Origin of the sequence: Aerococcus sp. HMSC23C02 (genome assembly GCF_001806805.1) — a bacterium.
In the GTDB taxonomy this organism is placed as follows: domain Bacteria; phylum Bacillota; class Bacilli; order Lactobacillales; family Aerococcaceae; genus Aerococcus; species Aerococcus sanguinicola.
Genome location: NZ_KV786044.1, coordinates 268,726 through 311,491 on the forward strand (window position 1 = coordinate 268,726; position 42,766 = coordinate 311,491).

Consider the following 42,766-nt stretch of genomic DNA (forward strand, 5'->3'; position numbering starts at 1 on the left):
GGTGAAGAGGAGCTATTTCTGCTAGCCTGAACCCAACTAGGGTGTGAGCAAGCAGCTAGCTTTACCCACTCTTATGATTAAATAGACAATACCAAAAAAGCGTCTCCAACCGATGAGGGTTGGGGACGCTTTTTGTGTCGCATAAAATTTAATACTTAGCCTGCATTTTCTTTTCATAATAGTTGAGCAGCTTACTGAGGGCAAAGGTGAGGATAAAGTAGATCACCATGGAGATAAAGAGGGGGATGATGCCTTGGTAAGTTTGACTGGTGACGGCCCGGGTTTGGAAGGTCAGTTCAGCTACCCCAATGGTTGAGACAATGGAAGATTCCTTGATCAGGGTGATGAATTCATTGCCCAGTGATGGCCAGATTGCTCGCAAGGATTGGGGGAAGATGACTTTTTTCATGGTGGTACCATAGCTTAGGCCGAGGGAACGAGCGGCTTCCATTTGCCCCTTGGGAACCGATTGGAGTCCACCCCGGATGATTTCGCAAATATAGGCACCAGAGTTGAGAGAGACAGCAATCAGACCGGCTGCTAGGGGCCCAATACCTAAGAGGCCACCGATCCCTAAGAAGATAAAGAGGACTTGAATCATGAGCGGAGTCCCCCGGAGAAATTCGACATAGGCGGTTGCTAGCGAATTCAAGACCGCAAAGTTGGAAATCCGCATTAGGGCAAGTATGGCACCCAAAATCAGACCACAGACAATCGCAACAGCTGAGATTAAGAGGGTGAGCTTGATACCATCCCAGTAGAAGGGCCAGTAAGATAACCAGTTAATGGATTCCCCTTCAATAAGGAGAGGAGCCAGTTCATCTGTCCATTTTTCTACTAAGTTTTGGTCTTTGACTTCAGCGACGCTTTGGTTGATGGCTTTTTGTAGACTGGGTTGTCTTTCAGGAATGACGACCGCCTTGCCATCCTTATCTCCACTTGGTAAGCCGGCGTCCACGTAAGAGATATCGGCTTGGGCATTGGCATGGCTGTAGGCAACTAATTCATCGACTAGGATGCCGTCAATCTGCTTAGTGGTCAGGGCACCGAGCAGGTCAGGTACCCGTTGCATGGTCAGCATCTTGGCTTGGGGCATGAATTCTTTGGCTAGGTCCTCTTGGTAGGTCGCTTGTTGGACACCAATCGTCATCTGATCGGTGAAGCTATCCTTATCCTTAATCTTTCCCTCGTCTTCTTTCCGGAACATGATGGCTTGCCGGTCATTCTCATAAGGGTCAGAGAAATCTACCGACTTGTCCCGTTCTTCCGTATAGGTCATCCCTGAAATGATCATATCAATATTGCCGGCCTCGAGCGAGGACATGAGGCTGGTAAATTCCATGTTGACCACTTCGAGTTTAACGCCAAGGTCCTCGGCAATCTTCTCGCCTAGGGAGATATCGACCCCAACCGTTTTGTTTTGGCCATTTTCCCGGGTTAAGAACTCAAAAGGCGGGTAGTGGGGGTTGACGCCCATTCGAATCACGCCACGTTCCTTGATTTCTTTGAGCAGTTGGTCATCTCCAACAGTGCTGGTTTGCGTTTGGCTGGCTTGAACCGGACTCACTTTTGGGGCAAAGACTGGAGCCATTAAAATTAAGAGCATCAGACAGACTTTAAGGCTCCATTTGAGCCAATGACTTCTTTCCTTCATTATTCCTTCCTCCTAACACATTAAAAAATCCGCCTCTCAAAAAAAGAGGCGGAGCTAATCCACGGTACCACTCTATTGACCAAGCCAGGGCCTGGTCAGCTTAAACAGATAACGCTCTGAGGCGGGCCCTTTATCTTATGAGCCAATAATTTCAGGCGCGTTCAGCCTTCTTAAGGACAGGACTTCCACCAACTCCTGCTCGCTTGAACCTCTAAAAGACTTACTCTCCCTAAAATGATAAAATAATTATAAATTTTATATTTTTTAATATTATAGGGGCAGATTTCTAATTTGTCAATCCCAACTGGCAAGAAATTGGGGATAAATCTCCCTCTAGGCATTTAGATTGAAAGGAAAGCGTTTTTATTTTATACTAAATTTAGCTTGTTACTTAAATTTGAAGATGGAGGTAGCCAATGGAAATTAAAGATTTAAACTTAGAAAAAGATTACAGTTTACTCATTAATGGCGAATGGACGAAGGGGGCAGGCTCGGATCGGATCGATGTGATTAGCCCTGCTAACGGGGAACATCTTGCGACCATCACGGATGCAGTCAATGAAGACGTTGACCGTGCTGTAGAGGCTGCCCAAGAAGCCTTTAAGACTTGGGGGCAAACAGATGTTAAAGAACGGGCATCTATCTTGAATCAAATTGCGGATTTAATTGATGAAAATGCTGAGCGTTTAGCCCTGATTGAAACCCTGGATAATGGGAAACCAATCCGTGAAACCTCTGGCGCTGATATCCCGCTCGCAGCTGACCACTTCCGTTACTTTGCTTCAGTTATCCGGAGCGAAGAAGACCAAGTGAAATTCCTGACCCATGACACCATGTCAATGATTATCCGCGAACCAATTGGGGTTGTTGGTCAAATTATTCCTTGGAACTTCCCCTTCTTGATGGCTGCTTGGAAACTAGCCCCTGCCTTAGCCGCAGGTTGTGTGGTTGTCATCAAACCGGCTTCTGATACCTCGCTTAGCTTACTAGAATTGGCCAAGTTAATTAACCCGATCTTGCCTAAGGGTGTCTTAAATGTTATTACTGGGCGCGGCTCTAAGGCTGGCGACTATCTCAAACACCACAAGGGCTTGGATAAATTAGCCTTCACAGGGTCAACCGCTGTTGGTCGTGATATTGGGATTGCAGCCGCGGAAAATCTTATCCCAGCTACCCTTGAACTCGGCGGGAAGTCTGCGAATATCTTCTTTGAGGACATGGATATGGAACAAGCCTTGGAAGGGGCTCAATTGGGTATTCTCTTCAACCAGGGTGAAGTTTGCTCAGCAGGGTCACGGATCCTTGTCCAAGAAAGCATTTACGACGAATTTATTGAACGCTTGATTGAAGAGTTCAAACAAGTTAAGATTGGTCTGCCATGGGACAAGGAAACTCAACTCGGCGCCCAAGCTAATCCTTCCCAACACAAGAAAGTCGATGAGTGTGTTCAAATCGGTCTAGATGAAGGGGCAGAACTCTTAACCGGTGGCCAGGCTGTGACTTCTGGTGACTTAGACAAGGGTTACTACTACGAGCCAACCCTCTTATTGGCCAAGAATGACATGCGGGTTGCTCAAGAAGAAATCTTCGGGCCAGTTGCCACAGTGATTAAATTTAAGGATGTGGACGAAGCCATCCAAATTGCTAACGAATCAGACTATGGCTTAGGGGGCGGCGTTTTCACCACTAATTTGAATACGGCCTTTAAGGTAGCTCGCGGTGTCCGGACCGGTCGGGTTTGGATTAACACCTACAACTCCTTTGAAGCAGGGGCGCCATTTGGTGGCTACAAGGATTCCGGTATTGGCCGTGAAACCCATAAGATGATCCTCAATGCCTATACCCAAGCTAAGAATATCTATGTTAACCTGGGTCAAGGACGGACTGGCATGTTCTAGAAATTAATTCAAAACGAATAAAGCAAAAAGCAGCTAAACTTTATTTGGAGTTTGGCTGCTTTTTATAGGCTAAGGGTGAAAGCGCTTCTATTTTGGGTTATAATGGGACTGAAATAAGTTAGAGGAGGTTTATCATGGTGAAACATGTGATTTTTGATACAGATCCGGGCATTGATGATGCCATTGCCTTGTCTATTTTACTCAATGCTGAGGAGGTCGAGGTGGACCTGATCACAACGGTGGGTGGTAATGTTGCTTGGGAGAAGACAGCTCGCAATGCCCTGAAATTGCTTCATTTCTTTGACCGGCAGATTCCCGTTGCAGCTGGTAATAAGGGGCCTTTGTTGACGGCCTTTAGTGATGCTTCTGAAGTCCACGGGGAATCGGGGATGGACGGTTACGATTTCCCTGAGGTAAGCTTGGATGAGCTAGTAGAGGGGCATGCGGTCCTGGCCATGCGCGACTGCTTATTGGCAGCTGAAGAACCTATGACCATTGTGGCAGTGGGTCCCCAGACCAATATGGCCCTGCTTTTGACGATGTTCCCTGAAGTCCGTGAAAAGATTGCCGAATTGATTATCATGGGCGGGTCTTTCACCCGAGGGAACAAGCATGTTATGGATGAATTCAATATTGGGACCGACCCTGAGGCGGCTCAGATTGTCTTCAATGCGCCGATCAAAAAGACTATGGTTGGTTTAGACATTGGCTATATCGCAACTATTGGGGTGGCAGAAGCCGAAGAATTAGCCCAGGTCAATGAAACCGGTCGGATGGTCTATGGCATGCTAAAAGCCTACCGGTCGCAGGAACGGGATGGCGAGTTGGCCATGTACGACCCAACCGCAGTGGCTTACCTACTCCAACCGGATATGTTTAAGACCGTAGACTGTAATGTGGAAGTGGAACTAGGAAGTTCGCTAACCTACGGACAGACTGTGGTGGACTTGGACCATAAGACGGACCGCCCCGTGAACTGCACGGTCCCTACCTGGATTGACCGCGACCGCTTCAAAGCTTGGTTCAAGGACAGCATTCGCGCTTGTCGTTAGCGAAGGCACAGACAATCAAAAAAGCATCTGCCTTTTTCTGTAGAAATGGCAGATGCTTTTCTTTTAGGTATTTTGGCGGGCTTGGATAAGTTCTTGACGGTTGTAGATCTGAGCTTTGGGTTGGAAACCGTAGACCTTGGTGAATTTTTCGCCAAAATGATCGGGGTCCGTGAGATAGATGACAGCTTCTGGCTCTTCAACCATTTGGATAAAGCTGGCTTCGTGGTCGGGATAGTCATAGGGCCGGCTAATTCCAGTTTGATTGCAGTAGAGATAGTAAGAGGTCATCAATTGTAAGTAGGTGGTGTCCTGCCGGTCATCAACTAGGAGGTAGTCGCCCTCGTGGTAGTGGCTTCCTTGGCCGACTACAGCAACCGTATCCGATACAAGCTGGTCGTCAAAGTCATAGATTTCTTTGAGTTTGTGGCCATGACTTAGGAGGGCTAGGAGGACTAGGATTAAACCCAGGCTTTTTGTGACAGGCTTGGCTAAAAGCTGGGGGTCTTGGTCCCATGTCGTTAGGACGCTGAAGCAGAGGAGGCCATAGAGGAAGCATAGGATGGTCCCCATATAGCGGTGGATACTGGCCAGGCGTATGGCTTCGGCTAGGGGCATAGAGAAGAGGTACATGGCATAGAGGCTGATGATATAAAAGATAAGGATTGCCAGCATAATCCCTACTGTCCGTTGCCTAGGCGTCCGCTTCAACCAGCCGAGCAAGATCCCCAGGGCGCAGAGGGCCAGGAAGAGATAGAGGGCTTGGTTGCTGGCGACTTCACTCTTTAAGAAGAAACGGAGGAAGCGGTTTGTAATGGCTTGGATATCAGCTAAGCTCTTCTCTCCAAGAATCTCTTCATAGGCGGCTAAATTGACGCTGTGCTTACTGACTTGGCTGAAGGTCTGGCCCACATAATGGTTCCATAAGCCGAGATGGAGGAAGGGGCAGAGGCAGGCAAGGAGTCCAAGTTTAAAGCGGGCCCGGTGCCTTGTCCAAACGAGGTAAGCATAGTAGAGGATAATGAGAATCACAAAGAAGATGCCGCTGTTTTTAATCAGGATAAGAAAACTGGTCATCGCAGCCGTAATCAGGCTCAATTGGCCAAAATGTTGGCGGTGGCGGTAAAGACTGGTCACAGCAGCCAAGGCCACTAGGGGAAGGAGGAAGTCCACCAAGAGGGAGGTATATAGGATATGGCCAGCGCCTCGGTCTAAGATATTCAAAAGGGCAATAAAAACTAGAGCTATACCGCTCGCAAGTCCCTGTTTTTTCTGAAAACCACTTGCCAGGCCGACCAGGGGCCAAACGCAGGCAAAATTGATCAGGTTTTGGCCGATGAGCATGAGGTCGTCACGGAGCGGGAGACCTTGCATCCAATAGCCCAGGTAGAGGGCGCTGCCAGGCGGATAGGAGGTGAAGCTGATGAACTGGTCCCCATCTTGAACTAGGCGCCCCTCTAAAGTAATAAATTTAACGATCCGTGCCCAGTGAGAGAAATTATCATAATGGGTAAAATGCGTTCCGACTAGGGCAAGGCTATAAATAAGAAAAAGCCCCCAAAAGATAAGCTGTGGGGCCCGGAGCCTCGGCCAAGTGATGGTTGGTTGGCGGAGATACTGGATCAGGTGAACCAGTAAAGCGAGGCAGCCGAGGATGCTGACCAGGTAGAAGCCGAGACTGAGCGCCTGGCAGAGAGCAAAGAGGAAGAACAGGCAGGTCTCCAAACTAACGGTTAAAATCAGCGTGCTTTCAAGGGCGAAGCCTGCCCAGCGTTTTAAACTGAGGCAGATCCCCACAGTCGCTAGGATAAAGAAACTAAAGACCATTCACGTCCTCCTTTGCAGGGAAAATAAAGTGCTTTTGGATGTGGTAATTAAGGATAAAGAGGAAAGAGTCCACAAAGACCTTAATTAACGTTGCTGGTAGGGCGGGGAGCCAGTCATTAAAGGTTGTTACTAGTAGACTAGACGACAGCATTTGGACGATGACGAGGAGGCCGTACTTAAGCAGACTCTGCCTTGAATTGGCTCGAAAAACTACTAACCGGTTCATCAAATAATTAGCTAGAGCGGAGATGCACCGGGCAATAACGGTCGCTGTTGTAATAGCGGTGAAATCCTGGTGTCCGATGACAGTCAAACAGAGCGCGAAGCAAGCCAGGTCAATCACAAAGGAGACCAGGGAAGCCGCAATATACTTCAAGAAAACAGAATAGATGGCAAAGGAATCCCTGAGCACCTTGAAGTGGGAGGAAGCATTGTCATCTAAATAAATGGTTGAAATGCCCACCTCGATAATAGTAATTTGGTGTTTCTTGGCGAAGAGAATCATATTCATTTCATATTCGAAGCGGTCGCCCTCCACATCGAGCAGCGGCTCAAAATACTGGCTAGGGATGACCCGAAGGCCAGTTTGGGTATCCTCTAGATTCATCCCTGTTAAAAAGCGGAGCAGTTTACGGGTCATAATATTACCAAATTTGCTTCTTAAGGGCACATCTTCACCAAAGTGACGGGCACCAAAAATAAAGGCTTCCGGGTGCTTTTGGGCCTCTTCTAGGCAAGCCATCATATCCTCAAAGGTGTGTTGACCGTCTGAATCAATCGTCACTGCGGAAGAGATTTGACTCTGCTCATCCAACAAGTAACGAAAGGCTGTCTTAAGGGCCCGACCTTTTCCGTAATTTTGCTCATGCTTTAAAACTTTAAGGCGGGGATAGTCCTTGAGCTGGTCAAAGTAGATGTCATAGGTGGCATCGCTTCCATCATTGACAATGACAATAAAGAGCTGGCTATCGTGGCCTTGGCGAATATTTGTGACCAAGTCTAATAAACGTTGGTCCGGATCAAGTGAGGGAATGATAATGGCTTGCTCGTGAGCATTTACCATGAATAAATCTCCTTCCATAAATACATTAAGCTTATTCTATTATACAATGAATGACTAGGATGAGTTAGTCATTTGATGTTTTTAATTTTTATTTTTCCCATGCAGGGTTTTCAAGAAGATCAGGAAGCTGACCAAGCTGCTGGTGGCACCTAAAATAAGGCCTCTCGGGATAAAAATCAGCTGCACGTCCTTGGAGCCTGCCGGCAGGTCGACACCTAAGAAGTAATGGGCTTCCTGGTGGACTGGTGTATAGCGGCCGTCGACAAAGGCATGCCAACCTTTATCAAAGGGAATACTGAGGAAGAGGCGGGAGCCTTCGTCTGAGTTTTTCCTTCGACCTCGGATGGCAGTGGGCGAAAAGGATTCAATTTCTAGTGCTCGACCTTGGGCAAGTTGGGCCATGGCTGCTGTGTTTTGCCGGCTAGAAAGATAAAAGTCAGGTTTAGGATCTGTAATTTGATCATCGTTGAAGCTGACTGTGATGACCACGTTGGTTGTTTCCTGGTCATAAGTGTGGAGCGTATGATTTTTCTTATCTAGGTTGATGTGGCTAAAGCTTCGGTCATGGTAGACTTCAAGGCCTTGGCCAGATTTACCCTTGAATTTGTAGTTCACCATTTGATCAGGGGTCTTGGTGATTTGGTAGTGGATCTTGCCGGGTTTATGAGAATTAATCCGGGAGTAGCTGACTTGGCCGTTTGCTTCAACAGCGTGTGCATTCTCCAAACGCACAGTCAATTGGCTGCCTGCTAAGGGTTGATAGTAGTCCTTAATTCCAGTGGTATAGGAAAAAAGCTCATTCTGAAAGGCGAAGGGTTGGCTCTGATTATGGAAAGTTCTTTGCTGATCGATTTCGTAAGCGAGAGGGAAGGCCTGAGGATTTTTATAGATAAGAATCTGGTCTAACTCTTTTCCCTGGCCTAGACTGGGCAAGGGGTAGTCGCTCAGTAAATAGCGCAAGCCTATCCACTGGTTAGCCGCCAAAGTTGAACCGTAAGCAAAACGAGCCCAGTTGCCGTTATCGTGGAAGCCAAGCTTACCCATGAGCTCGATAACCTCAGCTGTTTCATTGGAACTATAGTGGGAAAGGCCAGGATAATTGAGCAGGAGGGGATCATTGTTAGCATAGTGTTGGTTCTTTTCTAGGCGGTAAAGGCCGGTGTCCTGGGACTGAATGTATTGAATGGGCTCTTGATAGCGAGAAACAAAACGACTAAAACCCTGGACATCTTGGTAGGCCATCTTATTGAGTGTGTAATAACCATTACTGAAAGACTCATAAGCAACGAGCAGGACCAGCCCAAAACTGAAGAATAACTGACCTGGTTGGTAGCGCAGCCAAGCTTGACCTGAGAGAAGGACTAGTCCTATTCCTAGGCAGGTTAAGCTTGTTAAGATATCGCTCGGCTCTAGATAAGCGTAGCCCTGGCGGCTAATAAGAAGCCCAAGTCCAAGAAGGATGGTTGAGCTAGCGCCATAGCGTCGCCAAGAAAAGTTGCTGGCTTTAATTTCTTCAGCTGCCATTAAGATCAGGAGGCCAGTGAAGAGGAAGCTGTAGCGGAAGGGAAACCAAGTCGGCTCATTGAAGCCGTGCCAGATTAAGTTTAGATTGAAATATTTCATGGATAGGTAGAGGATGACGAGCAGGAGACTTCCTCTGGCTTTTTTAGAGCGGGCAATGGCCGGATTAAATAGTCCAGCTAAACCGACTAAGAGAATGAGGCTAGCTAGGAAAACATTGGCCAAGCCAGTCTTAGTATCGCCAGCTTGGAAAGCCCCGATAAAGAACTTGCTAGCAAAGTCTAAAAAAGAAAACTGACTATGAAAATCGAGCAGTTGACTAGGGTCTAGTCCTGCCTTACCTCCTTGGAGGGAGAAAAAACTCGGAATAAGTGTTAGACAGGATAAGCCGCCAGCTAGGAGAGAGGCTGATAAGAAAGCTTTAAAACGGACCTTGACTTCCTGCCAGCTTCCGAAGAAAGCAAGGTCGCTCAAAACGCGACAAATAAAATATAGGAGAGAAAAAAGGCAGAGCATGGCCCCCATATAATAGTTGTTTAGGATGGCCAGGGCTAAAATCAGAGCATAAAAGTGCCACTTGCCTTGCCTGAACAAACGGTCTAGACCATCAATTAATAGAGGGAAAAGGATGCAAGCCTCAAGCCACATAATATTTTGTTGGTAGACAATGAGGTAGCCCGATAGACTGTAAGCTAACCCTAAAGCAATAGCAGCCCAGGTTTGGAGCTTGCGCTTTGCCATCAGCCAAGTCATCGAGGCGCTAGCTGTCGCCATTTTTAAGCTCGTAATAAGAGTGATTGCCAGGGGAAAGCTCTTGAGCGGAAAGAGGAGGAAGAGGAGGTTGAACGGACTGAGCAGATAGTAATTAGTCAGACCAATCATATTGCCGGACATGGTCTTAGAGAAAGAATAGAGGAGGCTATCCTGGCCTAGTAAAGCATTCTTCAGATAGGCAAAATAAGCAATATACTGGCCATTCATATCCGTCACCAAGAGTGATTTATCACCAAAAGGCGTGATACCTAGACGGTAGTAAATCGCAAGTTGAACCAGCAAAGCCAAAGTAAAACTTAGGATGAGAGCTCTATGCTTTTTGAAAAAGGAAAGTATCATAAAAATCCTGCCTCCAACTTAATCTATAAGTTTAAGTATAACAAAATTTCCCTTAAGACTTTGGTAAATGTCATAAGAAATCAGAAACGATATGCTAAAATAATTCTATTGTAAAAGTTTGAGAAAAGAGGAGCTAACGTGCAAAAAATTATCCAACAAATCATTCGCTTTGGCTTGATCGGAGTCCTTGCCACAGTGATTGACTTCGCTCTATTAACGGCCCTCACCGAATGGGGCTATGTTCACTACCTATTATCAGCGGGAATTGCTTTTGTTGTCGCTACGATTTTTAATTATCTTGCTAGCATGCGCTATGTTTTCGTGAGTCGTTTCTCTAAAGAAGAGCGGCTTCAGGAATTACTCCTGTTTGTTAGCCTGTCAGTGGTAGGTTTGATTCTCAACCAGTTCTTTATGTGGGCCTTCGTCGAGAAACTTGGCATCTATTATCTCCTAGCCAAAGTCCTAGCTACCTTCCTTGTGATGGCGTGGAACTTTATCTCAAGAAAATTATGGATTGAATAAGGCATGAGGTTATCACTGGTTAAAGTGACCGAGATGGCTTATAGTAGCTATAGGGGATTTTTTTAAAGTGAATGAAAATGGCCGAGGGATCAAAAAAGAAGCCTGATTTGATGGGATTTCTTTAGTCTTCTTCCCGCACACGCGGGGGTGATCCCGCACGGAGAACGTCAAATAAAGAGGGGCTTATCTTCTTCCCGCACACGCGGGGGTGATCCTCACAGTGGAATGCCGTGTAAGGAACGCCACAGCTTCTTCCCGCACACGCGGGGGTGATCCTCCGGTCATCAAGGACATCGAACCCGTAGACAACTTCTTCCCGCACACGCGGGGGTGATCCTGTGGCAAGTGGATATTACAGGGGTGACAAAGGCTTCTTCCCGCACACGCGGGGGTGATCCTGGCTACGGCAATTTCAAAGATGGCCCGTAACGCTTCTTCCCGCACACGCGGGGGTGATCCCCGTTTGGCCCCACTGGTCGACATGATGTTCGCCTTCTTCCCGCACACGCGGGGGTGATCCCTGTTTGTATCATCTTCGGTCACCCATTTAATCCTTCTTCCCGCACACGCGGGGGTGATCCCCGATTACGAAAATGAACGAAGGAGTTAAGGAGCTTCTTCCCGCACACGCGGGGGTGATCCCATACCCTTGAACCTTATTTGGTTCTAAATCCTCTTCTTCCCGCACACGCGGGGGTGATCCCCAACTTATTTTTTGAACGTTCTACCACATCTACTTCTTCCCGCACACGCGGGGGTGATCTTGCTGAGTAGATAGTTAAAGGTAATCTGAACAGAACTTCTTCCCGCACACGCGGGGGTGATCCCTGTTATGCGCGGTATACAAAGAAGGATACTACCTTTTTCCCGCACACGCGGGGGTGATCCTATGCTAGCCGCCTACCCAGCCTTATTTTATTTCTTCTTCCCGCACACGCAGAGGTTCCTTTACTCAGTTAGAAAATCAAGGACATAATTATTACTAACTCTTTTCCGCCTAGACGGATACTTTTACTTCAGCCCAGATGAAAGCAATATTCCTTTTTTGATAATATTTCCCGATATCCCGAGGGCTATCACTCAGGGGAAGGATATAGTCGACGCGCTTTATATGGCCAGTGATTGTCTGGGGATCCATTTGGCAGATGCTTTAGAGCGTGGGCAAGCTTTGCCTGAGCCAAGTTCGATGTCTTCCTTGTCTTTAGATGATTTCCTTCCAGATGATGATGATTTCCATTTTGAGCGCAACCAATCCTTTATTTCTATGGTTTTAGTCGATCTCGATGATTATACCAGCAATTAAATCAGCTTTTCTAATCAGAAGCGAAGAGCTTTTATTTTAAAGCGTCCAAACTTTTGATACAATAAGATTAAAATAAGTAAGTGAAGGATGATATTATGGCCGGAAAAGTACGTGCAGCTTTGACCCATGCTCAAAATACCCAACTCCAAGAGTTAGATGTGCCGTTCGCTAAGAATGATGTGAATGAAGTGATGACGACCCTGCAAAATTTTGTTGACCAGTATGAAGCTTATTTTGAAGAAGGTTCTTTGAATATTTTTGCTTTGGAGGCTTATCCTAATCGGCGGACCAAGACGGCCCAAACGGCTTTCGCCCTGGTCAATATGACAGGCAAGACCATTACCGAGCTCAAGGCCAAATTGCAACTTAAGGTTTCTGACTTCAATGTGAACTTTGAGCCGATTGAATGGGAAGTCGACAGCGATTTTTTAGGCAATTGGGCGAATGATATTGCCATTATGATTGTCGATGAAGTCCCTATGGAAGGCATGGCAACCAAGCCATCTTATACTTTGAATGATTTAGAGCTTGAAGTCAGTGATGTAACCGTAATGGAGTACTAGACTTGCATTTTTGATAAAAAAACGTTAAGATGAACGCCTAGAACACTAGGGGAACCAAAAGGTTGAGATACGTCAGTAGACCCTTAAAACTTGATCTAGTTAAGACTAGCGTAAGGAAGTGTATAAGCAAGGCAGCTTTTTAGATTGCCAGCTGTTTATCTTACCGAATACAAGTTTTAAGCCCGTTTGTGTGATGCAAACGGGTTTTGTTTCTTTCTTAGTAAAGAAAGGAAAATGTTAAATGGCACAACGTCAGCAATTATTAGGGATGATCGAGGCTGCTTTAATGGCTGTCTTGGCTTTTGTTTTTGCCCTGATCCCTTTAGATGTCGGGAATATCTTTGAGATTGAGCTCGGGATGATTCCTATTATGATCTTTTCTTTCCGTAGGGGGCCTAAGCTAGGGATTCTAGCGGGTTTCCTCTGGGGGATTCTCAAGCTCGTTTCAGGGGATATTGTGGTGCTTTCCTTCCTCCAAGTTTTTGTGGAATATGTTTTTGCCTTTGCGGTGACAGGCCTGGCTGGCTTCGGCGCCCGAACCATCCAACAGAAGCTTGCCCAAAAGGAGAGCCTTTATGGGACCATCGCCTGGAGTGTTGCTCTAGCGGTCTTTGTTAAGTACTTTATCCACTTCATTGCAGGGGTGGTATATTGGTCGAGCTATGCGCCAGATGGGATGAATATTTATTGGTATTCCTTCCTGGTCAATGGCTCGAGCGCTTTGGCGACACTTATTGTTGATGGGCTTATTGTTGCCCTGATCTGCCGGGCTGCTCCCCACCTGTTACGGGTTAAGGAATAAGGACAGGGCGGCTTCCTCGTTTCCCCTAGCCCTCAACTGGGAAGCGGGGGAAGGCTCTCCCTCTCTAGAGCCTTAACTGTCCATCAAAAAAATACGCTCGATTCGGCTTAACTTGGCCGAAACGAGCGTATTTTTTAATCTTTGGAAGTCCTGTTCTTGATTTTGAATTTGGGTGTCTTGGGAAGGGGCAGGCGTTTCTTGCTTTGTTCATGTTGGGCAGCTTTGGCGGCTTTTTTCTTGAGCTGGCGGCGGGCACGTTCTTGGCGCTGGCGGCGGATCTGTTGCTCGGCCAAGCTGATGAACATGAAGCCAAAGACGATGGCCCCCGACACTTTGAAGACGGTCATGAGGTGCTGGACGCTAGCTACATAGTCACCTTCAACGGCATAGCGGACGAAGAGATAGGCCGCATTTCCTGGTACTAGGGGCAGGATAGCTGGGGTGTTTAAGATAATGACCGGAATCCTCAGACGGCGAGAGAGCTGCATGTAGAGGATCCCGATCACAATGGCAGCCATGAAGTTAGCCACAATTATTTCGTTGAAGAGGTACATGAAGAATTTATAGGTCATCCAACCACTGGTACCTGTCAAACCACAATAGATTAAGGCGCGCTTGGGAACGTTTAGGATGGTTGAGAAGGCCACGGTTCCGAAGAAACTTAAGCAAGCTTGTTCAAGGATACTAAGCAACATACTTCCTCCTTCCTAGCCCAACCACTGCAGGGTAAGGGCAATCCCGATACCGAGGACAATGGCAATCAGAATGGCATTCACAGCCTCCACCATGCCCGAGACTAATTGCCGGGCGAAGAGGTCGCGGAGGGCACCTGTGATGGCTAGGCCGGGGAGGAGGGGCATGATACAGCCCGTGATCATGGAGTCCAGGTGGCTGACCCAGCCCAAGCGATTGAAGGAGAGGGCGAGAACACCGATAACAGTTGAAGCAAAGAAATCACTGAGGAAGATTACCTCAAACTTTTCCTTGCATAATTCGGAGACGGAGAAGCCGATGGTCGCAATGATGAAAGCAAGCAGGATATCCCGGTAATTATTATTGTCTAGAAGCAACATGAAGGCGGCACTCGCAAAGCCAGCTGCTATGACCTGGATGGGGAAGCTAAAGTTCTTGGGTTCCTTGTCGACCCGCTGGAGTTCGCTTTTGAGTCCGGCCAGGTCTAACTTCCCAGCTTCATAGGCCCGGGAGAGTTCATTGGTTTCATCGATCTTGGCTAAATTAGTGGACAGTTTGCGGACCTGGGTCATTTGGGTTTTGGATCGTTGGTTCAGGCTCATAAAGATAGCAGTGTTGGTGACATAGGCTTCGGTGTCGAAGCGATGAGTATTTTGGGCAATCCGCTGCATGGTGTCCTCAACCCGGTAAGACTCGGACCCTGATTCCATCATGATCCGCCCGGCCAAAAGACAGGTTGACAGTAAAAGGTGATTTTGTTCTTCTTCGGTCATTGACATCTAATGCCTCCTTTTAATCACTGGGTTAACCGGCTAAATTAAGTAGGGAAATAATCAGTGGGATAATCAATACGGAAAAGAGTGTGGAAACAAAGACATAGCGAGTGGCCAAGGTAACATCCCCGTCAAAGATTGTGGCATAAGCCGTCGCTGAGGAGGGACCAGGCATAGCTGCTGTGACCACCAGGACGCTGATGATAATCGGATGGCTGAGGAAAGAGCCAAATAAATAATAAATGATGATGGGCAAGAGGACCATCTTAATCAGCATTAAGAGATAGATCCGCCAATCGTTGAAGCAGTCTCTGAACTTAATCTCTGTCATGGACATGCCGATCACGATCATGGCCAAGGGAGTGGTCATATTCCCTACTAAACTGAGAAAAGTTTCCGCGGCTTGGGGGATCTTCCAATCAAGAATAAAGAAGGCGAGGGCGATGAGCGAAGCCAGAAAGCCGGGAGACAAGAAGATCTTGCGCAAGCTCAACTGCCCCTCTTCCTTCTGGCTGTAGCGACTCATGACCCAGACCCCGAAGGAATAGACCAGGATATTGGAGGGCACATTCATCAGCGAGGCATAGAACATGGCCCCGGCCCCGTAGAGGGCTTGAATCACCGGGATGCCCATAAAGCCATTGTTCTGGAAGGTCATCAAGAATTGTAGGGTGCCTTCAGATTCCTTGGCAACAGGGATGAATTTAGGGACAATAAAAGAAAAGGCCATGTAAAAGAAATAAATAATGAAAGCGATGGCCAAAAAAGTCAGGGCCTCGTCCTTGGTCCCCAATTCTCCCGCACTATTGATAGTGGATAGGATCAGGGCAGGCGAGGAGATATAGGTAATCATGGTTGAAAAATCATACTGGGCAGATTTGGTAAAGAGTTTGACTTTCTGGCCCCAATAGCCTAGAAAAAGGGTGGCCAGTAAGATGAGCATGGGTATAATAGCTGACAATAGAATCCCTCCATCATGTGTACTTGTCCTCATTATAACATGAATTGGGGGAAGGGCAGCTTGACCGGCTGGCTAGCCCTTGCTTACTCAAATAAAGGCATGAATAGAGCGCATCTGCTGACTAGTTCAGTCAAGATGCGCTTGATTCTTATCAAATGGCGTTTTGAAATAAAAGTCTAGCTTCTGTAGAGGCTCAACTATTCCAGTGTTTTAGAGCTTTTGATTTTTCTTCCGCTCGCTGCTAGAAATCTTTAGTGTCCGGATCAGGAGCCTCTGTTAGGTCCTTGATTTGGTCGATTTGTTGAATTTCTTCTGGGCTGAGTTCGATATCAAAGACCTGGTAGTTGGCCAGGATATGCTCGGGGGACTTGGAGCGTGGAAGGGGGAGGAAGTCGTGGGCTAAGGACCAGGCCAGGGCAATTTGAGCGACGGAAGACGCATGCTTGTCGGCAATGGCTTGGAGTTCTTGGTTGTCAAAAATTTCCCCGCTCCCTAAAGGACTATAGGCTTCCAAGAGAATATCATGGTTCCGGCAATAGGCGACCAGGTCGTCCTGGCTCAGTCCAGGGGCGAGTTTGATTTGGTTGACTAGGGGTTTGATTTCAGCGGTTTGGAACAAGACGTCTAGATGTTTTTCCAGGAAGTTTGAGACACCAATCGCCTTGGCCTTGCCTTCGCGGTAGAGGGTCTCCAGAGCCCGCCAGACTTCGCGGTTACGCGCTTCGAAACCTGGCTCTTGGCGGAAAGCTTTTGGATTGGGCCAGTGGATGAGTAAGAGGTCCACATAGTTCGTTTGTAATTTATTGAGCGATTCTTCAAAGGAGGCCAGGGTATCTTCATAGCCGCCCTTGTCGTTCCAAATCTTAGTGGTGAGGAAGATCTCTTCGCGGGGGACATCGCTCTCTTGAATAGCTTGACCAACGCCTGCTTCATTGCCGTAAGTTTGGGCGGTATCGATGTGACGGTAGCCTGCGTTGAGGGCATTCTTGACGGCTCGGATGACTGGCTCGCCATCTTCTAGCTGCCAGGTACCGAAGCCGATTTTAGGGATAGATCGACCGTTTGCTAATTGATAAGTTTCCATTAGGGGTCACTCCTCTTCTGTCAGTATAAGCCTATGATAACAAGAAGACCCAGCTAAGGGTAGTGAAAGCCCTTCAAAACTTCTTGGCTAAGCTTGATCGCTTTTAGTCGAGGGCCTAAGCATTGAGTCTCTTCTCCAAATGTGGGATAATGGCTAGTGACGATAATGTATTTCGACAAGGAGGAAAGAAAATGGCAAAAGTTGAAAGTTTTGAACTCGACCATGATGCAGTCAAGGCCCCTTATGTCCGCCTCGCTGGACGGGAAGAAGGGGCCAAGGGAGATGTCATCACTAAATTTGATATCCGCTTGACCCAACCTAACCACGAAGCCGTACCAACCGCGGCCCTACACACTATTGAACACATGTCGGCAGGTCTCATCCGCGACTATGTAGACGGGGTGATCGACCTCTCGCCAATGGGGTGCCGGACAGGCTTCTACCTACTCGTTTGGGGGGAAAAGACGCCTGAAGAGATTGCGGTGGCCTTCACCAAGGTCCTCAGAGACATCGTGGATTCCACATGGGATGATGTCCAAGGGGTCGAACGTAAAGGCTGTGGCAACTACAAGGACCATTCCTTGTTCGGAGCTCAAGAATGGGCCAAGCATATCCTTGACCAAGGTTTCTCTAAGGATCCCTTTGAACGTCAAGTGGTTGAAGTGACCGAATAAAAGTGAGACGCTTTGCATTTGATCGTTAAAAAAGTCTGAAAGCCAGTATCTTAGGGCTTTCAGACTTTTCTTATGTGTGGATTAAAGGGGGAAATGGTCGGTAAAGAAGTTGACCATGCTTTTGATGGTTTCGACGCGAACGAGATGGCCTTCATCTTCGGCTTGGAAGTGCAGCTTTAATTGGGGGTTGGCTTGGACGAAAGTTGCTGCTTCCTGGAAGGGAATCCGGTCGTCTTGCCGGCCGTGCCAGATGAAGAGAGGGCGGTTGCCCAGCTGGTTGGCTTGGATGGACAGATCATAATCCTCGAGCCAGCCGAGTAAGGTCTTGGCGTCTTTGGGGAAATAGCGCCCAGCTTCCCTGGCATGGCGGGCAATGCCTTGGGCGTAGTGGACAGGCATGGGGCTTCCCATCAAGCAGGCAGCGGCTTGGATCTCGGGGTGCTGGCAGAGGAGGGCGCAGGTCGTGATGCCGCCCATGGAAACGCCGGCTACTGCTAAGCGGTCGTCAGCCAGCCCCAGCTGTTGGAAGTGGTCCACAATGAAGCCAAATTCAAAGAGGTTAGCCTGGATACTCTGCCAGAAGGTCATGGAGGGGATCTTGGAGTACTTACGGTAGCGTTCCCCGTGGTTCTCGGCGTCAGGCAAGAGAGCCCGGTAACCCGCTTTGGCCAGGCGCCGGCCAGCTGTCAGGTTGAGCTCTTTACGCGATTGCCAGCCGTGGTAGTAGACCACTAGGGGCAGGCAGTCGTTTTTGCGGTCTTCTTGGACGAGTTCTAGGAGGGGCACCTGGCCCAGGAGCCGACGTCGGATGGTAATCTTCACTAATATCGGTCCTTTCTATCGATTAGATGATTGACATGATGGAAGTAACAAAAAATTCATAAAGAAATAGAAAATAATGATGAGAAGTCATAAAAAAGTAACAATTAGGCGTTACAATATAGCCATACCCAAAAGGTTAGTTGAACTAACCATATTCTTCATACCTCTCCTTCTTATAAAACGAGAAGAGATGGAAAAAGTGCCGCATTTGCAGGCACTTTTTTTATTGAGTTCTGTAATTAACCATAATTGAAGAGCATCCGTTTCGCTTGTGAATTTGGACGCTAATCTTATTGGTAAACGCTGAAGCCTTTTTTGTCGTAAAGGCTGTCTTTGTCTTCGGAAACGCTGTCTTGGCCCTTGCCGAAGACTAAGGCACCCTTGAAGGTCCAGTGGTCTGGGATGGCCCACTTGCTGGTGTCTTGTTGGCGTGGGTGGTGGAGGCTAGCGTCTAAGCCGAGATCAGTCAGAGCAAGCCAGCTCAATACGGCAGCAATGCCATGGTTTTCACCGGAATAGCGGTCAGCTAAGGATTCGTCGATGGCATACTTATCGGTCAGGCTGTAGACATGGTTGCGGTCTTCGAAGAAGAGTACGGTGCCCTTAGCCTGGCCCAATTTTTCGTAGCGGTCGGCATAGTCAGGATTCAGGCGGGTGACAGCTTCCCAATAGGATTGGCTTTCCCCATCGAGGAGGACAGCGACACGAGGCGTCTGTTCGCCAAAAGCCATAGGAGCTTCGTCCAGGGCTGTCTTCAGGGCTTGGCTGATTTCATCGTTTGATACGTCAACATCCGCACTGAGTTCACGGTGGGAACGACGCTTGTGAAGTAAGTCTTGGTAAGTCATCTTAAAACATCCTTTCTCATCTGCAATATGAATTACCTTCATTGTAGCAAGGGGAAGGCAAAGAAGCAAAATTTAGGCCTTCATATTTTTTGATAAAAAACGCCCAAGCTTGTGAGTTCTAGGCGAAATTATGCTATGATGGGGTGGATTATTCCAATACTAGGAAGAAAGGAATCGATTATGGCTAAAGTAAAGCGACAAGCACCTGTCAAAAAGAATGCCAACTATGATTTAACCATTGAAGACTTGACCTATGAAGGCCTAGGAGTGGCTAAGGTCGATGGCTACCCCGTCTTCGTCCATGATGCCTTGCCTGGCGAAAAATGCTCAGCTCGGATTGTCAAGGTCCTTAAGAAATTCGCCTTTGCGATTGTGAAAGATCGCTACCAGACCTCTCCCGACCGCGTGCCCCTGCGCGATAAGGATGGCTTGCGGACGGGGACCATGCCCCTCCAACACCTGGCCTACCCTGCCCAACTGGCCTTCAAGCGCCAACAGGTCATTAACTCCCTCCATAAATTTGGCCTCGACCAAGGCCTCGAGGTGAAAGAAACTCTTGGGATGGAAGAGCCCTGGGCCTATCGCAATAAGGCTCAAGTCCCCGTAGCAGGCGAGCCAGGCCAGCTCTATACCGGCTTCTACAAACGCCGGTCCCATGAGATTGTGCCGATTAAGGATTATCAGATCCAACTCAAGGGGATTGATGAGACCCTGCAGGCCGTCATTCAGATCCTTAACCGCTATCAGATTACTGCCTACGACGAAAAAGCCCACCGTGGCCTCCTCCGCTTCCTGGGTGTCCGCCAGGGCGAGCATACGGGTGAAATCATGGTTATCCTCATTGTCAATGGCCAGTCCTTGCCCCATGAAGAAGCGATTGTCGAAGATATCCGCCGGGAAGTTCCCCACTTGGTTAGCCTAGTCCTCAACAGCAATCAAGAGCGCACCAATGTTATTATGGGGAAGGAGAGTCGAGTCCTCTATGGTGAAGACCGCTACCACGACCAGATCTTGGGCTTAGACTTTGCCATTTCTAGCCAGAGTTTCTTCCAGGTCAACACTAGCCAGGCCGAGAAACTCTACCAAGCCGCTCTTGATGCCGCCGAACTCCAGGGGGACGAACAGGTCATGGATGCCTATTGCGGGATTGGCTCCATCTCCCTCTGCCTCGCCCAAAAGGCCCAGCATGTCTATGGGGTCGAAATTGTTGAAGACGCGATCACCATGGCCCGGGAAAACGCAGCCGCCAATGGCCTCAACAATACCAGCTTCCAAGCCGGAGACGCAGGTGACGTCATGCCAGCCTGGGTCAAGGCCGGCATCCCTTGCGATGTCCTGGTCGTTGACCCGCCACGCAAGGGCTTGAGTGAAAGCTTCATTGAGTCTTCCCTAAAACTTGAAGCAGACCGGATCGTCTACGTCTCCTGCAATCCCGCCAGCCTAGCCCGCGACTTGGACAAATACACCCAGGCAGGTTATCAGATCCAATCTGTCCAACCCGTCGATCTCTTCCCACAGACTACCCATGTTGAGTGCGTGGTATTGATTGAAAAAGAGGGGCTATAAACAGCATAATATCGAGGTTTTTGAGGGGTTGCGCCTTCTTGGGGACCTCGCTTTTTGGTTTTTAGAGGAGAAAATGAGTGGAATCTGATAAAATGAAGGTGAGCGTATTGGAAAACTGGTCGACTAGAAAACGCTGTTGTGACGCCATTTTTATTTCTACACATAAGGCCGGCTTTATCCTCTATGATAACTAGCCTACTTAAATAGCTAGCGTAAAGCCAAAGAATAGATATTTATCCTTAAGTAAGTACTTTGAATGTTCGAAATTCAAAGAGAGACAGAGAAACTTTGATGGATGTGAAATGACTTTCTATACTTATCTTGCGAGGAGAAATAAATGATGCTGATGAAAAACAATCCAATATCATTTAAAAAGCGCATGAAAGAATTGTTTTTTGATTATTTACTTGTTCTTTTGTATTTATCATTATTATTTGGAGTAACCCTGGTGATTTATCACCTTTCTTATAACGGAATTCCGAAAATGAATGAGCTACAGACGCAAGTCATTGCTTTATTGACATCAGTTATTCCGATCATTTTGATTTTTTCTTATTTGGATTATTCAAAAGATGGTAGTATTGGTCAACGGCGCATACTCAAGTACAGAATCAATAGAAATCGATTGAAAAGATAAAAGCTGAAATTTAAAGGAGCGATTGATTTGGATAAAAATAAAAATGGGGTAAGTATTCGGTCAAGTGCCGCAGAATATTTGACTTATGTTGCTTCTGTTGGTGACCAAGAGGACAGCATTGAGATGCGCTATGAAGATGAGAATATCTGGCTGACACAAAAGATGATGGCAACGTTGTATGACGTGGATGTTCGAACAATAAATTATCATGTCAAAAAGGTATTTAGCGATAGCGAATTACAAGAGAATTCAGTTATCCGAAAATTTCGGATAACTGCTGCTGATGGGAAAAACTACAATACTAATCATTATTCTCTGGAGATGATTATTGCAGTAGGTTTTAAAGTCAATTCTGAGCGTGCGGTACAGTTTCGTAAATGGGTAAATCAGATTGCAAAAGACTACACCATCAAGGGCTGGGTTATGGATGATGAGCGATTGAAACGAGGCACCTATCTGACGGATAAGTACTTTGATGAGCAGTTAGAGCGAATTCGTGAAATCCGTGCAAGCGAGAGGAAATTCTATCAGAAAATAACGGATATTTATGCCACAGCAATCGATTATGACAAGACTTCCCAAAGAACAAAAAGGTTTTACGCAACGGTTCAGAATAAAATGCATTTTGCAGTCCATGGTCATACGGCTGCTGAATTGATTGTAGAACGTGCTGACCACCAAAAAGAACATATGGGACTTACAACTTGGGGAGATGGTCCGAACGGTAAAATTAAGAAAAGTGATGTGGCGGTTGCTAAAAACTATTTAAGTGAAAATGAGTTGCACCAGCTAAATCGTATGGTTACTGCCTATTTGGATTTCGCTGAGAATATGACTTTAAGACATATTCCTCTTACGATGGAAGATTGGGAAAAACGATTGAACACTTTTATAGAAATGTTTGATTATGGTATTTTGCAGGATGCAGGTAAAGTTTCTGCTGAAATTGCTAAGCTTCATGCAGAGACGGAGTTTGAGAAATATCGTGTCATTCAAGACAGATTGTTTATGTCAGATTTTGATAAATATCTGCTGGAATTAGAAGAAGACACAAATAAATAATGGATATGCGAAGATATATTAACTCTCTAAATGTTACTTATCCCCAAAATGCCCCACTACGTTTTGAAATCAGGGAACGTAGTGGAATCTGGTACTTTGAATATAACGGAAAATCATTTTAATACAAGAGCCGAGCTAAATTTTTGTTATTTCCAACCATACTTTAGTCCTGACACACCAAAATCAATCCATAGCTTATACCCGACACATGTGGAATCGGTTGTCTTATTGACGAAGGGGTAGAAAATCTTCTCTTCATGAAAGCCTGCGATGAGCTCCAGAAATGGGGCTTTTTTCTTAGATGGAGAAGATGGTGGAGAAATCAAAGTCAACAAGTCCAGTACATATACTCAAAGCAAGAAAGCATCTAAAAAGCGAACATTTTTCAAAAACGTGTTCCAAAAGTCAGGCATGACATCCACTTCACGAACTATGTCCAATCGTTTACCAACGATTTCCCATAGTTCGTTCCAGTGGTTCAGGCCTGATCGACTTTTATCACACTCTCCATTAGATTAAATATTCCCATTGTCTTGATGCGTGTAGAATGCGATGAATAAATACGGTATGTCGACTGTCATCAATGCTATAGAAGATGCGATAGTTTTTGTAGCCTGTGTAAGGATAGCCCTTGCTAGCTAGGTAATCATCTCTGACGAGTTGAAATTTTTCAGGCATAAAAGCTAATTGTTCCATAGCTTCTTCAATACCGTTAAGAAATTTATTAGCTGTGTGAGGAGAAGTTAAGTCAGTTTGAATATAGCGAACGATTTCTTTGAGGTCAGCCTGGGCCGAAGCAGTGACCTCAATCCAATAATCAGTCATGGTCTAACTCTTTTTTAAATCATTCATGACATCCTTGAGCGGCTTCGTGCGTCCTGTGGCGACATCCTGCTCACTAGCTTTTAATGAGGTATAAAGTTCATGCTTGCCAACGACTTGTTCGTAAGCCTGAATACTCATCACAGCCAAATCGCCACGACCATTTTTAGTGATAAAAAACGGAGAATTGCTTTCCTTACAAAAGTTAGAAATATCATTGTCGTTATTTCTTAAATCAGTGCTCAATTGAATTTTTGGCATTTCGGTCATCCTTAGTTAAGGGATGGCTAAGATAATATGTTCTTGCTGACGGCCAAGCTCTCAAGAATATTTTAAAATTTTTGAGAAAAGATGAACGGGATATAGTAAAATTGAGGGAACTTTATGTTGAAGCTGGTTGTGGGCTTTAGGCCGATAGGAGCAGACAGATAGGGAGAGGATCCCTTATAAGAAAAGAGGCGAAATTGATGAAGCGATTAAAGAAGATAGGTCTCGGAGTTTTGATGAGTGTGATTGTTTTGTTTGCATTCATTCTGATCGTGAGAAAGTTTAATGATTATAGCTATAAAAACACAAGTACACCGTCAACAGGCCAGTACTACCGTGATGTCACTAATATTGACCTCTATCCGACAGCTATTAAGGGGGTAGATGTGAATTATATTGATGAAGGTCGATTACAGGGCTTTCGGTTGACGCCTCAACAAAAAAAGCACAAGGGTGTGGTGATATGTTTCGGGGGATCTGAAGGAAGTCCGAATTTTGAAATGGCCCAAAGACTCTCTCAAGAAGGCTATGAGACATTCGCTCTCTTTATGTATGGGATGAACAATCAAGAGAAATCATTGGTAAGAATTCCCTTGGAGCAATTTGAAGATGTGCTGGCTTATCTCGATAAGACTGTCATTGATAAAGGACCAATTAGTGTTATTGGGGCATCTAAAGGAGCTGAATATGCGCTTAACTTAGCCAGTAAATATCCTGAAATCTCCAACTTGGTCTTAATCGCCCCAGCGAGCTATAATTTTTCTGGATTAGACTTTGAAAATTATGGCTCATCTTGGACATATGAGGATGAAGAACTGCCCTACATTGATATTAGAAAGACTTCCTTCCGTTCATTTTTAACAAAAGTGATCCTTCCGTCTATTGTAAAAGCGCCTATCAGTTATAAAGAGACCTATACAAGTGCAGTAGAACAGGATCCTCTAAATAAGCAAAAAATGATTCCCGTTAAAGACGTGAAAGCCAACATCTTGATGATTGCTGGAGAAGAAGACGCTATGTGGGATAGCGCAAAAATGGCTAGTGAAATTAAACAACGGTGCCCTGGCGCTGAGTTAATCAGCTATAAAGATGCAGGCCATGTGTTTGCCGGTAATGGAATATTGGATACAGGGGCGATGAGAATTAGGACTGGCGGATCTCTTGAAGGAAATCAGCAAGCACAAAAGGATTCAGACCAAGCGATTGATAAATTCCTAACAGAGCACCATAGAAAGTAGTTTAGCCCAATGATGCAGCAATAGTGGATTAGCTAAGCTTTATAGCATTAATTGAAAAGATGAGCTCCTGAAATGGGGCTTTTTCATTTGGGAGCTTCCGAATCTAACACTGCTCCAGTTGTTTGTTATAAATGATTAAACAGAAAGTGACTTGCATATGCCAATACATTGTTATGAAATAGTTTTAAAAGAGAGGAGCGATTTTATGGCAAAGACAGCAAATTTGTATGTTCGAATGGACCCAGAATTAAAGGAGCAGGCAGAGTATATCTTGAATTCACTTGGCCTACCACCATCAAGTGCTTTTACCATGTTTTATAAACAAGTCGTTTTGCAACAAGGCTTACCTTTTGATGTCAAGCTTTCTTATAGAGCACCATTTGATAGTCATTCATTGACTAAAGATGAATTGCATAAAGAGCTAGAAAAGGGCTATCAGTCAATCTTAGCGGGTGATGTCAGACCGGTAGAAGCGTCCTTTGCTTCTCTGCATAAGGAATTTGATCAATGAGCTATTTAGTCTCTATTTCTCGCGAAGCAGAAGAAGATTTGCGAGGGATTTACGCTCATATTGCCTTCGATCTTTTATCATCAGAAAGTACAAAAAGCCAAGTCACTAGAATCGATAAAGTGCCTTGATCAATTTCCAATGCGGTATCCTATCATAGATTTCGAGCCATAGAAAAGCAGGGGCTTGCATGTTGTGCCTTGCGATCATTTTCTTATTTATTATTTTGTGGAGGAAGATGCCCATAATGTCTTAATTTCGCGTATCTTATATGGGAGAAGAAATATCGAAAATGCCTTAGGCGAGAATGATTGAGGCCTATACCAAGATGAAAAAATTTGTTATAATATAGTTAACTTAAGAAATCCGAGGTAAAAGGACATGGTAATTTTAATCTAAGCATCTGAGCAAAAAACTTCCTAATCATAAAGGGAGTAGTATGCATTCAGACACTTGGTTAATCTAGTCATGTCTTTTTGTGTACGCATTTTTAGCTCACAGTGATTGATGATAGCAGTACCGAACTTAAAGGAGAGCTAAAGATGGAAATGATAAAATTATTACATGTTTCGAAAATAATTGCCGACCAGCGATTATTTCAAATTGATCAGTTAATAGCTAACCAAGGAGACAAGATTGGTCTTATAGGAAAGAATGGTGTGGGAAAATCAACCTTATTAAGCATCTTGGTTGGATTAGATGAGGACTTTACAGGACAAGTGTCTATTCATCCAAGTTATGCCTACCTTCCTCAGCTTAATAAAAGTACTAAGGAATCTGGGGGAGAGCAAGAGAAAAGAATGTTGGAGGAAGTTTTTAACAAAGGGACTGACCTCCTTATTCTCGATGAACCGACAGCCAATTTAGATAGTGAAAATATTGATTGGCTCATCCAAAAATTGAATAATTATCTAGGAACTCTTTTGCTGGTTTCCCATGATCGTCAACTATTAAACCAAGTAGTGGATCAGATCTGGGAACTTGACCAAGGCAAATTGACCAAATACGTAGGCAACTATGATGACTATCAGACAGCTAAAGAAAGAGCCATTAAAGGACAAGAAGTTGCTTATAAAAATTATCAGAAGAAAGTTCATCAATTAGAAAAAGAAATCCAGCAAAGAAATCTGCGGGCGCAAAATTTTAAAAAGAAGAAAAAGAATGTTTCCCGTTCAGATTATAAAGTCAGTGGCTATGCGGGAAAATATGATGGACAGGAAAAAGCCATCGCCAAATCTGCTAAAGCTTTGCAAAGAAGAATTGACCAGCTTGATCCTGTCAAAGGGCCTGAGAAAGAACGACACTATACCTTCAAAGCGGTTGGAAATTTGGCAGTTAAGCCGGGAAGAACTTTGCTCCACTTAGAAGCGGGCCAAGTCCATGTTGGTGAGCGTTTATTATTTGCATTTTCTGAATTTAAAATACAGACAGGGGACAAAGTAGCTATTCAGGGATGCAATCAAGCAGGGAAAACAAGTTTTATGCGTCAGCTATACCATCAGCAACTGTCAGGTTATTATATGGAAAATTTAAAGATCGGTTATTTTACCCAAAATTTTGATCAACTCCAGCTGAATAAAAGTATTCTTGAAAATGTAGGTCAAGATAGCTTACAAGCAGAGGATTTGATTCGTCTGGTCTTAGCTTCTTTGGGCTTCGATCAAAATAAATTGTTCAATCAGGTCAAGTGGCTATCAGGAGGTGAACGTGTCCGTTTGGCATTCGCTAAATTATTACTAGGCGACTACCACCTTTTATTGCTCGATGAACCGACGAATTATTTAGATATTGGTACCCTGGAAAAGGTTGAAGACTTTATCAGAAACCATCCTGCTGCTATTCTATTGGTTTCGCATGATCAGGAATTTGTCAACCATAGCGTGGCTAAGCAATACCTCATCAGAAATAAAAAATTGCTTAGCCCTGCCTATCAGGATAATATTTCGAATAAAGCGGAAAAAGAAATTAGTCGCTTAAATTTCCGACTAAATCGGATGATTGCTGATGCAGATGTAGATATAGAAGAGATTAGAAGTCTCCAGGATAAGATTAGAGCATTAAAAGCAGACCACCAGATGGATTAGGACAGCTTTTATTAACTGAATCTAGCTTAGCGTTTCTTAGGAGATATACAAGAGAAAACCATATTGAAATGCATGTCAAAAGGCCTAATGTATATACATTTAGATAGTCATTTGATAAAATAGGCTTGAGGAGGGGATAGTATGCAAACCAAACTTGCTCAATGGGGGAATTCAAAGGCGATCAGAATTCCATCAACTATAGTTAAACAACTCGATTTAAAGAATAACCAAGTGCTCTCACTCGAAATCAAAGATCAAAGCTTAGTGATTAAGCCTAAGGAAGCAGAGACGATTCAGGAATTATTTGCTGATTACAAGACATCTTTCACTTATGAAGAAGAGATGGATTGGGGGCCAGCAGTGGGAGAAGAGCTCGAATGGTGATGCGGCAGGGAGATATTTTTTATGTTAATTTTAATCCAAGTATCGGACACGAGCAGAGAAGTAGTCGCCCAGCTATTGTATTGAGTCATGATCTTATCTTCAAGACGAGTCGCATGGCAATCGTTGCGCCTATCTCAACAACTAAACGAAATTATCCAGCCTATTATGAGCTTCAAGAAACTGAACATATCAAGGGTAAAGTTCTTTTAGATCAATCAAAGGCTCTTGATCTTTATCACCGTCAAGTCAGTCAAGCAGATTTCATTGAACGAGCTAAGCCAAATGAATTTAAAGGTATTATTCATCGCTATAAATTGTTATTTGATCTGGTAGATGACTATCAATAGCTAGTTAAGAAAAATTTGTAGTACTTCCCAAAATCCAAGCTTTTTTGGGGCAGTCCACTACTTATAGCCTAAGCGATTAAAAGTAAAAATATGTCACTGAAACAAAAAATCAATCAAACTAGAGAAGGTGAAGAGATGTATTTAGATAGGGAACGCGTTTTTAGAAATATCCAGAAATTCCTTGACCAGCATGGTGGGGACTTCGATAGTATTGATGAAGCAATGGACTAGGCGATTGCCTTGCTTAATGCGGGCTTGTTGTCCTTTGATGAGGATGACACTAGTCGGGCGCAGGACTAATTTGAGGTCGCCATGTATACGGATGACGAGGATCAGCGGTCAGTCTGGTTAGAAGAAGCCCATGATCTCGATCCAGATAATTTGGATATTTATTGTGCTTGGGCGCTCGACCAATTCGAAGACTTTGAAGTCATACCGATGATCCAAGCCAAGGCTGATGCCTATTTCAAGGCCCACCGCCAGGATATTAAAGAATCCGGCTATAGTTTTGTGACTAATCGCCCCTATTTCCGCGCCCAAAATATCCTCTTAGATTGTTATACTAGAGGCTTATTTATGGAAGAAGCGGAAAAAATTGCCAAGCATATCCTCCGCTACAACCCTAATGATAATATGGGCGTCCGCTACAAGTTAATGGCGCTTTATGTTAATAGCTTCCAACATAAGAAAGTGAGGAACTTCTTCAAAAGATATCCCTCAGATGACCAGATGCTGGTCTATCTGGCGACTAGTCTGATTCTAGAAAGAGATTTCAATTTGGCTAAGCACCGGATCAAAGAATTGTATCAACTTAACCCGACAATTGTTGACTTCTTTGCGGATGAGGGATTTAATGAATATAAGGTCTATCTTTTATTACCGGAGGAGTCATACCGTCCTAATTCGAAGCAGACTTTGGCTATGGCCTTCCGTGAAATGTTCCCCCTCTATCTGCCATCCAGACTCTTGTATCTTCACTTCAGGGAAATCTTAAAGGAGATTGACTCGGATTATTTTGCAGATATAGAAGCTCGAAAGGAAAAGAATCGTTACGCTGATCGGAATGCGGAAAAACTCGCAGGAACAGGGATATTCACCAATATATCCAGCCAGTATGTGCGCCTCTTGCTAGCAGAAGGTCTAGAAACGCTTGAGGATTTCAAAGAAAAGATGGAAGTGGAAGTTTACTTGATTGATGGCATAGGCAAGGTTACCATCGATCGCTTGAAGGCCAATGGGGTACGTTTTAAAGAAGACTAAGCCAAATTTGTAGTTTTATTAAGAGAGTCCTTGGACGAAGGGGCTCTTTTTTCTTTGGCTTAGTGAAGGTCTAAGTGGCCGTCTAGGATTTGATGGTTGTTGGCGGTCTGCTTGGGCTGGATCCATTGACCGATAAAGTCCAAAAAAGCGTGGAGGACGGGATGGGGGTAGGTGTCGGACCGGTAGACGAGCTGGAGTTTGCGGAAGGTCTTGCCGGGCTGGATAGGGAGGTAGCTGAGCTGCTGGGATGGATACTGCAAGGAAATACTGGTGATGAGTGAGGCGTAGCGTCCGGTCTGAGTCAAGCGCAGGATAGAGGCGGCGTCATCAACGCTGATCTGGTGGTGGATGTGGACGCCCAAGTCGGCCAGAAATTGGTCGCTCTGCTGTCTAAAGGCGTAGTGGTCATGGAGACCCACAAAGGCTAAGTCTTCCAGGTCCTGGCGGTTGATTTGGTCTTTACTAAGAAGCGGATGAGAGGGAGCTAGGGCTAGGTAAAGCTCATCTTCGAGCAGAACTTGGCTGATTAATTCGGGGGCTTTGACAGGGCCTGATGTGACCGCGACATCCAATTGGTAGTGGGTCAGTTGGTGGAGGGCTGCTTCGTGGCTCAGGTCATATTGGCTGAGCGTCAGGCCCGGATAGCGCTCCAAAAAGTCGTGGATTAATTCGGGGAAGACATGTGGCAGGGTGATCGCAAGGGAGAGCTGACCTTCTTGGAGGGAGCGTTGATTCTTGACAATCGCTTGGCCCACTTGGAGCTGGTTACGAGCGCTTTGGCAATAGGCTTGGAAGGTCCTGCCTTGGTCGGTCAGGAAGATACGCCGGCCCCGGCGGTAGAAGAGGGGGACCTGGAGCTGGTCTTCCAAATCACGGATGGCCTGGCTGATGGCGGATTGGCTGACCTTAAGAGTCTTAGCTGCCTGGGTCATGTTTTCATATTTGGCTACTTCGAGGAAGTAAGAGAGCTTGTGGTTAAAGATAAGATCGCCTCCTGATAAGATAAACTTATTAAGTTATCGTTTATTCATAGTATTTATGATCAATTATATCACTTATAATAAAGATAAGTAATCTGAAGGAGTGATGATTTTGACGCAAAAAGTAGCAATAATCACCGGGGGAACGAGTGGTATTGGTTTGGCAACAGCTCAGAAGCTAAGTCAAGAAGGTTATCGCTTGGTCCTAGCCAGTGTGGACAAAGAAGAACAAGTCGAAGCAGCCTTAGAGAGCTTAGGACACACTGACTCGATCCTTCATGTGGCCTGTGACGTGTCCGACCCTAGTCAGTGCCAGGCAGCCGTTGACAAAGCTTTGGATGCTTTTGGACGCTTGGATGTCCTCGTCAATGTTGCAGGCATCACGGGAGAGCGTGGAGACTTCTTAGACTATGATTTATCGCTGATCAATCAAATTATTCAAATTAATTTGATGGGAACCATTAGTTTCTGCCAGGCAGCCGGTCAGAAGATGAAGGAAGCGGGCCAGGGTTGCATCATTAATGTAGGGTCGATCTGTTCTTTCCTTGCTAACGGTGAAAATATCGGTTACCACGCCAGTAAGGGTGGGGTGAAGATGGCCACTCAAGCCATTGCGAGAGAACTAGGGCCCCATGGCGTCCGCGTTCTTATGGTTTCCCCAGGCTGGGTGAATACCTCCATGATGAGGGGCGACCTTAAAGACTTTGGCGATAGCTTGCACATGAAAGAGCGGGTCATCGAGCCTGAAGAAGTTGCTAATGCTATCTACCTCCTCACCCTGCCAGAAGCCAGCGCGATCAATGGCACGAATGTGATGGTCGAAGATGGCTATACATCTTTTAAAGGGATTTTTTAAAGTATAAAGTCATTAAGATTTATTAGAAAGGGAGAAGCTCCAGCTTTGGGGCTTTTTCTTTTTACTGGCTAGCAATATTGGGCAATAGCTCCTGGCTATAGGCGGCTATATGCGATCGGTATTGGCAGAAAAAAGCTGGTTTGCTTATAATAAAGCTATTGAAAAGACTGGCAAGCTTGCCTAGGTACTGAGAAAGGGAGTAGCGAAAATGACGCAAAGTTCAAAACACTTCTTATTGGTCGGTTCCTTATTAAGGGATCCCGAATTATTAAAGTATCGCCAAGAAATTGAAACACGTGATGATATCACCTATCCATTCTATGAAGACTTCGAGGGTTATAAAGAAGTTGAAGACAAGGCAGTAGCCAAGGCTGTTCAAGCTCAAATTGACCACGGCCTGACTGAGGTTTCTGATGGGGAACAAGGGCGGTCGCTCTGGCATTTGGATTTTGCCTGGGGGCTGTCCGGTGTTCAGCGCTACATCAATGAAGTGGGCTATTTCTTCCACGAAGAAGGGGAAAAGGGACAAGCCAAATCCTTTGAGACCCGTAAGGACGTTGGTTTGGCTGTTAACGGTCCATTATCTGGAAAGAACCACCCTTTTATTGCCCAATACCAACGCCTCCAAGCCATTGTTAAAGCAAGCGGAGCTCATGTGAAGATTAAATTCACTATTCCAGCCCCTGCACAGATTTATTGTGAATTCTTATCTAACGATGTGGTGGGTGAAGGCAAGTACTATCATGATGATGCTAGCTTCAGAGCTGATTTAGTCCGCGCCTACCAAGAATTTGTCAAAGAATTCGCGGCAAACGGAGCAGAAATTTTACAGATGGATGATGCCATTTGGTCGGTCTTCGCCGGTGATGGGTCGGAAAATGCTAACCTATCCGCTTTAGATTTGTCAGGTGAAAATCGCCAGGCTCTCGCCCAAGCCGTAGTGGATATGAATAATGCAGTCACAGATTATGCCCATGAACTGGGGCTAAAAGTTTACACCCACAATTGCCGCGGCAACTATGCCTCACGCTCCAATGGTGAGGGGACTTATGAAGAAGTCGCCGATTATTTCTTGAGTCAACAACACTATGACCGTTACTTCTTAGAGTGGGATGACGACCGGGCAGGTTCCTTAGCCGCGCTAAAGGTTTTCGATGGAAAAGAAGGCGTGGAAGTGGTGCTCGGTGCCCTCTCTTCCAAGACTTCATCTTTAGATGATGAGGAACGTTGCTTAAAGCTATTAGAAGAAGCTAGCCAATACATCCCTAAAGACAAGCTCTACCTCTCCCACCAATGCGGATTTGCTTCCTGTGATGTCGGCAATGAACTGAACGAAGACCAACAATGGGCTAAGATCGACCAAGGCCAAGAGATTGCCAAAAAATTCTTTGGCGCATAAGATACAAGTTCAAAAAGCGAGAAATTCATCGGCGGATTTCTCGCTTTTTTAGTGGATTTCTAGTAGGTGGATGGAAGCCGGCCTTTCTGTATTATTTTGTACGGAAGCTCTTCGGCTATAGGGACCTGTATTGAAAATAAATAACGATTAAAAATCCCGGCTAGATGGATTGAGTGGACAGCTCACCGGTCTAGCTGGGATTTTTTTGTTGAAACTGGAGTCTTTTCTTGCCGTTCAGGATCTTATTGTGACCATTCAGGTAGGATCAGCTTTAGGGAGCAGAAATAATGCTATACTTCATTTGCAAGCCTACTCATCTAAACTAGAATTATAGCCCAAGCTATCATTAAAATTAAATGAGTTTTATATGATAAATATGCTAAAATAATAGCTATTGAAAACGAATGAAAGAAATGAGGAAATGAAATGGTAGGGCTTGGGACTGTGATTAATTGTGGTGGAATCTTACTCGGGGGTCTGGTTGGGGGCTTGGCAGGCAATCTGTTTAAGCCCAACCAGCAGGAGGCCCTTCAGAAGGCCTCTGGGGTGAGCGTGATCTTTATTGCCATTGCGGGAGCTATGGATGGGATGCTGACCTTGCAAGGAGGAGAGATTGTCAGTGGACGGTCAATGCTGGTGGTTCTCTGCCTGGCGCTCGGCAGCCTGATTGGCGAATTGATGGGGATCGACCAAGCTTTTGAGAAGTTTGGCCAATTCCTCCACAAGAAGTCGGGCAATGGCAGGGATCCCCTCTTTGTGGAAGCCTTTATTAGCGCTTCACTGACGGTTTCTATTGGGGCCATGGCTATTGTCGGTGCAATCCAGGATGGCCTCTTAGGGGACTATTCTATGCTGGCCATTAAGTCCGTTTTGGATGCCATAATCATTGCAGTGCTCACTTCTTCCATGGGCAAGGGGGCGGTTTTCTCCGTCATTCCGGTTCTAGTCCTGGAGGGCGGGGTGACCTTATTGGCCCGCTTACTGTCGCCGATTATGACCGACTTGGCCCTGGATTACCTCTCTCTGATCGGGTCCATCCTCATCTTCTGTATCGGAATCAACCTGCTATGGGATAAGAAGTTGAATGTCGCTAACATGCTGCCGGCGGTTTTCTTGGCGATTTTAGCCGCCTTCTTGCCCCTCTCATTCTAGCCATTCAGACGAGGCAGCTTGTTCTTGTCGCTATGATCAAATAATAAAAAAGGAGTCTAGCTATGAAAAAATTTAGTCAATGGGCACTTGTCCTATCAACTGGCTTGGTGCTTGCCGCCTGCCAGAACACAACCAAGCAATCAACAAACAATCAATCCTCCTCTGAGCCAGCTTCTGAGAAGGTCTCTTCGACTGCATCAAGCTCAAACAGTCAAGAAGCGTCTACAGCGTCTTCCAGTCAACAGACCTCCTCTAAGTCAGAAGCACCAGCTGTTAAGCCAGAGGTCGACAATATGATAGCTTACGGTCTGACCCTCCAGGAACTGGCCCAGGCTGAAGAGAACCGCCCAGATTACTTCGTCTTCTATGATATTGACGGCAATGGGGTGGATGAATTGCTGACGGCCACCGACTACGATGGCAAGCTCCAGTATAGCGACCTCTACTATCTAAAGGGTGGGCAAGAACCGACCCTACTGGCAAGAAATTACGCGGCTAGTGCAGGTGGCCTCCGTCAAGCCAGCGATATTTTTCAAGATGGGACGGTCTTGGATTCCTACCACTACTCTGCCCATGGAGAGGGTGAAGCTCAAATTCTCCGCATCAACCCTGAGACGCTGACAGAAGAGGTAGTCGAAGAGGGGACCTACTCGGTAGGGGATATCAGCACCCTAGATGACTTTGCCGGAGGTCGGACTCCCATCGATTATGACCAATTAGACTGGCAGCGGATTGACCAGGTCGTGCTGGCCGAATCAGCTGACCAAGCTGACGCAGCAAGTAGTTTTGACATGTCCGCTATTCTGGAAGGGGACTACTCGAGTCTGGTCGGAACTTGGCAGGATGGAAATGGCACAACTTTTGAATTTACTCCGGAAGATATTGTCTACGGTGACTTGACTATTTATAATAGCGAGGCTATGTCCGATGGCACGGTGAGACTAGGAATTGGTCCTAAGAGTGAATCCATAGCTGCAGGCGCCCTGCTTATCGTCATCCCCGCTGGACACACCCCTAATGGCCAGTCCAAGATTCCTGATACTTATGACGGATCTGACATGAGTCAGGACCGCTTATGGGCGGGACAGAGCCTAGACTTTAGGGATCCCAATGCCTTCTTTTATAAGGTGGATTGATCAAGACTATCGGCTAGGTGAATTTAACTTTTCTTGGTAAAATAGAGCTGGAAAGTTCGGACGCAGTTTTTGAGATCATGGTAGCGCTTAATGGGCATGGAAAGGATGGTTTTTATGCGCTTAGGGAAGGTTTTGAAACGGATTGGTCAGGACGAACGCTATACGGTCGAAAAGGATACAGGTTTAATTTATGCTAGGGTCAATGGCTATAGCCTCTTAGTGGACATGATGCACTTTGGCCAGCCGTACGATATTATATTTCATCTGACAAAGGATGGGCAGGCACCCGGCCGGCAGGAATTGATCCACCACCTGCCCAAGCATAAAAATTTACAGAATGTCAGAGTAGATGGGAATAAGGTCACTTACCAGGCTAGAACAGCTATGCTGGTTCAATCGACAGTGGATAGCTTGTTTGAGATAGTTGATTTAATCACTCAAGGCTTAGAAGAATTGGGATATGAAGAGATGGCTTAGTCAGTCAAGCAAAAAAGGAAATCATTAGCTGCTCTTGGCGCAATGATTTCCTTTTTTCTAATCTGATGACGAATAAAAGCTGCTAGCAAGAAAGTCCACTTAAGCCTTCAAGACTTTCTGGTAGAGTTGGCCATATCGTTCCGAGATCTTATCCCAGGAGAAGTCCTTTGAATGGTCGAGGGCGCGCTGGCAAAAGCCGGGATAGTCGGCGAGGATGACTTGGACATCGCGAACAAAGTCTTCGGGGCGGTCAGGGTTGAGGCTGGCGCCGACTTCATAATTAGGATAGTAGCTGTCGAAGCCTTCGCCTTTGGTATAGATGACAGGGAGGCCCTGGCTCATGGCTTCCACATAGACCAGGCCAAACGTTTCCCGTGAAGAGACTAGGGTAAAGATGTCCATCTGCCGGTAGAGGTCCCGCATCCCATCTTGGTCTTTGGGGCCGTGGTAGTTAACCAGGGGATGGTCTTTGACTTGGGCGAGGATGCTTTCATCCCAGGCCGGTCCAATGAGATGGAGTTCGGCTTCTTGGGCATTGTGATGGTAGTAGTCCACCAGGCGGATGAGCTTGGGGATCTGTTTTTCTTTTAAGAGTTTAGCCGTGCAAACAAAGCGCAGGGGCTGGTGGACTTCGGCTGTCTTGTCGGTGTAGCGGTTGGCGTGCCAGTAGTCGTCGATCCCATTGGCAATGACTTGGGTCTTGGCTGCAAGCTCATCCTGCATGCTTTGAGGAATGTATTTGGCGAAGACTTCCTGCCTGGAGTTCTCAGAGATAAAGACGACTTGTTCGGCGTCAGCAAGAATCTGTAAACCCAGCTTTCGCAGCCAGGGCATCTTCTGGAAGAAGGTCCGGATATCAGCGCTGCGGACTGCCACAATGTAGGGAATGTGATGGGTCAAGTAGACTTTGTGGGCCAGCCAACCATTGGAGAAGAGGGAGTGGGCGTGGACCAGGTCGAATTGGTCGAAGGCATAGCGGCGCTTGAGGTCTTTCCAGATCTTATAATGTTTGAGATGGAAGACATAGCGGTCCGCTTGGTGGAAGGCTTCGACAATCTGGCAGTAGTCACCTTTAGCGGCTAGACGGTCTTTGGGGAATTCTTTGGCAATGGGGACATAGACGTCGAGGTCCATCCCGGAAGCAACTTGCCGGTCGTAGAGGTTTTGGTAGAGTGGGGTAGTTGAATAGTAGGAGTTAATATGGAGGATATGCACAAAGCTTCTTCCTTTCTTATAAAATGAACAATTCTCTATTATTATAGCAAAAAGAACAAAAGCCTAACAGAAGATAAAAAAATTATAAAATTCCTTTTTTTCTAGGGGAGGGGGCTTAATTGAGAGGGCATTATGCTATAATTAGCCCTATATGAAGTAAATGTACTGGAAGAGGAGAGCGAATCAAATGAAAATAACAGTTGTCGGTGTCGGCTATGTGGGGTTAGCGAATGCGATCTTGCTTGCACAGAACCACCAAGTGACGGCACTGGATATCAATGAAAATGTGGTCAATATTATTAATTCGGGTAAGCCTCATATCAAAGATCCCGAAATGGAAGCCTATATGGCCCATAAAGACTTGGATCTGACCGCAACGACAGATTCTGACCAGGCCTATGCAGGGCCAGAACTCATTATTATTGCGGCACCAACCAATTATGATGAGGTGACCAATTCCTTTGATACCTCAGCTGTTGAAGCCGTTCTCGATGATATCTTAGCCCATGATACGGACTGCCCAATCGTGATTAAATCAACCATTCCGGTCGGTTATACCGAGCAGATCCGCGAAGAAAAGGCTTGCGATCGTATTATCTTCTCACCAGAATTCCTGCGTGAAGGTAAGGCCTTATACGATAACCTCTATCCATCACGAATTATCGTGGGCGATGAGGGTGAAGCGGGCCAACTCTTTGCCAAGCTCTTGATTGAAGGAGCAGAGAAGGAAGATATTCCGGTTCGCTTCATGGCGCCAACTGAGGCCGAAGCGGTTAAGCTCTTTGCTAACACTTACCTGGCCCTGCGTGTTTCCTTCTTTAACGAATTGGATACCTATGCGGAAGTGCGAGGCTTAGATTCCAAGTCTATTATTGAGGGGATTGGCTTAGATCCACGGATTGGTCTTCACTATAACAATCCTTCCTTTGGGTATGGGGGCTACTGCCTGCCTAAGGATACCAAGCAGATGTTGGCTAACTTTGAAGACATTCCCAATAACATTATCCGGGCCATTGTGGACGCCAACGATACCCGCAAGCAATTTATTGCGGATTCGGTGCTGCGCCGTCAGCCTGAAACGGTTGGGGTTTACCGCTTAACCATGAAGCAAGACTCTGATAATTTCCGCCAATCGGCTATCCAAGATGTCATGAAGAAATTACGCGGTGAAGGGGTCGAAGTGATCGTCTACGAACCTAGCCTGGCTGGAGACGATTTCCAAGGTTACCGCTTAGAAAATGACCTCCAAACTTTTAAAGATAAGTCCGACTTGATCATCTCCAACCGTCTTGCCAAAGACTTAGAAGATGTGACGGATAAGGTCTACACCCGCGATATCTATAACGAAAATTAAAGACTTTTATCACATCATGTGAGTGAGCATCCGTTTCGCTTTTGAATTTGATCCTTGAAAAGCCATGGCACCGGTTCGGGCCAAGGTCCCTCACCTAGCGAGCTTCAAAGGGCTAGTAAGGCTTACGCCAACTATCCCTAATTCACATCGCTTGCTTTTGTCACGGCTAAGGATCAACTTCAACGCTCTACTACTGCTCAAAGCTAACTTGTGCAAATTGTCTAGTTTAGTCATTAATAATAAATAGAGGAAAATTTAGTAAACTACACTACTTCCAAGTCGAGCGTTTTTTGCTTGGCTGGAAGTCTTTGTGTGCTTAGAAGGGAAATGAGGAAATCTGGCATGCCAAAAGACTCAGGCAAAGTCCGTCGCGTTCTCCACTTGATGAGTGGCTATGGCGGTGGCATTTCATCATTTATAAAGAATAAGGCGGAGGAAATGCCCCGCTATGGGATTGCCTTTGATGTGACGACCTATGACGAGTGTCCGGCAGACTTCCAAGCAGCCATTGAGGCGACTGGGGGCAAGCTTTATCCGCTCAGAAATCCGAAGAAAGAAGGTTTCAAGGCTTTTGAAGAGAGCTTAAACCAGGCCCTCGACCATAACGACTATGATGCCTTCTATTGCCATATCAATGGTTACCGGGCCCTTCCTTATTACTATCTCTGCCGGCGCCGGAGTCAGGCGCCTTTCTATATCCATGCCCATAATTCGCTCGATAACCAGGTCCCTAGCTTGAAAAACCGGGCCCAACAGTCCCTGTCCCAGGGCTTGAACCGCCGCCTGTCGGCTTGTCCGCTCGGCTGCGGTAAACGCGCTATCTGGGGCATCTTCGGCCCTGCCATTGATCTGGATGAGATGATGATCATCCCTAACAGTATTCATACGGACCGCTACCTGCGTTCCAATGCTTGGATTGACCAACAGAAGGCGCAGCTCAGGAAGGAGTATGCTTACCCAGCGGATACTCTTTTGATCGGACACATCGGCCGTTTAACAGCGGTTAAGAACCATGAGAAGAGCTTAGCCATTGCTCAGGCCATTAAGGACCAAGGCTGCAATGCCAAGCTCCTCATCATTGGGGCCGGTGAGCGGGACCAAGAGCTTAAGGAAGCTGTGCGCAAGCAGGGTCTGGAAGAGGTGGTAGATTTCACGGGCCGGATTAATCCGATTTCGGAATTTTATCCGCTTTTGGATGCTGTCCTCCTGCCTTCCTATTCCGAGGGCCTGCCGACAGTGGTGGTTGAGGCTCAAGCGCTGGGCATTCCTGTCTTAATGTCTGACCGGGTCACGGATGAAGTGGACCTCGGCTTGGACTTGGTATCTGCCTTGCCCCTTAGCGCTGGAGCTGAGGATTGGCTTGGTGAGATCTGCCAGCTGGCTGCTCAGGACCGGCCTAACCTGTGTGAGCGTGAGCAGGCGGTTGAAGCCAAGGCCTTCAGTAATGAAGCCTCGGCCCAGCTCTTTGTCGACTTTTTAGCGGGCAGGCGCCAGCATTTTAACTTTGAAGGGGGGCAATCTAGTGGCCATCTATAGTTTGATCTTACTTGCCAGTGTCTTTTTAGGCACGGAGCTATTGGCTATTCCGACTCCCTTTGCCCAGATGACCATCTATCGGCTCTTAGCGCTCGGCGTGCTTCCCCTGATTGCTTACCAGTCTCTGCTTAAGGGACCGAGCCTTAAGCTTAAGCGGCCTGGCTATGGCCTCTTCATGATTGGAGCCTATGTCTTTTGGTGGCTTTGGGCCCTCATCTCTGTACTCTGGGCCCGGGCTTTGGGTCCCTGGGCCCAGGCTGTCTTCCTTTTGACCATCGGTATTTCCAGTGTGGTCGCCCTCTATTTATGGACGGATAGCTTGCGCCAGTGGAAACGCTTAGTCCAGGCAGCCTGGTGGATGATGTCAGCCCTCTTAGTTTGGGGTTATTTTGAAATTATAACCAATATCTACTTATTTGCGGATATGGCCAAGCTGGATAAGTATGGGACCTTCGCCAGCCAGCCGCTGACCCGCCTGCCCATTACCCATTTCGAGAACCAAAACGACTACGCCACTATGCTCTTGGCTTATCTAGTTGTTACGGCCATCTTATTGCTCCGGTCGCGGGTGACTTGGCAAAAAATCGCCTATCTCCTGGCCATGGTCTTGGCGGAATATCTGATCTTTAGAAGTGGGTCGCGGATGAGCCTGCTCTGCTCCTTCTTATACTTCGGCCTAGTGGTCCTCCTGCAATTTAAGTGGGATCTGAAGCGTCGCCATTATGTTCTGGGCCTGCTTGCTCTGATCCTGGGATCGTTGGCCCTCTACTTGTGGGTACCGCCCGTCCAAGAAGCCCTAACTAGTTTGATTTATACAGGGAGTGAGGGCTATATTTCAGGAGATACCGGCCGGGTCAACCTCTGGCGGAATGGCCTGGTCTTTCTGGGGACGACCCTGGGCTTAGGCGTTGGAGCCGGTAATATTGAGACTTGGATGGCAGACTTCCCTCTCTTACCCACCAAGGGAATTGTCAATATGCACAATTGGTGGCTGGAAATTATGGTGGGCTATGGCCTTTTCGTCTTTTTAGCCTATGTCGTGGCCTATGCCCTCATGCTCTACCGGCTCAACCAGATTCGCTTAGTCCAGAGCCCCCAATGGCGCCAGGTGACCAACCAAGTGATGGCCTTTTTATTGGTCTTTATCCCGGCCAGTGTGACCAGTGCCAATAATATGTATATCGAATGGCATTGGGCATTCTTTGGCTTATTGATTAGCTACCTAGCCCTAGCAGAGAAGTCCCTAACGAATACAGAGAAAGAACGAGGTAGGATGTATGAGCTTAGCAACAATGATTAGTGAGTTGTGGCGTTTTTGTAAAGAAAATCTATTAAAAATTATCTTGGGTGCAGCTGTCTTGACAGCCCTGCTCTTCGGTTTGCGGGTGCTCTTGACCGACCATCCCGAAGAGAGTCTGAGCTCGGCGGCAGACCAAACAGTGCAGGCAGACGAAGCGACCCTAGAAGCGTCTAAGGAAGGGCTGAAAACGGCCTATAGCCAGGAACCCGCTGAGTTCCAGTTCAGCGCCTTAGTGGAAGACGGCAATGTCTTTAGTAATTCCTTCTTAATTGATGAATACCTGGCCCGTCCCGATATGGTCAAGAAAGCTGAAGAGAAGAGCGGGGTAAAGTTTGCGGATAGTCTGCAGGCTGAACAGAACTTAGGCCTCTATAAGAATGGTGATTTCCGCGGAGGATTAGCAGCTGTTCGCGATACCTCGAGTGGGGTGATTACCCTCCGTGTCCTCCTAGGAAAGACACCAGAAGAGAACAAGAAAATTGCCCAAGCCTATTATGATATTCTCCAGGAGCCCCTGCCCTTTACCCGCGACCTGAATCTGATCATGTTGGGCCGACCTGAAATTGGCGAACGCTTGGACCTGTCCCAGTATGAAATGGTGGCAACGCCAAATACCATCGCAAGTATTGTGGGGAGCAATTCCCTGCCACTGTGGCTCTTACTTGTTGCGGCTTATATCGTAGCCCTGCTGATAGTAGCCTTCCTGCTCTTTATCTGGCGGCTCTTCGATGGCAAGATTCGCTATGCCTTTGAATATGTTTGGGCCTTCGAGGATGAGCACCTACTGGCTAAGAACATGGATGAGGGCGTTCAACACTTCATCAACCAGCCTTACGGGAAGGACCGTCTCCTCTTAGCTGAGGAGGGTGGGCTCAATGCGCCCCTGGCTAGCCAGCAGACTTTAGAAGGCTTTAGCGGGCAAATGGATGAAATCGTCATCCTCCTGCAAGCTGGCCAGAGCCACAAGAAATGGTACCAGGCCCAATACCGCCTGGCTAAGCTCTACCATGTTCCGATTAAGATTGTGCATTTGATTCAAGCTTAAGGAGGTCATTATGCAAGACGACTTGGTTTCCATCGTGACGCCCGTTTATAAGGCGGAAAAATATTTGGCCCATACTATCGAGAGCGTCCAAGCCCAGGACTATGACAATTGGGAGATGCTCTTAGTGGATGACTGTAGCCCGGACCAGAGCGCTGAGATTATCAAGACCTACCAGGCTCAGGATGACCGGATCAAGTACCACAAGTTAGAGGAAAATAGCGGGGCGGCTGTGGCCAGGAACTGGGGCTTGGAGGCTGCCCAGGGACGTTATATTGCCTTCGTGGATAGCGATGACTACTGGACACCGGATAAATTGTCCAAGCAGCTAGCCTTTATGGACCGTGAAGCTTACGGTTTCACTTATACCAACTTCGCCCAAGTCAATGAGGCAGGGGAGGTCCTTAAAGAAAGAGCGGACTTGCCCCACAAGCTCGATTACGATGGCCTATTGAAGAATACGGCCATTGCTTGTTCAACAGTGATGATTGACCGCCAGCTGGTCGGTGACTTCCGAATGCCCCTGGTTCGTAAGGGCCAGGATACGGCGACTTGGTTGATGTTGATGCGGGAACGGGGCTGCCAGGCTTATCTCTTAGATGAGGTTCTCAACCACTACCGGCAAGTTCCCGGTTCGATTTCCTCTAATCGACTGGGGGCGCTCAAGCGGACTTGGCATACCTACCGTGAATTGGAAGGTCTCCCCCTCTGGAAGGCCTCCTATGTCTTTGCTTGCTATGTTTTTAACGCCATTAAGCGGCGAATTTAACAAATAAAGTCACAAGAAGCTTAACAAGTATGTTAAAATTCTTGTATGGCCCCGTAGCTCAGCGGATAGAGCATTCGTTTCCTAAACGATGTGTCGGAAGTTCGATTCTTCTCGGGGTCGTTTTTTTATGCCTTGAATCATGTGTAAAAAATGTTGATTGAAATGGTGCTATGAGCATACGTTCCGCTGTTGAATTTGGGCCTTG

At 46.4% G+C, this 42,766-nt stretch carries 40 protein-coding genes, 1 tRNA gene, 1 CRISPR repeat array and 1 riboswitch; of the genes, 27 read left to right on the forward strand and 14 right to left on the reverse strand.

Going from position 1 to position 42,766, the window contains the following annotated elements; all coding sequences use genetic code 11:
• Window positions 1–148: 148 nt before the first annotated feature.
• Window positions 149–1,654, reverse strand: coding sequence for an ABC transporter substrate-binding protein/permease (locus HMPREF3090_RS05420; protein ID WP_067972767.1), 1,506 nt, complete (start codon window positions 1,652–1,654; stop codon window positions 149–151).
• A gap of 416 nt (window positions 1,655–2,070) precedes the next feature.
• Between HMPREF3090_RS05420 and HMPREF3090_RS05425 the strand changes: the two genes are divergently transcribed.
• Window positions 2,071–3,552, forward strand: coding sequence for an aldehyde dehydrogenase family protein (locus tag HMPREF3090_RS05425; RefSeq protein ID WP_067972763.1), 1,482 nt, complete (start codon window positions 2,071–2,073; stop codon window positions 3,550–3,552).
• Window positions 3,553–3,686: 134 nt separating this feature from the next.
• Window positions 3,687–4,604, forward strand: coding sequence for a ribonucleoside hydrolase RihC (gene rihC, locus HMPREF3090_RS05430; RefSeq protein ID WP_067972760.1), 918 nt, complete (start codon window positions 3,687–3,689; stop codon window positions 4,602–4,604).
• A gap of 63 nt (window positions 4,605–4,667) precedes the next feature.
• On the opposite strand, the gene HMPREF3090_RS05435 is transcribed toward rihC, so the two are convergent.
• The 3 genes from HMPREF3090_RS05435 to HMPREF3090_RS05445 form a co-directional block, all read right to left on the reverse strand.
• Window positions 4,668–6,428, reverse strand: a complete 1,761-nt coding sequence (locus HMPREF3090_RS05435) for a hypothetical protein (protein WP_070486101.1) — start codon at window positions 6,426–6,428, stop codon at window positions 4,668–4,670.
• Complete coding sequence (locus HMPREF3090_RS05440; RefSeq protein ID WP_070486103.1) at window positions 6,418–7,491, reverse strand: bifunctional glycosyltransferase family 2/GtrA family protein; 1,074 nt, start codon at window positions 7,489–7,491, stop codon at window positions 6,418–6,420. The genes HMPREF3090_RS05435 and HMPREF3090_RS05440 overlap by 11 nt, the downstream gene beginning before the upstream one ends.
• 81 nt (window positions 7,492–7,572) lie before the next feature.
• The gene (locus HMPREF3090_RS05445; protein ID WP_168140259.1) at window positions 7,573–10,074 is read right to left on the reverse strand and encodes a YfhO family protein; all 2,502 of its coding nucleotides are present in this window, start codon (window positions 10,072–10,074) and stop codon (window positions 7,573–7,575) included.
• A 189-nt stretch (window positions 10,075–10,263) separates the two neighbouring features.
• Here HMPREF3090_RS05445 and HMPREF3090_RS05450 point away from each other — a divergent pair, with 189 nt between their 5' ends.
• From HMPREF3090_RS05450 to thiT, 4 genes are all read left to right on the forward strand, one after another.
• Window positions 10,264–10,647, forward strand: coding sequence for a GtrA family protein (locus HMPREF3090_RS05450; protein WP_067972750.1), 384 nt, complete (start codon window positions 10,264–10,266; stop codon window positions 10,645–10,647).
• Window positions 10,648–10,773: 126 nt separating this feature from the next.
• Window positions 10,774–11,596: a CRISPR direct-repeat array (repeat unit 28 nt; unit sequence CTTCTTCCCGCACACGCGGGGGTGATCC).
• A 96-nt stretch (window positions 11,597–11,692) separates the two neighbouring features.
• On the forward strand, window positions 11,693–11,950 hold the full coding sequence (locus tag HMPREF3090_RS05455) for a type II toxin-antitoxin system HicB family antitoxin (RefSeq protein ID WP_158444730.1): 258 nt from the start codon (window positions 11,693–11,695) through the stop codon (window positions 11,948–11,950).
• 95 nt (window positions 11,951–12,045) lie between these two features.
• A complete protein-coding gene (locus HMPREF3090_RS05460) occupies window positions 12,046–12,513 on the forward strand; it encodes a hypothetical protein (RefSeq protein ID WP_067972743.1) in 468 nt (155 codons plus the stop codon).
• Between the two features lie 37 nt (window positions 12,514–12,550).
• Window positions 12,551–12,647: riboswitch (TPP riboswitch) on the forward strand.
• A gap of 107 nt (window positions 12,648–12,754) precedes the next feature.
• The gene (gene thiT / locus HMPREF3090_RS05465; RefSeq protein WP_067972740.1) at window positions 12,755–13,315 is read left to right on the forward strand and encodes an energy-coupled thiamine transporter ThiT; all 561 of its coding nucleotides are present in this window, start codon (window positions 12,755–12,757) and stop codon (window positions 13,313–13,315) included.
• 134 nt (window positions 13,316–13,449) lie between these two features.
• On the opposite strand, the gene HMPREF3090_RS05470 is transcribed toward thiT, so the two are convergent.
• From HMPREF3090_RS05470 to HMPREF3090_RS05485, 4 genes are all read right to left on the reverse strand, one after another.
• On the reverse strand, window positions 13,450–14,010 hold the full coding sequence (locus HMPREF3090_RS05470; RefSeq protein ID WP_067972737.1) for a threonine/serine exporter family protein: 561 nt from the start codon (window positions 14,008–14,010) through the stop codon (window positions 13,450–13,452).
• A gap of 12 nt (window positions 14,011–14,022) precedes the next feature.
• Window positions 14,023–14,787: a threonine/serine exporter family protein gene (locus HMPREF3090_RS05475; RefSeq protein WP_067972734.1), complete on the reverse strand. Its 765-nt coding sequence runs from the start codon at window positions 14,785–14,787 to the stop codon at window positions 14,023–14,025.
• 25 nt (window positions 14,788–14,812) lie between these two features.
• Window positions 14,813–15,742 carry an AEC family transporter gene (locus tag HMPREF3090_RS05480; protein ID WP_158444728.1) on the reverse strand — a complete coding sequence of 310 codons (930 nt, stop codon included), beginning with the start codon at window positions 15,740–15,742 and terminating at the stop codon, window positions 14,813–14,815.
• A gap of 241 nt (window positions 15,743–15,983) precedes the next feature.
• Entirely contained in the window at window positions 15,984–16,826 is an 843-nt protein-coding gene (locus tag HMPREF3090_RS05485; RefSeq protein ID WP_067972728.1) for an aldo/keto reductase, read from the reverse strand.
• A 191-nt stretch (window positions 16,827–17,017) separates the two neighbouring features.
• Between HMPREF3090_RS05485 and HMPREF3090_RS05490 the strand changes: the two genes are divergently transcribed.
• Window positions 17,018–17,500 carry an S-ribosylhomocysteine lyase gene (locus tag HMPREF3090_RS05490; RefSeq protein ID WP_070486105.1) on the forward strand — a complete coding sequence of 161 codons (483 nt, stop codon included), beginning with the start codon at window positions 17,018–17,020 and terminating at the stop codon, window positions 17,498–17,500.
• A gap of 81 nt (window positions 17,501–17,581) precedes the next feature.
• On the opposite strand, the gene HMPREF3090_RS05495 is transcribed toward HMPREF3090_RS05490, so the two are convergent.
• Window positions 17,582–18,322, reverse strand: a complete 741-nt coding sequence (locus tag HMPREF3090_RS05495) for an alpha/beta fold hydrolase (RefSeq protein WP_067972722.1) — start codon at window positions 18,320–18,322, stop codon at window positions 17,582–17,584.
• Between the two features lie 290 nt (window positions 18,323–18,612).
• Window positions 18,613–19,170 (reverse strand): nitroreductase family protein, encoded by a 558-nt coding sequence (locus tag HMPREF3090_RS05500; protein WP_067972719.1) that lies wholly within the window; start codon window positions 19,168–19,170, stop codon window positions 18,613–18,615.
• A gap of 180 nt (window positions 19,171–19,350) precedes the next feature.
• On the opposite strand from HMPREF3090_RS05500, the gene rlmD reads away from it, so the two are divergent.
• The 3 genes from rlmD (at window position 19,351) to HMPREF3090_RS05515 (ending at window position 22,435) form a co-directional block, all read left to right on the forward strand.
• Window positions 19,351–20,736, forward strand: a complete 1,386-nt coding sequence (gene rlmD, locus HMPREF3090_RS05505; protein WP_067972717.1) for a 23S rRNA (uracil(1939)-C(5))-methyltransferase RlmD — start codon at window positions 19,351–19,353, stop codon at window positions 20,734–20,736.
• A gap of 337 nt (window positions 20,737–21,073) precedes the next feature.
• The gene (locus tag HMPREF3090_RS05510; RefSeq protein WP_067972714.1) at window positions 21,074–21,373 is read left to right on the forward strand and encodes a hypothetical protein; all 300 of its coding nucleotides are present in this window, start codon (window positions 21,074–21,076) and stop codon (window positions 21,371–21,373) included.
• Window positions 21,374–21,400: 27 nt separating this feature from the next.
• The gene (locus HMPREF3090_RS05515; RefSeq protein ID WP_067972711.1) at window positions 21,401–22,435 is read left to right on the forward strand and encodes a virulence RhuM family protein; all 1,035 of its coding nucleotides are present in this window, start codon (window positions 21,401–21,403) and stop codon (window positions 22,433–22,435) included.
• Between the two features lie 510 nt (window positions 22,436–22,945).
• Here the strand turns inward: HMPREF3090_RS05515 and HMPREF3090_RS05520 are convergent.
• Both HMPREF3090_RS05520 and HMPREF3090_RS05525 read right to left on the reverse strand, forming a co-directional pair.
• Window positions 22,946–23,260 carry a type II toxin-antitoxin system RelE/ParE family toxin gene (locus tag HMPREF3090_RS05520; RefSeq protein WP_067972708.1) on the reverse strand — a complete coding sequence of 105 codons (315 nt, stop codon included), beginning with the start codon at window positions 23,258–23,260 and terminating at the stop codon, window positions 22,946–22,948.
• A gap of 3 nt (window positions 23,261–23,263) precedes the next feature.
• The gene (locus HMPREF3090_RS05525; protein WP_067972706.1) at window positions 23,264–23,518 is read right to left on the reverse strand and encodes a prevent-host-death protein; all 255 of its coding nucleotides are present in this window, start codon (window positions 23,516–23,518) and stop codon (window positions 23,264–23,266) included.
• Window positions 23,519–23,724: 206 nt separating this feature from the next.
• Here HMPREF3090_RS05525 and HMPREF3090_RS05530 point away from each other — a divergent pair, with 206 nt between their 5' ends.
• The 6 genes from HMPREF3090_RS05530 (at window position 23,725) to HMPREF3090_RS05560 (ending at window position 29,345) form a co-directional block, all read left to right on the forward strand.
• A complete protein-coding gene (locus HMPREF3090_RS05530; protein WP_067972702.1) occupies window positions 23,725–24,762 on the forward strand; it encodes an acyl-CoA thioester hydrolase/BAAT C-terminal domain-containing protein in 1,038 nt (345 codons plus the stop codon).
• A gap of 205 nt (window positions 24,763–24,967) precedes the next feature.
• The gene (locus HMPREF3090_RS05535) at window positions 24,968–25,273 is read left to right on the forward strand and encodes a type II toxin-antitoxin system RelB/DinJ family antitoxin (RefSeq protein WP_067972700.1); all 306 of its coding nucleotides are present in this window, start codon (window positions 24,968–24,970) and stop codon (window positions 25,271–25,273) included.
• 539 nt (window positions 25,274–25,812) lie between these two features.
• The gene (gene abc-f / locus HMPREF3090_RS05545) at window positions 25,813–27,354 is read left to right on the forward strand and encodes a ribosomal protection-like ABC-F family protein (protein ID WP_067972697.1); all 1,542 of its coding nucleotides are present in this window, start codon (window positions 25,813–25,815) and stop codon (window positions 27,352–27,354) included.
• Between the two features lie 141 nt (window positions 27,355–27,495).
• Entirely contained in the window at window positions 27,496–27,738 is a 243-nt protein-coding gene (locus HMPREF3090_RS05550) for an AbrB/MazE/SpoVT family DNA-binding domain-containing protein (protein ID WP_067972694.1), read from the forward strand.
• Window positions 27,732–28,085, forward strand: coding sequence for a type II toxin-antitoxin system PemK/MazF family toxin (locus HMPREF3090_RS05555; protein WP_101603720.1), 354 nt, complete (start codon window positions 27,732–27,734; stop codon window positions 28,083–28,085). The genes HMPREF3090_RS05550 and HMPREF3090_RS05555 overlap by 7 nt, the downstream gene beginning before the upstream one ends.
• 312 nt (window positions 28,086–28,397) lie before the next feature.
• Window positions 28,398–29,345, forward strand: a complete 948-nt coding sequence (locus HMPREF3090_RS05560) for a hypothetical protein (protein ID WP_070486109.1) — start codon at window positions 28,398–28,400, stop codon at window positions 29,343–29,345.
• 59 nt (window positions 29,346–29,404) lie between these two features.
• Here the strand turns inward: HMPREF3090_RS05560 and HMPREF3090_RS05565 are convergent, their stop codons facing one another.
• A complete protein-coding gene (locus HMPREF3090_RS05565) occupies window positions 29,405–30,349 on the reverse strand; it encodes a LysR family transcriptional regulator (RefSeq protein WP_306345448.1) in 945 nt (314 codons plus the stop codon).
• An 88-nt stretch (window positions 30,350–30,437) separates the two neighbouring features.
• On the opposite strand from HMPREF3090_RS05565, the gene HMPREF3090_RS05570 reads away from it, so the two are divergent.
• The 5 genes from HMPREF3090_RS05570 (at window position 30,438) to HMPREF3090_RS05590 (ending at window position 35,345) form a co-directional block, all read left to right on the forward strand.
• Window positions 30,438–31,181, forward strand: a complete 744-nt coding sequence (locus HMPREF3090_RS05570; protein WP_230080827.1) for an SDR family NAD(P)-dependent oxidoreductase — start codon at window positions 30,438–30,440, stop codon at window positions 31,179–31,181.
• 208 nt (window positions 31,182–31,389) lie between these two features.
• Window positions 31,390–32,580, forward strand: coding sequence for a uroporphyrinogen decarboxylase/cobalamine-independent methonine synthase family protein (locus HMPREF3090_RS05575; protein WP_067972682.1), 1,191 nt, complete (start codon window positions 31,390–31,392; stop codon window positions 32,578–32,580).
• A gap of 426 nt (window positions 32,581–33,006) precedes the next feature.
• Entirely contained in the window at window positions 33,007–33,732 is a 726-nt protein-coding gene (locus HMPREF3090_RS05580; RefSeq protein WP_067972680.1) for a DUF554 domain-containing protein, read from the forward strand.
• Window positions 33,733–33,794: 62 nt separating this feature from the next.
• Complete coding sequence (locus tag HMPREF3090_RS05585; protein ID WP_067972677.1) at window positions 33,795–34,868, forward strand: DUF6287 domain-containing protein; 1,074 nt, start codon at window positions 33,795–33,797, stop codon at window positions 34,866–34,868.
• A 114-nt stretch (window positions 34,869–34,982) separates the two neighbouring features.
• On the forward strand, window positions 34,983–35,345 hold the full coding sequence (locus HMPREF3090_RS05590) for a hypothetical protein (RefSeq protein WP_067972674.1): 363 nt from the start codon (window positions 34,983–34,985) through the stop codon (window positions 35,343–35,345).
• 99 nt (window positions 35,346–35,444) lie between these two features.
• Here HMPREF3090_RS05590 and HMPREF3090_RS05595 read toward each other — a convergent pair whose 3' ends face one another.
• On the reverse strand, window positions 35,445–36,560 hold the full coding sequence (locus HMPREF3090_RS05595) for a glycosyltransferase family 4 protein (RefSeq protein ID WP_070486111.1): 1,116 nt from the start codon (window positions 36,558–36,560) through the stop codon (window positions 35,445–35,447).
• A gap of 187 nt (window positions 36,561–36,747) precedes the next feature.
• Between HMPREF3090_RS05595 and HMPREF3090_RS05600 the strand changes: the two genes are divergently transcribed.
• The 6 genes from HMPREF3090_RS05600 to HMPREF3090_RS05625 all read left to right on the forward strand — a co-directional run bounded on the left by HMPREF3090_RS05600 (window position 36,748) and on the right by HMPREF3090_RS05625 (window position 42,681).
• Complete coding sequence (locus HMPREF3090_RS05600; protein ID WP_067972669.1) at window positions 36,748–37,914, forward strand: nucleotide sugar dehydrogenase; 1,167 nt, start codon at window positions 36,748–36,750, stop codon at window positions 37,912–37,914.
• A gap of 342 nt (window positions 37,915–38,256) precedes the next feature.
• On the forward strand, window positions 38,257–39,450 hold the full coding sequence (locus HMPREF3090_RS05605) for a glycosyltransferase (protein WP_067972666.1): 1,194 nt from the start codon (window positions 38,257–38,259) through the stop codon (window positions 39,448–39,450).
• Window positions 39,437–40,750 carry an O-antigen ligase family protein gene (locus HMPREF3090_RS05610; protein WP_230080828.1) on the forward strand — a complete coding sequence of 438 codons (1,314 nt, stop codon included), beginning with the start codon at window positions 39,437–39,439 and terminating at the stop codon, window positions 40,748–40,750. Before HMPREF3090_RS05605 ends, HMPREF3090_RS05610 begins: the two co-directional genes overlap by 14 nt.
• A complete protein-coding gene (locus tag HMPREF3090_RS05615; RefSeq protein ID WP_083272396.1) occupies window positions 40,743–41,795 on the forward strand; it encodes a hypothetical protein in 1,053 nt (350 codons plus the stop codon). The genes HMPREF3090_RS05610 and HMPREF3090_RS05615 overlap by 8 nt, the downstream gene beginning before the upstream one ends.
• Before the next feature lie 10 nt (window positions 41,796–41,805).
• The gene (locus tag HMPREF3090_RS05620; protein WP_067972661.1) at window positions 41,806–42,561 is read left to right on the forward strand and encodes a glycosyltransferase family 2 protein; all 756 of its coding nucleotides are present in this window, start codon (window positions 41,806–41,808) and stop codon (window positions 42,559–42,561) included.
• Window positions 42,562–42,608: 47 nt separating this feature from the next.
• Window positions 42,609–42,681, forward strand: a tRNA-Arg gene (locus HMPREF3090_RS05625).
• The last annotated feature ends 85 nt before the right edge of the window (window positions 42,682–42,766 follow it).

Coding starts and splice junctions, on each gene's coding strand:
- HMPREF3090_RS05420 (WP_067972767.1), bottom strand. CDS start 1,654: ATGAAGGAAAGAAGTCATTGGCTCAAATGGAGCCTTAAAGTCTGTCTG.
- HMPREF3090_RS05425 (WP_067972763.1), top strand. CDS start 2,071: ATGGAAATTAAAGATTTAAACTTAGAAAAAGATTACAGTTTACTCATT.
- rihC (WP_067972760.1), top strand. CDS start 3,687: ATGGTGAAACATGTGATTTTTGATACAGATCCGGGCATTGATGATGCC.
- HMPREF3090_RS05435 (WP_070486101.1), bottom strand. CDS start 6,428: ATGGTCTTTAGTTTCTTTATCCTAGCGACTGTGGGGATCTGCCTCAGT.
- HMPREF3090_RS05440 (WP_070486103.1), bottom strand. CDS start 7,491: ATGGTAAATGCTCACGAGCAAGCCATTATCATTCCCTCACTTGATCCG.
- HMPREF3090_RS05460 (WP_067972743.1), top strand. CDS start 12,046: ATGGCCGGAAAAGTACGTGCAGCTTTGACCCATGCTCAAAATACCCAA.
- thiT (WP_067972740.1), top strand. CDS start 12,755: ATGGCACAACGTCAGCAATTATTAGGGATGATCGAGGCTGCTTTAATG.
- HMPREF3090_RS05470 (WP_067972737.1), bottom strand. CDS start 14,010: ATGTTGCTTAGTATCCTTGAACAAGCTTGCTTAAGTTTCTTCGGAACC.
- HMPREF3090_RS05475 (WP_067972734.1), bottom strand. CDS start 14,787: ATGTCAATGACCGAAGAAGAACAAAATCACCTTTTACTGTCAACCTGT.
- HMPREF3090_RS05485 (WP_067972728.1), bottom strand. CDS start 16,826: ATGGAAACTTATCAATTAGCAAACGGTCGATCTATCCCTAAAATCGGC.
- HMPREF3090_RS05490 (WP_070486105.1), top strand. CDS start 17,018: ATGGCAAAAGTTGAAAGTTTTGAACTCGACCATGATGCAGTCAAGGCC.
- HMPREF3090_RS05500 (WP_067972719.1), bottom strand. CDS start 19,170: ATGACTTACCAAGACTTACTTCACAAGCGTCGTTCCCACCGTGAACTC.
- rlmD (WP_067972717.1), top strand. CDS start 19,351: ATGGCTAAAGTAAAGCGACAAGCACCTGTCAAAAAGAATGCCAACTAT.
- HMPREF3090_RS05510 (WP_067972714.1), top strand. CDS start 21,074: ATGATGCTGATGAAAAACAATCCAATATCATTTAAAAAGCGCATGAAA.
- HMPREF3090_RS05520 (WP_067972708.1), bottom strand. CDS start 23,260: ATGACTGATTATTGGATTGAGGTCACTGCTTCGGCCCAGGCTGACCTC.
- HMPREF3090_RS05525 (WP_067972706.1), bottom strand. CDS start 23,518: ATGCCAAAAATTCAATTGAGCACTGATTTAAGAAATAACGACAATGAT.
- HMPREF3090_RS05530 (WP_067972702.1), top strand. CDS start 23,725: ATGAAGCGATTAAAGAAGATAGGTCTCGGAGTTTTGATGAGTGTGATT.
- HMPREF3090_RS05535 (WP_067972700.1), top strand. CDS start 24,968: ATGGCAAAGACAGCAAATTTGTATGTTCGAATGGACCCAGAATTAAAG.
- abc-f (WP_067972697.1), top strand. CDS start 25,813: ATGGAAATGATAAAATTATTACATGTTTCGAAAATAATTGCCGACCAG.
- HMPREF3090_RS05550 (WP_067972694.1), top strand. CDS start 27,496: ATGCAAACCAAACTTGCTCAATGGGGGAATTCAAAGGCGATCAGAATT.
- HMPREF3090_RS05555 (WP_101603720.1), top strand. CDS start 27,732: ATGGTGATGCGGCAGGGAGATATTTTTTATGTTAATTTTAATCCAAGT.
- HMPREF3090_RS05560 (WP_070486109.1), top strand. CDS start 28,398: ATGTATACGGATGACGAGGATCAGCGGTCAGTCTGGTTAGAAGAAGCC.
- HMPREF3090_RS05575 (WP_067972682.1), top strand. CDS start 31,390: ATGACGCAAAGTTCAAAACACTTCTTATTGGTCGGTTCCTTATTAAGG.
- HMPREF3090_RS05580 (WP_067972680.1), top strand. CDS start 33,007: ATGGTAGGGCTTGGGACTGTGATTAATTGTGGTGGAATCTTACTCGGG.
- HMPREF3090_RS05585 (WP_067972677.1), top strand. CDS start 33,795: ATGAAAAAATTTAGTCAATGGGCACTTGTCCTATCAACTGGCTTGGTG.
- HMPREF3090_RS05590 (WP_067972674.1), top strand. CDS start 34,983: ATGCGCTTAGGGAAGGTTTTGAAACGGATTGGTCAGGACGAACGCTAT.
- HMPREF3090_RS05600 (WP_067972669.1), top strand. CDS start 36,748: ATGAAAATAACAGTTGTCGGTGTCGGCTATGTGGGGTTAGCGAATGCG.
- HMPREF3090_RS05605 (WP_067972666.1), top strand. CDS start 38,257: ATGCCAAAAGACTCAGGCAAAGTCCGTCGCGTTCTCCACTTGATGAGT.
- HMPREF3090_RS05615 (WP_083272396.1), top strand. CDS start 40,743: ATGATTAGTGAGTTGTGGCGTTTTTGTAAAGAAAATCTATTAAAAATT.
- HMPREF3090_RS05620 (WP_067972661.1), top strand. CDS start 41,806: ATGCAAGACGACTTGGTTTCCATCGTGACGCCCGTTTATAAGGCGGAA.